The sequence below is a fragment of the Actinomycetospora sp. ABD4_176 genome (genome assembly GCF_056311855.1).
Genome location: NZ_CM149974.1, coordinates 2823561 through 2879685, shown reverse-complemented (window position 1 = coordinate 2879685; position 56125 = coordinate 2823561). Strand labels below are relative to the sequence as shown.

Annotated in this window: 54 protein-coding genes and 1 riboswitch (2 of these 55 only partly in view); of the genes, 21 read left to right on the top strand and 33 right to left on the bottom strand. The window is 74.8% G+C overall.

Going from position 1 to position 56125, the window contains the following annotated elements; translation table 11 throughout:
• Nucleotides 1-1236, top strand: the 3' portion of a protein-coding gene (locus ACYX4T_RS13950) for a citrate synthase (protein WP_476015089.1). It extends 69 nt beyond the left edge of the window; only the last 1236 of its 1305 coding nucleotides appear in the window; the start codon falls outside the window, past its left edge; the stop codon is at nucleotides 1234-1236.
• Nucleotides 1237-1379: 143 nt separating this feature from the next.
• Entirely contained in the window at nucleotides 1380-2768 is a 1389-nt protein-coding gene (locus ACYX4T_RS13945; RefSeq protein WP_476015088.1) for a cryptochrome/photolyase family protein, read from the top strand.
• A 93-nt stretch (nucleotides 2769-2861) separates the two neighbouring features.
• Here ACYX4T_RS13945 and ACYX4T_RS13940 read toward each other — a convergent pair whose 3' ends face one another.
• The 3 genes from ACYX4T_RS13940 to ACYX4T_RS13930 form a co-directional block, all read right to left on the bottom strand.
• Nucleotides 2862-3857: a glycine betaine ABC transporter substrate-binding protein gene (locus ACYX4T_RS13940; protein WP_476015087.1), complete on the bottom strand. Its 996-nt coding sequence runs from the start codon at nucleotides 3855-3857 to the stop codon at nucleotides 2862-2864.
• Nucleotides 3858-4008: 151 nt separating this feature from the next.
• Entirely contained in the window at nucleotides 4009-5202 is a 1194-nt protein-coding gene (locus ACYX4T_RS13935; RefSeq protein ID WP_476015086.1) for an ABC transporter permease, read from the bottom strand.
• Nucleotides 5199-6131: an ABC transporter ATP-binding protein gene (locus ACYX4T_RS13930; protein ID WP_476015085.1), complete on the bottom strand. Its 933-nt coding sequence runs from the start codon at nucleotides 6129-6131 to the stop codon at nucleotides 5199-5201. Before ACYX4T_RS13930 ends, ACYX4T_RS13935 begins: the two co-directional genes overlap by 4 nt.
• Nucleotides 6132-6298: 167 nt before the next feature.
• On the opposite strand from ACYX4T_RS13930, the gene ACYX4T_RS13925 reads away from it, so the two are divergent.
• Nucleotides 6299-6595, top strand: a complete 297-nt coding sequence (locus ACYX4T_RS13925; protein WP_476015084.1) for a hypothetical protein — start codon at nucleotides 6299-6301, stop codon at nucleotides 6593-6595.
• Nucleotides 6596-6598: 3 nt separating this feature from the next.
• On the opposite strand, the gene ACYX4T_RS13920 is transcribed toward ACYX4T_RS13925, so the two are convergent.
• The 5 genes from ACYX4T_RS13920 to ACYX4T_RS13900 form a co-directional block, all read right to left on the bottom strand.
• Complete coding sequence (locus ACYX4T_RS13920) at nucleotides 6599-7657, bottom strand: gamma-glutamylcyclotransferase (RefSeq protein ID WP_476015083.1); 1059 nt, start codon at nucleotides 7655-7657, stop codon at nucleotides 6599-6601.
• 18 nt (nucleotides 7658-7675) lie between these two features.
• On the bottom strand, nucleotides 7676-8320 hold the full coding sequence (locus ACYX4T_RS13915) for an MBL fold metallo-hydrolase (protein ID WP_476015082.1): 645 nt from the start codon (nucleotides 8318-8320) through the stop codon (nucleotides 7676-7678).
• Nucleotides 8317-9405, bottom strand: coding sequence for an S-(hydroxymethyl)mycothiol dehydrogenase (locus ACYX4T_RS13910; protein WP_476015081.1), 1089 nt, complete (start codon nucleotides 9403-9405; stop codon nucleotides 8317-8319). The genes ACYX4T_RS13915 and ACYX4T_RS13910 overlap by 4 nt, the downstream gene beginning before the upstream one ends.
• 323 nt (nucleotides 9406-9728) lie before the next feature.
• The gene (locus ACYX4T_RS13905) at nucleotides 9729-10907 is read right to left on the bottom strand and encodes an acetyl-CoA C-acetyltransferase (protein WP_476015080.1); all 1179 of its coding nucleotides are present in this window, start codon (nucleotides 10905-10907) and stop codon (nucleotides 9729-9731) included.
• A gap of 228 nt (nucleotides 10908-11135) precedes the next feature.
• Nucleotides 11136-12374, bottom strand: a complete 1239-nt coding sequence (locus ACYX4T_RS13900; RefSeq protein ID WP_476015079.1) for an alpha/beta fold hydrolase — start codon at nucleotides 12372-12374, stop codon at nucleotides 11136-11138.
• 238 nt (nucleotides 12375-12612) lie between these two features.
• Between ACYX4T_RS13900 and ACYX4T_RS13895 the strand changes: the two genes are divergently transcribed.
• On the top strand, nucleotides 12613-13356 hold the full coding sequence (locus ACYX4T_RS13895) for a 3-oxoacyl-ACP reductase family protein (protein WP_476015078.1): 744 nt from the start codon (nucleotides 12613-12615) through the stop codon (nucleotides 13354-13356).
• Nucleotides 13357-13375: 19 nt separating this feature from the next.
• Here ACYX4T_RS13895 and ACYX4T_RS13890 read toward each other — a convergent pair whose 3' ends face one another.
• The gene (locus ACYX4T_RS13890; protein ID WP_476015077.1) at nucleotides 13376-14332 is read right to left on the bottom strand and encodes an alpha/beta hydrolase; all 957 of its coding nucleotides are present in this window, start codon (nucleotides 14330-14332) and stop codon (nucleotides 13376-13378) included.
• Nucleotides 14333-14663: 331 nt separating this feature from the next.
• On the opposite strand from ACYX4T_RS13890, the gene ACYX4T_RS13885 reads away from it, so the two are divergent.
• Nucleotides 14664-15419, top strand: coding sequence for a lytic murein transglycosylase (locus ACYX4T_RS13885; protein WP_476015076.1), 756 nt, complete (start codon nucleotides 14664-14666; stop codon nucleotides 15417-15419).
• Nucleotides 15420-15423: 4 nt separating this feature from the next.
• On the opposite strand, the gene ACYX4T_RS13880 is transcribed toward ACYX4T_RS13885, so the two are convergent.
• From ACYX4T_RS13880 to ACYX4T_RS13870, 3 genes are read right to left on the bottom strand one after another with little or no spacing between them, the layout of a single operon-like run.
• Nucleotides 15424-15783: a PRC-barrel domain-containing protein gene (locus ACYX4T_RS13880; RefSeq protein WP_476015075.1), complete on the bottom strand. Its 360-nt coding sequence runs from the start codon at nucleotides 15781-15783 to the stop codon at nucleotides 15424-15426.
• Between the two features lie 29 nt (nucleotides 15784-15812).
• Nucleotides 15813-16679, bottom strand: a complete 867-nt coding sequence (locus ACYX4T_RS13875) for a glutamate racemase (protein ID WP_476015074.1) — start codon at nucleotides 16677-16679, stop codon at nucleotides 15813-15815.
• A gap of 27 nt (nucleotides 16680-16706) precedes the next feature.
• On the bottom strand, nucleotides 16707-17804 hold the full coding sequence (locus tag ACYX4T_RS13870; RefSeq protein WP_476015073.1) for an SDR family oxidoreductase: 1098 nt from the start codon (nucleotides 17802-17804) through the stop codon (nucleotides 16707-16709).
• 195 nt (nucleotides 17805-17999) lie between these two features.
• Here ACYX4T_RS13870 and ACYX4T_RS13865 point away from each other — a divergent pair, with 195 nt between their 5' ends.
• Both ACYX4T_RS13865 and ACYX4T_RS13860 read left to right on the top strand, forming a co-directional pair.
• Complete coding sequence (locus ACYX4T_RS13865; RefSeq protein ID WP_476015072.1) at nucleotides 18000-19367, top strand: NAD(P)/FAD-dependent oxidoreductase; 1368 nt, start codon at nucleotides 18000-18002, stop codon at nucleotides 19365-19367.
• A 22-nt stretch (nucleotides 19368-19389) separates the two neighbouring features.
• Nucleotides 19390-20343: an alpha/beta fold hydrolase gene (locus ACYX4T_RS13860; RefSeq protein WP_476015071.1), complete on the top strand. Its 954-nt coding sequence runs from the start codon at nucleotides 19390-19392 to the stop codon at nucleotides 20341-20343.
• An 18-nt stretch (nucleotides 20344-20361) separates the two neighbouring features.
• Here ACYX4T_RS13860 and aroQ read toward each other — a convergent pair whose 3' ends face one another.
• Complete coding sequence (gene aroQ, locus ACYX4T_RS13855; RefSeq protein WP_476015070.1) at nucleotides 20362-20823, bottom strand: type II 3-dehydroquinate dehydratase; 462 nt, start codon at nucleotides 20821-20823, stop codon at nucleotides 20362-20364.
• 121 nt (nucleotides 20824-20944) lie between these two features.
• On the opposite strand from aroQ, the gene ACYX4T_RS13850 reads away from it, so the two are divergent.
• Nucleotides 20945-21553: a response regulator transcription factor gene (locus tag ACYX4T_RS13850; RefSeq protein ID WP_274230713.1), complete on the top strand. Its 609-nt coding sequence runs from the start codon at nucleotides 20945-20947 to the stop codon at nucleotides 21551-21553.
• Nucleotides 21554-21696: 143 nt separating this feature from the next.
• Here ACYX4T_RS13850 and ACYX4T_RS13845 read toward each other — a convergent pair whose 3' ends face one another.
• Nucleotides 21697-21930, bottom strand: coding sequence for a hypothetical protein (locus ACYX4T_RS13845; RefSeq protein WP_476015069.1), 234 nt, complete (start codon nucleotides 21928-21930; stop codon nucleotides 21697-21699).
• 134 nt (nucleotides 21931-22064) lie between these two features.
• Between ACYX4T_RS13845 and ACYX4T_RS13840 the strand changes: the two genes are divergently transcribed.
• Complete coding sequence (locus tag ACYX4T_RS13840) at nucleotides 22065-22856, top strand: HpcH/HpaI aldolase family protein (protein WP_476015068.1); 792 nt, start codon at nucleotides 22065-22067, stop codon at nucleotides 22854-22856.
• Nucleotides 22857-22915: 59 nt separating this feature from the next.
• Nucleotides 22916-23923, top strand: a complete 1008-nt coding sequence (locus ACYX4T_RS13835) for a helix-turn-helix transcriptional regulator (RefSeq protein ID WP_476015067.1) — start codon at nucleotides 22916-22918, stop codon at nucleotides 23921-23923.
• Here the strand turns inward: ACYX4T_RS13835 and ACYX4T_RS13830 are convergent.
• Nucleotides 23884-24600, bottom strand: a complete 717-nt coding sequence (locus tag ACYX4T_RS13830) for a VIT1/CCC1 transporter family protein (protein WP_476015066.1) — start codon at nucleotides 24598-24600, stop codon at nucleotides 23884-23886. The genes ACYX4T_RS13835 and ACYX4T_RS13830 overlap by 40 nt on opposite strands.
• 177 nt (nucleotides 24601-24777) lie before the next feature.
• Here ACYX4T_RS13830 and ACYX4T_RS13825 point away from each other — a divergent pair, with 177 nt between their 5' ends.
• The 4 genes from ACYX4T_RS13825 (at nucleotide 24778) to ACYX4T_RS13810 (ending at nucleotide 27883) form a co-directional block, all read left to right on the top strand.
• Complete coding sequence (locus ACYX4T_RS13825; protein WP_476015065.1) at nucleotides 24778-25380, top strand: DUF1707 SHOCT-like domain-containing protein; 603 nt, start codon at nucleotides 24778-24780, stop codon at nucleotides 25378-25380.
• A 311-nt stretch (nucleotides 25381-25691) separates the two neighbouring features.
• Entirely contained in the window at nucleotides 25692-26312 is a 621-nt protein-coding gene (locus tag ACYX4T_RS13820) for a GNAT family N-acetyltransferase (protein ID WP_476015064.1), read from the top strand.
• Between the two features lie 84 nt (nucleotides 26313-26396).
• On the top strand, nucleotides 26397-26981 hold the full coding sequence (idi, locus tag ACYX4T_RS13815) for an isopentenyl-diphosphate Delta-isomerase (RefSeq protein ID WP_476015274.1): 585 nt from the start codon (nucleotides 26397-26399) through the stop codon (nucleotides 26979-26981).
• Nucleotides 26982-27097: 116 nt separating this feature from the next.
• Entirely contained in the window at nucleotides 27098-27883 is a 786-nt protein-coding gene (locus tag ACYX4T_RS13810; RefSeq protein WP_476015063.1) for a YybH family protein, read from the top strand.
• Between the two features lie 8 nt (nucleotides 27884-27891).
• Here the strand turns inward: ACYX4T_RS13810 and ACYX4T_RS13805 are convergent, their stop codons facing one another.
• The 3 genes from ACYX4T_RS13805 to ACYX4T_RS13795 are packed head-to-tail and all read right to left on the bottom strand — an operon-like array spanning nucleotide 27892 to nucleotide 31294.
• Nucleotides 27892-28317: a VOC family protein gene (locus ACYX4T_RS13805; protein ID WP_476015062.1), complete on the bottom strand. Its 426-nt coding sequence runs from the start codon at nucleotides 28315-28317 to the stop codon at nucleotides 27892-27894.
• 4 nt (nucleotides 28318-28321) lie between these two features.
• Nucleotides 28322-29176 (bottom strand): AraC family transcriptional regulator, encoded by an 855-nt coding sequence (locus ACYX4T_RS13800; protein WP_476015061.1) that lies wholly within the window; start codon nucleotides 29174-29176, stop codon nucleotides 28322-28324.
• A gap of 15 nt (nucleotides 29177-29191) precedes the next feature.
• Nucleotides 29192-31294 (bottom strand): fatty acid desaturase, encoded by a 2103-nt coding sequence (locus tag ACYX4T_RS13795; RefSeq protein ID WP_476015060.1) that lies wholly within the window; start codon nucleotides 31292-31294, stop codon nucleotides 29192-29194.
• 201 nt (nucleotides 31295-31495) lie between these two features.
• On the opposite strand from ACYX4T_RS13795, the gene ACYX4T_RS13790 reads away from it, so the two are divergent.
• Nucleotides 31496-31819, top strand: coding sequence for a putative quinol monooxygenase (locus ACYX4T_RS13790; RefSeq protein ID WP_476015059.1), 324 nt, complete (start codon nucleotides 31496-31498; stop codon nucleotides 31817-31819).
• Between the two features lie 34 nt (nucleotides 31820-31853).
• Here the strand turns inward: ACYX4T_RS13790 and ACYX4T_RS13785 are convergent, their stop codons facing one another.
• Nucleotides 31854-33302: an MFS transporter gene (locus ACYX4T_RS13785; RefSeq protein WP_476015058.1), complete on the bottom strand. Its 1449-nt coding sequence runs from the start codon at nucleotides 33300-33302 to the stop codon at nucleotides 31854-31856.
• Between the two features lie 86 nt (nucleotides 33303-33388).
• On the opposite strand from ACYX4T_RS13785, the gene ACYX4T_RS13780 reads away from it, so the two are divergent.
• Entirely contained in the window at nucleotides 33389-33916 is a 528-nt protein-coding gene (locus ACYX4T_RS13780) for a TetR/AcrR family transcriptional regulator (RefSeq protein WP_476015057.1), read from the top strand.
• Between the two features lie 205 nt (nucleotides 33917-34121).
• Nucleotides 34122-34484, top strand: coding sequence for a DUF3040 domain-containing protein (locus ACYX4T_RS13775; RefSeq protein WP_476015056.1), 363 nt, complete (start codon nucleotides 34122-34124; stop codon nucleotides 34482-34484).
• Here the strand turns inward: ACYX4T_RS13775 and ACYX4T_RS13770 are convergent, their stop codons facing one another.
• Nucleotides 34485-35186 (bottom strand): Crp/Fnr family transcriptional regulator, encoded by a 702-nt coding sequence (locus ACYX4T_RS13770; RefSeq protein WP_476015055.1) that lies wholly within the window; start codon nucleotides 35184-35186, stop codon nucleotides 34485-34487.
• Between the two features lie 108 nt (nucleotides 35187-35294).
• Nucleotides 35295-36617 (bottom strand): MFS transporter, encoded by a 1323-nt coding sequence (locus ACYX4T_RS13765; protein ID WP_476015054.1) that lies wholly within the window; start codon nucleotides 36615-36617, stop codon nucleotides 35295-35297.
• 171 nt (nucleotides 36618-36788) lie between these two features.
• Between ACYX4T_RS13765 and ACYX4T_RS13760 the strand changes: the two genes are divergently transcribed.
• Nucleotides 36789-37130 (top strand): universal stress protein, encoded by a 342-nt coding sequence (locus ACYX4T_RS13760; protein WP_476015053.1) that lies wholly within the window; start codon nucleotides 36789-36791, stop codon nucleotides 37128-37130.
• A gap of 121 nt (nucleotides 37131-37251) precedes the next feature.
• The gene (locus tag ACYX4T_RS13755; protein ID WP_476015052.1) at nucleotides 37252-38427 is read left to right on the top strand and encodes an MFS transporter; all 1176 of its coding nucleotides are present in this window, start codon (nucleotides 37252-37254) and stop codon (nucleotides 38425-38427) included.
• Here ACYX4T_RS13755 and ACYX4T_RS13750 read toward each other — a convergent pair.
• The 6 genes from ACYX4T_RS13750 to kdpF are packed head-to-tail and all read right to left on the bottom strand — an operon-like array spanning nucleotide 38390 to nucleotide 46161.
• Entirely contained in the window at nucleotides 38390-39073 is a 684-nt protein-coding gene (locus ACYX4T_RS13750; RefSeq protein ID WP_476015051.1) for a response regulator, read from the bottom strand. The two genes, ACYX4T_RS13755 and ACYX4T_RS13750, sit on opposite strands and share 38 nt — an antisense overlap.
• Complete coding sequence (locus ACYX4T_RS13745) at nucleotides 39070-41610, bottom strand: sensor histidine kinase (RefSeq protein ID WP_476015050.1); 2541 nt, start codon at nucleotides 41608-41610, stop codon at nucleotides 39070-39072. The genes ACYX4T_RS13750 and ACYX4T_RS13745 overlap by 4 nt, the downstream gene beginning before the upstream one ends.
• Before the next feature lie 24 nt (nucleotides 41611-41634).
• The gene (locus ACYX4T_RS13740) at nucleotides 41635-42348 is read right to left on the bottom strand and encodes a potassium-transporting ATPase subunit C (RefSeq protein WP_476015049.1); all 714 of its coding nucleotides are present in this window, start codon (nucleotides 42346-42348) and stop codon (nucleotides 41635-41637) included.
• Between the two features lie 5 nt (nucleotides 42349-42353).
• Complete coding sequence (kdpB, locus tag ACYX4T_RS13735; RefSeq protein ID WP_476015048.1) at nucleotides 42354-44429, bottom strand: potassium-transporting ATPase subunit KdpB; 2076 nt, start codon at nucleotides 44427-44429, stop codon at nucleotides 42354-42356.
• Nucleotides 44426-46063, bottom strand: a complete 1638-nt coding sequence (gene kdpA, locus ACYX4T_RS13730) for a potassium-transporting ATPase subunit KdpA (RefSeq protein WP_476015047.1) — start codon at nucleotides 46061-46063, stop codon at nucleotides 44426-44428. Before kdpA ends, kdpB begins: the two co-directional genes overlap by 4 nt.
• The gene (gene kdpF / locus ACYX4T_RS13725; protein ID WP_476015046.1) at nucleotides 46063-46161 is read right to left on the bottom strand and encodes a K(+)-transporting ATPase subunit F; all 99 of its coding nucleotides are present in this window, start codon (nucleotides 46159-46161) and stop codon (nucleotides 46063-46065) included. The genes kdpA and kdpF overlap by 1 nt, the downstream gene beginning before the upstream one ends.
• Nucleotides 46162-46403: 242 nt before the next feature.
• Between kdpF and ACYX4T_RS13720 the strand changes: the two genes are divergently transcribed.
• The gene (locus tag ACYX4T_RS13720; RefSeq protein WP_476015045.1) at nucleotides 46404-47006 is read left to right on the top strand and encodes a DJ-1/PfpI family protein; all 603 of its coding nucleotides are present in this window, start codon (nucleotides 46404-46406) and stop codon (nucleotides 47004-47006) included.
• Between the two features lie 2 nt (nucleotides 47007-47008).
• Here the strand turns inward: ACYX4T_RS13720 and ACYX4T_RS13715 are convergent, their stop codons facing one another.
• A complete protein-coding gene (locus tag ACYX4T_RS13715) occupies nucleotides 47009-47398 on the bottom strand; it encodes an ACT domain-containing protein (protein WP_476015044.1) in 390 nt (129 codons plus the stop codon).
• 168 nt (nucleotides 47399-47566) lie between these two features.
• Nucleotides 47567-47785, top strand: a riboswitch (cobalamin riboswitch).
• Nucleotides 47786-47927: 142 nt separating this feature from the next.
• Here ACYX4T_RS13715 and metE point away from each other — a divergent pair.
• Nucleotides 47928-50204, top strand: coding sequence for a 5-methyltetrahydropteroyltriglutamate--homocysteine S-methyltransferase (gene metE / locus ACYX4T_RS13710; protein ID WP_476015273.1), 2277 nt, complete (start codon nucleotides 47928-47930; stop codon nucleotides 50202-50204).
• Between the two features lie 100 nt (nucleotides 50205-50304).
• Here metE and ACYX4T_RS13705 read toward each other — a convergent pair whose 3' ends face one another.
• The 5 genes in view from ACYX4T_RS13705 to ACYX4T_RS13685 are tightly spaced (at most 26 nt apart) and all read right to left on the bottom strand, a layout consistent with a single transcriptional unit that may run on beyond the window.
• Nucleotides 50305-51828 carry an ABC transporter ATP-binding protein gene (locus ACYX4T_RS13705; protein WP_476015043.1) on the bottom strand — a complete coding sequence of 508 codons (1524 nt, stop codon included), beginning with the start codon at nucleotides 51826-51828 and terminating at the stop codon, nucleotides 50305-50307.
• Nucleotides 51825-52634, bottom strand: coding sequence for an ABC transporter permease subunit (locus tag ACYX4T_RS13700; protein ID WP_476015042.1), 810 nt, complete (start codon nucleotides 52632-52634; stop codon nucleotides 51825-51827). Before ACYX4T_RS13700 ends, ACYX4T_RS13705 begins: the two co-directional genes overlap by 4 nt.
• Nucleotides 52631-53563 carry an ABC transporter permease gene (locus ACYX4T_RS13695; protein WP_476015041.1) on the bottom strand — a complete coding sequence of 311 codons (933 nt, stop codon included), beginning with the start codon at nucleotides 53561-53563 and terminating at the stop codon, nucleotides 52631-52633. Before ACYX4T_RS13695 ends, ACYX4T_RS13700 begins: the two co-directional genes overlap by 4 nt.
• A gap of 4 nt (nucleotides 53564-53567) precedes the next feature.
• Nucleotides 53568-55097, bottom strand: coding sequence for an ABC transporter substrate-binding protein (locus ACYX4T_RS13690; RefSeq protein ID WP_476015040.1), 1530 nt, complete (start codon nucleotides 55095-55097; stop codon nucleotides 53568-53570).
• Between the two features lie 26 nt (nucleotides 55098-55123).
• Nucleotides 55124-56125, bottom strand: the 3' portion of a protein-coding gene (locus ACYX4T_RS13685) for an MFS transporter (RefSeq protein ID WP_476015039.1). Its footprint extends 252 nt past the window's final position; only the last 1002 of its 1254 coding nucleotides appear in the window; its start codon lies beyond the right edge, outside the window — the gene reads right to left on this strand; it ends in the stop codon at nucleotides 55124-55126.

The window sequence follows — 56125 nt, the reverse complement described above, 5'->3', positions numbered from 1 at the left end:
ATCGTGGAGGCGACCGAGGGTGCCTCGGGCGTCGCGCTCGGGAAGATGCTCGGCGAGACGGGTCTGATCACCCTCGACCCGGGCTACGTGAACACCGGCGCCTGCCGCTCGGACATCACCTACATCGACGGCGACGCCGGCATCCTGCGCTACCGCGGCTACCCCATCGAGGAGCTGGCGCAGAACTCCACGTTCGTCGAGACCAGCTACCTGCTGATCTACGGCGAGCTGCCGAACAAGCAGCAGCTCGAGACGTTCACCGACCAGATCCAGCGGCACACGATGCTGCACGAGGACCTGAAGAAGTTCTTCGACGGCTTCCCCGTCGACGCGCACCCGATGCCGGTGCTCTCGTCCGCGGTCTCCGCGCTGTCGACCTTCTACCAGCGCAGCCTCGACCCGTTCGACGAGCCGAACGTCGACCTGTCCAGCGTCCGCCTGCTGGCCAAGGTCCCGACGATCGCGGCCTACGCCTACAAGAACTCGATCGGCCAGCCGTTCCTCTACCCGGACAACTCGCTGGGCCTGGTCGAGAACTTCCTGCGCCTCACGTTCGGCCTGCCCGCCGAGCCGTACCAGGTCGACCCGGACGTCGCCAAGGCGCTGGACATGCTGTTCATCCTGCACGCCGACCACGAGCAGAACTGCTCGACGTCCACGGTGCGCATGGTCGGCTCGTCGCAGGCGAACCTCTTCGCGTCGATCTCCGCGGGCATCAACGCGCTGTTCGGCCCGCTGCACGGCGGCGCCAACGCGGCGGTGCTGACGATGCTCGAGGGCATCCGCGACAACGAGGGCAACGCCGACGAGTTCGTCCGCAAGGTCAAGAACAAGGAGCCGGGCGTCCGGCTCATGGGCTTCGGCCACCGCGTCTACAAGAACTACGACCCCCGCGCGGCGATCGTCCGCGACACCGCGCGCGGGATCATCGAGAAGCTCGGCGGCGGCGACGAGATGCTCGACATCGCCATGCGCCTCGAGGAGTTCGCGCTGCACGACGACTACTTCGTCGAGCGCAAGCTCTACCCGAACGTCGACTTCTACACCGGCCTGATCTACCAGGCCATGGGCTTCCCGACCGAGATGTTCACGGTGCTCTTCGCCATCGGCCGCCTCCCGGGCTGGATCGCCCACTGGCGCGAGATGATCGACGACCCGGACACCCGCATCGGCCGCCCGCGCCAGGTCTACACGGGTCCGACCGAGCGTTCCTACGTGGGCCTCGACCAGCGCTAGGTTCCGATCTCCTGAGGCAGCGAACGCGCTGTTCGCTGCTTCTACGCGCACGAAGTCCCCGTTCGCTCGCCCGGTCCGGCGCGCTCACCGCGCCGGGCGGGCGAGCCGGGAGTAGTCGCCGGGCGCCGGGGTAGCCGTCCGGCATGAGCGACTCCCGGGACGACCGCGACGACACGGCGATCGTCTGGTTCCGCCGCGACCTGCGGGTCGGCGACCAGCCGGTCTTCGAGGCCGCGGCCGCCCGGGCCCGGCGGGCGCTGGCGGTCTTCGTGCTCGACGAGCGCATCCTCGGCCCGGCCGGCAGGGCCCGGCGGACCTTCCTGTTCCGCAGCCTGCGCGACCTCGACGCCTCCCTCGGCGGGCGGCTGCTCGTCGTGCGCGGCGACCCGGCCGAGGCGATCCCCAAGCTCGCGGGCGCGGTCCGGGCCGGGAGCGTGCACGTCGCCGCCGACTTCGGCCCCTACGGCCGCGAGCGCGACGAGGCCGTCGAGAAGGCGCTGGGGGAGCGCGACGTCGAGCTCGTCCGCACCGGCTCGCCCTACGCCGTCGAGCCCGGGAGGATCACGAAGTCCGACGGCGAGCCGTACAAGGTCTACACGCCGTTCAGCCGCGAGTGGGCCAAGCGGGAGAAGGGCGCGCCGGCCGACACCGACGCCGCGACCGTCGACTGGATGGACCCGTCGGAGAAGGACGGCGGGCCGCGGGCGGTGAAGGTCCCCGACGACGAGTCCGTCGACGCCGAGCTGCCCGAGGCCGGCGAGCGGGCCGCCCACGAGCACTGGGAGGCGTTCCTCGACGAGCACCTCGCCGACTACGACGACCTGCGCGACCGCCCCGACAGGCCTGCGACCTCGCGGATGTCGGTGTACCTGAAGTACGGCGTGATCCACCCGCGGACGCTGCTGGCGGGCGTCGGCGGCGCGGGCAAGGGCCCGACGTCGTTCCGCAACGAGCTGTGCTTCCGCGACTTCTACGCCGCGGTGCTGTGGTTCTACCCCCGCTCCGCGCGCGAGAACTTCGACACCAAGTTCGACCGCATGCCCTACGACACCGGCAAGGAGGCCGAGGAGCGGTTCCGTGCCTGGCAGGAGGGCCGGACCGGCTTCCCCGCCATCGACGCCGCGATGCGCCAGCTGCGCGGCGAGGCGTGGATGCACAACCGCATGCGGATGGCCGTCGCGTCGTTCCTGGTCAAGGATCTGCACCTGCCGTGGTGGCGGGGCGCGCGGCACTTCCTGGACCTGCTCGTCGACGGCGACCTCCCGTCGAACCAGCACGGCTGGCAGTGGGCCGCCGGCACGGGCACCGACGCCGCGCCCTACTTCCGGGTCTTCAACCCCGTGACCCAGGGCGAGCGCTTCGACCCCCAGGGCGACTACGTCCGCCGCTGGGTGCCCGAGCTCGCCGGGATCGAGGGCAAGAAGGTCCACCAGCCCTGGACCCTCGCCGAGCCGCCGTCGGACTACCCGGCCCCGATCGTCGACCACAAGGCCGAGCGCGCCGAGGCCCTGGACCGCTTCAACCGCCTCTGACACGGCGCCGGTGACGAGCGAAGGGCACCTCCGCTCGATCTATCCGAGCGAAGGTGCCCTTCGGTCAGGACCGGCCGGGGGTCACTGCGGGGATCACTGCTGGCCGATGAGCCCCTGCTGCGTGAGGAACTCGCGGGCGACCTGGTCGGCGTCGCGGCCCTGGGACGAGATCTGCCCGTTGAGGTCGAGCATGACGTCGTCGGTCAGGCGCGGCGCGATCTGGTTGAACACCTCGACGACCTGCGGGTTCCGGTCGACGACGTTCTTGCGGATCGTGTTCGACGCGTTGTACTTCGGGAAGAAGTTGCGGTCGTCGGCGAGCGACACGAGGTTCAGCGCGGGGATACGGCCGTCGGTGGTGAACACCTCGCCGAAGTAGCAGGGGTTCGCGTTGGCCGTGGCCTGGTAGATCGCGCCGGTGTCGAGCACGGTCAGGGCGGGCGGGGCGTCGTAGGGCCGGGTGACGCCGTAGGTCTTCAGCAGGTTCGGCAGGCCGTCGTTGCGGCTGGCGAACTCGGCCTCGACGCAGGTGGTGGCGCGCGGGTCGCCGCTGTTGATGAAGTTCGCCCAGTCCGAGGTGGTGCGCAGGTTGTTCTGGTCGGCGAAGGCACGGGTCGTGGCGATCGCGTAGGTGTTGTTGAACGGCGTGGGGTTCGTCCACACGATCTGGTTGCGAGCCAGGTCCTGGTCGCGGGTGGCGATGTACTGCTGCTGCGAGTCGGGGATCGGTGTGGTGTTGCCGAGGTTGGCGATCCACCCGGTGCCGGTGTACGACCAGCCCATGTCGATCTCGCCGGACAGCAGCGCCTGGCGGGCCGCGGCGGAGCCGGTGATGTTGCAGCGGTCGTTGACGGTCGCGCCGACCGACTGCAGCGAGGCGACACTCATCTTGCAGAGCAGCAGCTGCTCGTCGAACTCCTGCCCGCCGACCGTGTAGGTCTGGCCGGCGAGGTTGACGCCGCTGGCGGCGATGCTGCCGCCCTGGGCCTGGGGCTGACCGGAGCCGGAGAGGCCGCCGCAGCCGGCGAGGACGAACGCGAGCACGGCGATGGTCGCGCCGACCATCCGCCCCGTGGACCGTGTGAGCATCGCGAGATCGTTGCACCACCGGCGGGATAAGACGAGGGCTGGAACGATCTCGAACCGCGCCGCGTCGACGCGGGCCCGCCGCGACGGCGCGCGCCGGTGATCGACACCGGCACCGTCCTCCCCGTGCGGCGCGGCCCACGGTGGCCCGGGCTCAGCCCCGCGCCCGCCCCAGGGCCTCGCGCAGCGACACGCGCGCGCCGGTGCGCAGCACCGAGTTCGCGTAGATCCGCCCGCCGAGGGCCAGCACGAGGCCCGTGAACGCGATCGTCAGCGCGAACGCGAGGACGACCTGGCCCACCGGCGCGACGCCCAGCGCCACGCGGGCGGGCATGAACAGCGGGCTGAAGGGCGGCAGCAGCGAGAGCACGGTGATGCCGGTGCCGCGCGGGTCGGAGGTCAAGAGGTTGAAGCCGACGACGAACCCGAGGAGCACGGTGATCGTCACCGGCGAGAGCACGCTCTGCGTGTCCTCCTGCCGCGACACCAGCGACCCGGCCGCCGCGAACACCGTCGCGTAGAGCGCGAACCCGAGCAGGTACCAGACGACCACGGACGCCAGCGTCGTCACGAGCCCGGGGCCCACGGCGAGCACGCCCGCCGCCCCGGCGACGGCGAGCCCGGCCCCGCCGAGGATGACGAGTTGCAGCAGCCCCACCGCGCCGAGCCCGAGCACCTTGCCAAGAAGCAGCTGCCACGGCCGCACCGACGACAGCACGATCTCGACGACCCGGCTCGCCTTCTCCTCGACGACGCCCTGCGCGACCATCGCGCCGTAGGACTGGATGGAGAAGAACAGCAGGAACGCGCCCGCCAGCCCGAGACCGAGCCGCTGGCCGGCCTGCGGGTCGGGCGGCTCGGCGGCCACGATCACCGGCCCGGACTCGGCCAGCGCCGCGTCGAGCGCCCCCGGGTCCACCCCGCGGCCGGTGAGGAACGCGTCGCGGGCGACGACGGTGGTGGCGTCGTCCAGCACCCGTTCCAGGTCGGCCGGGGGCTCCGACTCGACGAACACCCGCGGCCGGGCGGGCTCGCCGCCGACGAGGGCGTCGAGGTCCCCGGCGCGGACCGCGGCCTCGCCCGCCGCGACGTCGGGCTGCGGGATGACGGTGAGCGTGACGCCCTCGGTGGGGGCCGCGCGCTGCAGCGGACCGGCGAGCGCGACCGCGGGGCCCGTGACGCCCACGCGCGCGGTGTCCTCGCCGGCCGTGATCGTCGCGAGCACGGCCGCGTACGCGCCGAGCAGCACGAGCACGGCGAGGGTCCCGACGACGAAGGCCCGCCCCCGGACCCGCGAGGCGAACTCCCGGCGGGCGATGAGACCGACCGGGCGCAGGCGCGGGTTCACGCGGCGGCGCCGGGCTGCGGGTGGAGGTCCGGGACGTGGTCGGCGACGGCGTCGCGGTAGATCTCGGCGAGCGTCGGGCGGCGGCGCCGGAACTCGTGCACCGGGCCGGTGCGCCGGGCCGCGTCGAGCACCGTGCCGAGGGTGGTGTCCGAGGCGTCGGCGAGCGTGAGCACGGTGCCCTCCTCGGTGACCCGGACCGCGGCCACGCCGGGCAGCACGTCGGCCCAGCCGGTCGCCGCCTGCGGGGCGTCGACGACGACCTCGCTCGCCGACGCCGCGCGCAGCTCCGCGACCGTGCCCTCCGCGACGAGGCGCCCGCCGCGCACGATCCCGACCCGGTCGCAGAGCCGCTCGACGAGCTCGAGCTGGTGCGACGAGAAGACCACCGGCGCGCCCGCGTCGCGGCGCTCGCGCAGGACCTCGCTCATGACGTCGACAGCCATCGGGTCGAGGCCGGAGAAGGGTTCGTCGAGCACGAGGACGTCGGGGTCGGCGACGAGCGCGGCCGCGAGCTGGACGCGCTGCTGGTTGCCCAGGCTCAGGCGCTGGACCTCGTCGGCGCGGCGCTCGGCGATCCCGAGGCGGTCGGTCCAACGGTCCGTCGCGGCGCGCGCCTCGGCGGCCGAGCGACCGCGCAGCTCGGCCAGGTAGCGCAACTGGGTGCCGACGGCCATGCGCGGGTAGAGGCCGCGCTCCTCGGGCATGTAGCCGATCCGCCGCCGGGAGCGGGCGTCGAGGGGGCGGCCGTCCAGCCGCACCTCCCCGGCGTCGGCGGCGAGCACCCCGAGCGCGATGCGCATGGTCGTCGTCTTGCCCGCACCGTTGGCGCCGACGAAGCCGTACAGCTCCCCGGGCCGCACCGTGAAGGTCATGCCGTCGAGCGCCACCGTGGCCCCGAACCGCTTGGAGATCCCGTCGATCTCGAGCATCGCTCCCCACCTCCGAGCCGGCGGACAGGATGTCGGAGTCCCTCGATCGCGTCCACCGGAGGACATCCCGCCGACCGGGACCGCATCGTGACCCCGTTCGTCGCAACGAGCGCTGGCGGTCGCCACGGCCTCCGGTGGAGGCTGGAGATCCGGGGAGAGGGGCGGGCGTGCGCATCGCGGTGGTGACGACGGTGACCGTGATCCTGCTCCTGGGCGCCGTGCCGCTGGCCGTGCCCGGGGTGCCGCGACTGCACGGTGTGCCGCCGCTCGTGGCCCTCGGCGTGCTCGTCCTGGCCGGCGTCGCGCTCCTCGCGGGGCTCGCGCTCCTCGCGCTCGGGCGGCACGCCCGGCAGCGCGACGGGGCCGCCGCGGACGCGGCCGCGCGGCCCGGCCCGGAGCCCGCGCCGGCCCCGGCGACCGCTCCGGCGGCTCCCGGCTGGGTCACCGTCCGGACGCGCTGGTAGCGCTCAGACCGCCGGCCAGGCGTCGGTCAGCGGCGCGCCGGACACCGGGCCGGGCCAGGTCCACACCCACACCGTCCGGCGGCCCTCGGCGGTGTGCGCGACGGCGCGCTGGCGGCGGTAGTCGGGCCCCTCGTAGGCGTCGAGGGCGGGCAGTGCGGCCGGGGGGTCGGCGAGCGTCAGCACCGCCCCGCGCGCCCGGCCCGGTCCGCCGCGGACCAGGGCGGGGTAGCCGCGCCCGGTGTCGTGCACCCGGCCCGGCAGCCACGCCCCGACGGGCTCGCCGGTCACGTGCGGCGCCATCAGCCGCCATGCGCGCCGGCCGGGCAGGAGCGTGCCGTAGACGAACACGCGGTCGGGCCACGAGGACGGGTCGGGGGCGCCGTGCTCGACGGTGACGGCGTCCGGGACGGGCGGGGCGGGCTCGCCGACGAGGTCCCGCGCCGCGGCCTGGTCGACGTCGACGACCGGCACCGGGGCCCCGCCGACCAGGAGCGGCGCCCGGACCGGGGCCCCCGCCCAGTACGTCCACACGCCGTCGAGGCGGGCGCCGTCCTCGGTCTCGACGAGCCCGGTCCGAAGCCGCACCAGGTCGTAGCGCTCGCCGCGTCCCTCGCAGCGGTCGAGGACGGCGACCTGGTCCGGCGTCGCCATCCACACCGCGTGGGCCTCGACCGCCCCCGGGGCGACCGCGAGCGTCGCGGGCCGCGCCCCGTCCCGTGCCCGCAGCCCCGCCGCCCACACGGCGGCGAGGCCCTCGACCCGCGCCCGCAGGACCACCGCCGGCCCCGCGAGGCCCAGGTGCTCGCGCAGCCACGTCAGCTTGCCCGGGCTGCGGTTGGACCCGAACGCGAGCACCGGGACCCGCGCGGCCATCGGCGCGGCCCCGCGGTCGGCGAGCCAGCGGTCGAGGTCGTCGCCGTCCGTGCCGTCCACGGTCCAGCCGGCGGCGGCGCGGTCGGACGGGGCGAGCCGGTGGCTCGCCCCGTCCAGGTGCACGAACGAGAAACCCGGCGCGACCCCGGGGTAGGGGTCGGTCGGGAACTCCCTATCGGCGTGCTGCATCTCCCACGGAGCTGGGCCTCAGTAGCCCCGCTCGCGGTACTCCTCGAGGCGCGCGGCCTCGTCCCCGACCTTCGTCGTGTCGCCGTGACCGGTGCGCACGATGGTGTCGCCGGGCAGCGAGAAGACCTTGTCGGCCAGCTGCTCGATGAGCACGTTGAAGTCCGAGTAGGACGGTCCGGTCGCGCCCGGTCCGCCGTTGAACAGCGTGTCCCCGGAGAACAGCGTGCCGAGGTCGGGCGCGTAGAACACCGTCGACCCGGGGGAGTGCCCCGGGGTGTGGATCGCCCGCAGGTCGATCCCGCCGATGGTGAACGTCTCGCCGTCGTGGATCTCGCCGTCGGGCTCGCGGTCCGGGTAGGTGAGGTTCCAGACCACCCGGTCCTCCGGGTTGAGCAGGATCGGCGCGTCGAACGCCTCCGCGATCGCCGGCGCGGCGTTGACGTGGTCGTTGTGCGAGTGCGTGCACAGGATGGCCACGACGTTGCGGTCGCCGATCGCGGACTTGATCGCCTCCGCGTCGTGCGGGGCGTCGAGGAGGACGACCTCGGACGAGTCGCCGACGATCCAGACGTTGTTGTCGACGTCGAACGACTTGCCGTCGATCTGGAACTGGCCGGACGTCGTGAGGTGCTCGACGCCCTCGCCGACCTTCTCGGCGGTCACAGGATCACCACCGAACGCAGCACGTCACCGTGGTGCATCTTCTCGAAGGACTGCTCGACGTCGTCGAGGGAGATCCGCTCGGTGACGAACTTGTCGAGCGGGAACCGGCCCTGCAGGGCGAGGTCGACCAGCATGGGGAAGTCGCGGCTGGGCAGGCAGTCGCCGTACCAGGACGCCCGCAGCGACCCGCCGTGGGAGAAGAACGGCTGGAAGTCGGCCTCGAGCTTCATGTCCGGCGACGGCACGCCGACGAGCACCAGGCGGCCGGCGAGGTCGCGGGCCTCGAACGCCTGCTTCCACGTGGCCGGGATGCCGACGGCGTCGACCACGACGTCGGCACCGAAGCCGCCGGTGAGGTCGCGGATGCCCTGCACCGGGTCGGTGTTCTTCGCGTTGATGGTGTGGGTGGCGCCGAAGCCCTTGGCCCACTCCAGCTTCCGGTCCTCGGTGTCGACGGCGATGATCGTCGTCGCCCCGGCGAGCGCCGCGCCCGCGATGGCCGCGTCGCCCACGCCGCCGCAGCCGATGACGGCGACGGTCTCGCCGCGCTCGACCGCACCGGTGTTGATGGCCGCACCCGCGCCGGCCATGATCCCGCAGCCGATCAGCCCGGCCTGGGCCGGATCGATGTCGGGGTTGACCTTCGTGCACTGCCCGGAGTGCACCAGCGTCTTCTCCGCGAACGCGCCGATGCCCAGGGCCGGCTTGAGCTCCTCGCCCGTGTCCTTGAGCGTCATCGCCTGGGCGGCGTTGTGGGTGTCGAAGCACAGGTGGTGCTTGCCCTTGCGGCACGCGCGACAGACCCCGCACACGGCACGCCAGTTGAGGATGACGTAGTCGCCGACCTCGAGACCGGTGACGCCGTCACCGAGCGCCTCGACCACGCCCGCGGCCTCGTGGCCGAGCAGGAACGGGTAGGCGTCCTCGATGTTGCCCTCGCGGTAGTGCAGGTCGGTGTGGCAGACCCCGCAGGCCTGGACCTTCACCACGGCCTCACCCGGCCCCGGGTCGGGGATGACGATCGTCTCGACCGTCACCGGCTTGCCCTTCTCCCGGGACACGACGCCCCGGACCTCCTGCGGCATGTGCTGGCCTCCGTCTTCTCAGGGTGTGCTCCCGGTCACCTGTGCCCGGGCACCCACCTTGGCATGCGCACCCGACCATGGTCACCGCCGTGAGCATGATCGATCCGTCGCCCCGGTCGATCGGGCGGGACCGCGCCCGGCTCCTCCCACCGGGCGCGGTCCCGCACCCGGTTCGACGCAGCAGCGGGTGCCGCGGTTCCGTGGAGACCGCGGAAACGACGGCGCGGCGGCCACCTCGGGCGAGGTGACCGCCGCGCCGGGCGTGATCGGAGTGGAACTACGGACACTGGACGTCAGCGGAGCCACTCCGCTGACACCGGGGGTCAGGCGTGGAAGATCAGCGCCGAGCCCTGGCCGCCGCCGCCGCAGAGGCTGGCGACCGCGTAGCCGCCGCCGCGGCGGCGCAGCTCGTGGGCGCAGTGCACCGCGAGCCGGTTGCCGGTGGCGCCGATGGGGTGGCCCAGGGCGATGGCGCCGCCGTCGGTGTTGACCTGGTCGGAGCTCAGGCCGAGCTCGCGGGCCGACTGGATCGCGACGGCCGCGAACGCCTCGTTGATCTCCCACAGCCCGACGTCGGAGGGGTCGATGCCCTCGCGGCGCAGCGCCTTGAACGCGGCGTTCGACGGCTGCGAGAGCAGCGAGTTGTCCGGGCCGGCGACCCAGCCGTGGTTGCGGATCTCGCAGAGCGGCTCGATGCCCAGCTCCTGGGCCTTCTTCGCCGACATGACCACCGTGGCCGACGCGCCGTCGGAGACCTGCGAGCTGCTGCCCGCGGTGATCGCGCCCTCCTTGGCGAACGCCGGCTTGAGCTTGCCGAGGCCCTCCGCGGAGGTGTCGCCGCGGACGCCCTCGTCCTCGGTGACGCTGATCGGGTCGCCCTTGCGCTGCGGCACCGCGACGGCGGTGATCTCGGCTTCGAAGCGGCCGTTCTTGGCGGCGTCGGCGGCGCGCTGGTGCGACGCGGCCGAGACCTCGTCCATCTCCTGGCGCGACAGGCCGATCGAGGACGCGAAGCGCTCGGTGGACGCGCCCATCGACTCGTGGTCGTAGACGTCGGTGAGACCGTCGTGGTCGGTGGCGTCGATGAGCGTGCCCGGGCCGTACTTGTAGCCCTGGCGGGCCTTGGGCAGCATGTGCGGCCCGGCGGTCATCGACTCCATGCCGCCGGCGACGACGATGTCGTACTCGCCGGCCTGGATCATCTGGTCGGCCAGCGCGACGGCGTCGAGGCCGGACAGGCAGACCTTGTTCAGCGTGAACGAGGGCGTCGACATCGGGATGCCGGCGTCGGTCGACGCCTTGCGGGCGGGGTTCTGGCCGTTGCCGGCCTGGACCACCTGGCCCATGACCACGTACTCGACCTGCTCGCCGCTGATCCCGGCGGCGTCGAGGGCGGCCTTGATCGCCGTGGTGCCCAGGTCCCCCGCGGTCATGCTCGCGAAGGCGCCGGAGAGCTTGCCGATGGGAGTGCGCTTGCCGGAGACGATGACGGAGCCGGGCATGCGGTGGACCCTCCTGGTCGATGGGTGGCGCGGCGGTGCGCCGGGGACGACCGACCACCCCGGCCGGTCCGTGGGTGGTCACGGTGTGCGCGGTGCCCTCGTGGAGGCGAGGGCCGGACGTCTGAACGTACCCGCGGGCCGGGGTCGAGACCCAGGCCCGCGGGCGACGATCAGCGGACGATCCGCGGAATCGGTCCAGGTCGATCGGCGTCGGTCGGCGCCGGTCGGCTACGGGCGCGAGTGCTCCGCCACGGCGGCCAGGAGCGGCGGCCACTCGTGGCGCAGCGCCTGGTTGCCCATGAACAGCCCGAGGTGCCCGCCGGGCGCGGTGCGGGTGGTGACCTGGTCGGCCGGCGTGGACACGTGGTCCGCGGCGGCGAAGACCTGGACCGGCGGGGTGATGTGGTCGGTCGCGCCGCCGAGGAGGAACAGCGGGCAGGAGATGCGCCGCATGTCCACGCGCTCGCCGCCGACCACCAGGTCGCCGTGGATCAGCTCGTTGCCCGCGAACAGGTGCTCGACCAGCCACAGGTAGAACGTGCCGGGCACGTCCTGCGTGTGCTTGAACCAGTCCTCGAACGCCTCGTAGCGGCCGATGGCCACCGGGTCGTCGAGGTTGCGCAGGAGGTCGACGTGCTTGGCGATCTCCGCGTCGGGGCGGATGGCGATGAAGCCGCCCAGCACGAACGAGCCCGGCATGTTGCCGCCGCCCGCCGCGACCATCGCCCGGTACGGGAGCTGGCCGAAGCGCTGGGTGAACACCCGCGACGACGCCCCGATCGGGGTCTCGCCGGCGTGGAAGTCGATGGGCGCGCCGGCGAGGGTCAGCGTGTTGACCTTCTCCGGGTGGATCGCGGCGTAGATCGTCGCGAGCCACCCGCCCTGGCAGTCGCCGATGAGGTTGACCCGGCCGCCCGCGTGCTCGACGGCCCGGTCGACGACGGCGATGTAGTCCTCGATGGTCGTGCCCGACGTCGCGCGCGTCGCCCCGACCCAGTCCAGGGTGAACGCCCTCGTCAGCCCGGCTTCGCGGATGACCATCATCTGCGACTGGCGCGGCTGGAAGTCGACGATGCACGAGTCGTGCCCGGCCTGTGGCGGCAGGACGAGGGCGGGGACGACGTCGTCCGTGGAGCCTTGCGAGAAGTCGCGCAGGCGCGCGATCGGGGTCTCGAAGACGATCTCGTGCTCGTTGTGCCACTGGGGCCGGCGCCGGGTGAGCACGTGGCGCCACCACCGCTGCGCGTCCCGGGTGTTGCGGCCGGGGGTGAGCGACTGGCGCAGCGCCCGGCGGGCCACGTAGCCCGCGCCCTTGGTCATCTCCGCGACGCCGCGTACGGCCGCCGTCGCGTGGTAGCCGCGCAGGTAGGCCGCGGGATCGGGTGAGGGGGCCTCGGTCTGCACCGCCGTGGGGTCGGCGTCCAGCACGTCGCTGGTGTTCTCGAGGTCGTCGGCGAGGGCCGTCATGGCGCACCTCCTCGCGCTCACACGCGGTGAGCGCTCGATCGCACCCGGCTCTGGGTGCTGCACGGAACGTACGGATGCTTGGGATGTTTCGCAACGAGCGTCTACCGTCGGGTAGGGCCGACCGGGGCTTCCCGTCGCCCGATCCGCCGGTTTCGATGGGCACCGGATCGTGTGGTCCGGCCCACCACATGGGTACAAGGACCGCCGACAGCGCTGTCCACGGAGCAGGGGAGCACGCATGGGAGACATGACCGGACAGGTGGCCATCGTGACCGGCGGCGCCCGGGGCATCGGGCGCGCGATCAGCGAGCGGATGGCTCGACGCGGCATGAAGGTCGGCGTCGGCTACTCGTCGAACCCGGACTCGGCCGAGGAACTCAAGGCCGAGTTCCCGGACCAGATCACGATCCACCAGGGCAACATCGGCAACCGCGCCGACTGCGAGCGCGTCTTCGACGAGGTGCTCCAGGCCCACGGCCGGGTGGACGTCCTGGTCAACAACGCCGGCATCACCGCGGACAAGATGGTGGCGAAGATGGAGGTCGACGACTGGGACCGCGTGGTCCAGGTCAACCTCTCCGGCACCTTCTACATGTCGCAGCTCGCGTACCTGCACATGGCCGAGCGGGGCATGGGCCGCATCGTCAACATCAGCTCGGTCATCGGCGAGAAGGGCAACGCCGGGCAGGTCAACTACGCGGCGACCAAGTCCGGGCTCTTCGGCATGACGATGTCGATGGCCCAGGAGGGCTCGCGCAAGGGCGTCACCGTCAACTGCGTGGCGCCGGGCTACGTCGAGACCGACATGGTCGCCGCCGTGCCCGAGCAGGCCCTGGAGAAGATCGTGTCGGGGATCCCGCTCAAGCGCCTCGGCCAGCCGGACGAGATCGCCCGCGTCGTCGAGTTCCTGGCCGACCCCGAGTCGGGGTACATCACGGGCCAGGTCTACTCGGTCAACGGCGGTCTGCACATGGACGCCTGACCAGGCCCTGCACCAGGCCCTACACCAGGCGCGCGGTCAGCTCGTCGCAGACGTCGTCGAGCGCCGCCGCCGCGGCCCGACAGACGCCGGGGAACGACAGGAAGCCGTGCACGGCACGGGCGTGGTCGGTGTGCCGGACGGGCACGCCGGCCGCGCCCAGCCGGGCGGCGTAGTCGACGCCGTCGTCGTGCAGCGGGTCGACCCCGGCCGTGACCACCAGCGCCGGGGGCAGGTCGGACACGTCCGGCGCGAGCAGCGGGGAGCACAGCGGGTCGCCCGGGTCGGCGGGGTCGGCCGGCCCGCCCAGGTAGTGGCGGCGGAACACCTCCATGTCCGCGCGCGTCAGGACGGGGCCGGCGGCGAAGCGGTCCACCGACGGGCGCGAGAACGTCAGGTCGAGCACGGGGTAGAGCAGGACCTGGGCGTCGATCGCCGGCCCGGCCTCGCGGGCGAGCAGGCAGACGACCGCGGCGAGGTTGCCGCCGGCGCTGTCGCCCATGACGGCCAGGCGGTCGGTGCGGGCGCCCAGCGACGCCGCCTCGCGCGCCACCCAGGACACCGCCGCGTACCCGTCCTCGCGGCCCGCCGGGTAGGGGTGCTCGGGAGCGAGGCGGTAGTCGACCGACACCACCAGCGCGCCGACCCGCGAGGCGACGTGCGCGCACAGCCAGTCCGACTGGTCGAGGTTGCCCAGCGTTCCGCCGCCGCCGTGGAAGTTGACGACGACGGGCAGCGCGCGCGCCGTGTGCGGGCGGTAGAGGCGCACCGGGAGCGGGCCGACGGCGGTGTCGGCGACACGGTCGGTGACGAACACGCCCCGCGGCATCGGGCCGAAGACCCGCGAGGTGACGAGGTTGTGGGACAGGCGTCGCGTGCGGGCGCGCGTGATCTCCTCGGGGCCCATGCGGCTCACGGCGACCGCCCCCGACACGTCGGCGAACCACGTGAACACGCGCAGCCGGACGTCGATGTCCATGGCGCCCCCTCCGGCGACGCTGCTGGGAAGCTGGCGACCCCGCCGCCGGGCGGTGACCACGGCGGTGATCTTGGCGGTGGGAGGGCGACAGCGTGCCCGATCGGCCCGGTGACGCGCGCCCCCGAACGGCCCATCGATCGGGGGGCTGTCGGTGACCGGTTCCTGGTCCACGGGGACGAGCGGGTGAGACGCGTGTCGCAGCGACGACACTCCGCGTCGCTCCGGCGGGCGGTTGCTCCGGACGTCGGAGCGCGGGGCGGGAGGGCGCGGACGGGCAGGCACGGGCGGACGCCCACCGGGCCGCCACGCCGCGGCCCGTAGCGTCGGGCGGGTGACCACGCCGCCGAGGAGCGACCGGGACGACCGCCCCGACGCCCGGCAGCTCGAGAACCTCGTCGCCGCGGCCGTCGTGCTCCTCCTGCTGATCGGGGCGGCGGTCGCGGGCGTGGTGGCGGTGACGCGCCGCGGGCCGGACGCCGCCCCCGCCTACGCGCAGCCGGCCGCTGCGCCGGCGCCCGCGGACGCCGCGGCGCGGGCGAGCTGGGCCGCCGACGTGGCCGCCCGCAGCGGCGTGCCCGACCGGGCGCTCGTCGCCTACGCCGGCGCGGAGGCCGCCGCGCGCGACGAGCTCGCCGACTGCGGGCTGTCGTGGGTCACCCTCGCCGGGCTCGGGCGGGTGGAGTCGAACCACGGCCGGTTCGGCGACACGGCGCTCGACGAGGGCGGCCGCCCGCTCGCGGCGATCCGGGGCCCCGAGCTCGACGGCACGAACGGCAACCGCACCATCCGCGACACCGACGGCGGGCGCCTCGACGGCGACACCACCTACGACCGCGCGGTCGGCCCGCTCCAGTTCATCCCGACGACCTGGGCGCTCTACGGCGCCGACGGGGACGGCGACGGGGTGCGCGACCCCGACGACCTCGACGACGCCGCCCTGGCCGCCGCCCGCTACCTCTGCGCCGACGACCGCGACCTGCGCCGCGGCGACGACTGGCGGGCGGCGGTCCTGGCCTACAACCGCTCGCAGGCCTACGTCGACCGCGTGCGGCGCGAGGCCGTCGGCGCCGCGAGCGCCACGTCCTGACCCGTCAGCGCCGGGCCAGGCGCCGCTCGCCCCGCGACCCGGTGCGGTACTCGAGCCCGTAGTGCCCGAACACCCCCGGCTCGTCCTCGGCGCGCAGCTCGCCGTCGGCGTCGATGGACGGCGCCTCGCGCACGAGCTCCCGGCCGAACGCGATCTTCACGTGGTCGGGCGTGACGACGGCGCCCGCGAGCGGGGCGAAGGCGAGCCGGGTGCTCCCGAACAGCGAGGAGATCTTCACCGTCGCGAACGCCGGCTCGTCGCCCATGGTGTCGACGTAGACCGCGTCCAGGGTCCCGATCTTCGAGCCCTCCGGGTCGACCACCGGGCGGTTGCGCCAGTCGCGGATGTTCTCGGCCGGGATCACGACGCCGAGCCTAGGGGTTCCCGCCGCCGTCACACCCCGCGCAGCGCCGGTTGCTCCGCGGTGTCGGGGCGCGTGCCGGAGAGCGTCTCGTCGGTGGTCGGCAGCTCGGCGCGGGCGACCCGCCCGCCCCGGGCCAGCGCGCGGCCGATCGGGTAGGCGAGCGCGGCCGGGGGCAGCGGACCCTCCTCGCCACCGAGGTGCACGCGGACCTCGGCGGGCTCGGCGGCCGGGTCCTCGGGCAGGCCGAGGCGGCGCAGCGCCTGCCCGGCCACGGCCCGCGAGCTGTCGTGCAGGCCGGTACCGGGCGGCAGCGCGGCGAGGATCTCCTCGACGACCAGCGGGTAGTGGGTGCAGCCGAGGACGACCGAGCGGCACCGTGCGGGCGTGCGCGCGGCGGCGGACGCGACCGCCTCGCGCACCGCGCCGGCGTCGGCGTGCTCGACGGCGGTCGCGAGCCCGGGGCAGGCGACGGAGTCCGCCTGGCCGGGCGCGGCGAACCGCGCGAGCAGGTCGGCCTGGTAGGCGCTGCCCGTGGTGCGCTCGGTGGCCCAGACCGCGAAGGGCAGCCCGGTGGCGCCCGCGGGCTTGACCGCCGGCACCGTCGCGACCACCGGCCGGTCGGGCTCGAGGGCCTCGCGCAGCGGCACCACCGCGGTCACCGACGCGGTGTTGCACGGCACGACGATCGCGTCGGCGCCCCGCGCGACGGCGCGCCGGCCGGTGCCGACGACCCGGTCGACGATCCACGACGACGCCTTCGACCCCCACGGCATGCCCTCGGGGTCGAGGTAGAGGTCGAGGGCGAGGTCCGGGCGCAGGTGGCGCAGCCACCCGGCGGTGGGCAGCAGGCCGCACCCGGAGTCGAGGAGTGCGACACGCTGGGGCTGGCCGGCCATCGCGTCCGAGTCTAGGACCCCGCGATCTCAGACCATCGCGGCGCTGCCCACGTCCGGGTGCTCGCGGTGGAAGGCGACCATCGCGCCGACGTGCTCGGCGAACGACGGGCACCGCACGCCCACCTCGTCGAGCAGCGCCGTCGTGGCCGTGACGTCGTAGACGGTGGGGTGGGTCAGGTAGTCGAGCGTCGACGACGGCAGCTTGAACAGCCGCCCGACGCCGGGCAGGTGGTCGATCGAGAAGCGCGACAGCGTCGTCGGCACCGGCACGACCTTGAGGCGCTTGTCGGTGTGGGCGGCGAAGGCCTCGCACATCTCCAGCACCGACGGCGGGCGCGGCGCGGCGAGCGCCACCGTCCGGTTCACCGCGCCGGGGTGCGGCGCGAGCGCGGCGACGGCGTCGACGACGAAGTCGCTCGGCACGAGGTTGAACTGCACGCGCGACGGGTCGCCGGGCAGCGGCATCACCGCGACCCGGCCCTGGCGGGAGATGAGCTGCAGGGCGTAGTACGGCCCGTCGTACTTCTGGGTCTCACCGGTGCGGCTGTCGCCGACGACCACCGACGGCCGGTAGATCGTCACCGGCATCCCGGCGTCCCGGGCCTTCGCGACGACCCGTTCCGCCTCGTGCTTGGTGTGCTCGTAGTGGTTGGAGAAGGTCTGCCCGAGCTCGAGGTCGTCCTCGGCGAAGATGCCGGGGTAGCGCCCCGAGACGTAGCAGGTGCTGACGTACTGCAGGCGCACGAGCTCGCCGGCGCCGCGGGCGAGGTCGACGACGTGGCGCGTGCCCTCCACGTTGACCGCCCACGCGAGCTCCGGCGCGACGGACAGGTCGTAGACCGCGGCGAGGTGGAAGATCTCCAGCGGCCCGCCGCGCAGCCGCGCGGTCTCCTCGTCGTCGAGTCCGAGGCCCGGGCGCGTGATGTCGCCGACGACGAGGCGGGTGCGTCCGGCGATGGCGGGCTCGGCGGCCTCCAGGCGCTCGAGGGTCCGGCGTGCCTGGTCCAGCCAGCGCTCCTGCACGAGCGCGACGGCCCGCGCGTCGGGGGAGCGGCGCAGCGTCCGCGGCAGCAGCGCGCTGCCCAGGAAGCCGGGGAAGCCGGTGTAGAGCACGGTCGTCGCCAACGCGAGCCTCCTGGGTCCCTCGGCGTCAGGGTGCGAGAGAGAGAACCACGACGGCGCTGCTCGCGCCGGGCGACCGGCGCACGACCGGCTGTGAGCGCGGTCATGGGCCCCGACGTGTCGGGCCGGGGTGTCGCCGCGACCGCCCCCGGGGAAGACTTCGCGGAACGGCCGTATCGGCAGGGGAGGGTTCAACGCATGAGCGCGCAGCGCATCGTGGTGGTCGGCGCCGGGTTCGCCGGCTTGAAGTGCGTCCAGCGCCTCGAACGTGAGCTCAAGGACGAGCTGGCGCACGGGGAGGTGGAGATCGTGGTGGTCAACCCCCACGACTACATGCTCTACCTGCCACTGCTGCCACAGGTGGCGGCGGGGGTGATCACCGCCCAGTCGGTCACCGTGCCGCTGCCGCGGGCGATCAAGCGGGCGCAGCGGCTGCCGGGCCAGGTGGTCGGGCTCGACCTGGAACGCAAGGTCGCCGTGGTCAAGAAGATCAGCGAGGAAGTCGTCGACCTGCCCTACGACCGGCTGGTCATCGCGGCGGGCAGCGTCACCCGCCAGTTCGACATCAAGGGCCTCGAGGAGCACGGGCTCGGGATGAAGAACCTCGGCGAGGCCGCCTACCTACGCGACCACGTCCTCTCCCAGCTCGAGCTGGCGAACGCCTCGACCGACCCCGAGGAGCGCGCGGCCCGCTGCAGCTTCGTCGTGGTCGGCGGCGGCTACGCCGGCGTCGAGACCGCCGCGTGTCTCGAGCTGCTCACCGACGCCGCGCTGAAGCGCTTCCCGCGCCTCGACCCGACGCTGGTCAGGTGGACGCTGGTCGACATCGCCCCGCGCCTCATGCCCGAGCTCGGGCAGCGCCTCGGCGAGGAGGCCCTCGACCTGCTGCGTCGCCGCGGCATCGGCATCCGGCTCGAGACCGGTGTCGAGGAGGTCACCGACTCCAGCGTCACCCTCACCGACGGCAGCACGATCCCGACCCGGACCCTGGTGTGGACCGCCGGCGTCACCGCCAGCCCGCTGGTCAAGATGCTCGGCGTCGAGCTCGTCCGCGGCCGCGTCAAGTGCGGCACCGACCTGCGCCTCGACGGCTACTCCGAGGTCTTCGTGCTCGGCGACGCCGCGGCGGTCCCCGACCTCACGGCCGACCCGCCCGGCTCGGCGCTGTGCCCGCCGACCGCCCAGCACGCGACGCGGCAGGCGGTGGTCGCGGCCGACAACGTCGTCGCCTCGCTGCGCGGGCAGCCGCTGCGCGAGTACAAGCACCACGACCTCGGGCTCGTCGTCGACCTCGGCGGCACCCAGGCGGTGGCGCACCCGCTGAAGCTGCGGCTCACGGGCGCCGTCGCGCAGGCGGTGACCCGCGGGTACCACCTCTACGCGCTGCCGCTCCAGCGCACGCGGATGCGCGTGATCTTCAACTGGATCCTCCACCTGTTCGGCGGCGACGACTTCATCCGCATCGGCTTCCTGGCCGGCCGCAAGGACGAGACGTCGTCGTTCGAGGAGACGCGCGACTACCTCTCCGAGGAGGAGATGGCGAAGCGGGCCACGGCGGCCTCGTGAGCGGGGCCGGGAGCGGCCCGCGGTGACGGCCGGCGGGGACGACGGGGACGACGGGGGCGGGCGGGTCACCGACCTGCTCGCCCGCGACGGCACACGTCTGCGGCGCTGGGACAACGGCGCCGCGGGCGCGCCCGTCGTGCTGTCGAACGGGCTCGGCGCGAGCCCGGCGGCCTGGCCGTTCCTGCACGGCGAGGACTGCGGCTACCACGCCACCAGCTGGCACCACCGTGGTCTGGGCGGGTCGGCGCGCCCGGCCGACGAGACCCGCATCGGGGTCGGCGACCACGCCGAGGACCTGCTCGCCCTGATGGACGACGCCGGCATGGACCGGGCCGTGGTCGTGGGCTGGTCGGTGGGCGTGGCCGTCGCGATCGAGGCCGCCCGCCGGGCGCCCGACCGGGTCGCGGGCCTGCTCGCCCTCGGTGGCGTCGCCACCGGCGCGTTCCGCGTGCTGCCCCGCGGCCCGATGCCCGGCCAGCTCCCCGAGGGCGTGCACCGGCACGCCGCGCGGCTCGGGGGCTGGCTGCTGCGGGTCGTGGGCCCGCCGATCTCCGGGGTGATCGACCTGCTGCCGCGCAGCCTGGACGCCTCGCGGGAGGCGTTCGACCGCGCCGGCGTCGACCCGGCGGTGCTCGACCCCACCGGCGCGGCGGCGCCGATGATCACCCTCGCCGAGGTGGCGCGGCAGTTCGCCCGCCACGACTGGACGTGGTTCTCGCGCATGGTGCTGGCCGCCGCCGAGCACGAGGCCCCCGCCGACGAGGTCCTGGGCGCGCTGACGATGCCCGCGACCGTCGTCGCCGGCGACTACGACACCCTCGCCCCGCCCGCCGACATGGCCGCCCTCGCCGCGGCCCTGCCCGACGCGCGTCTCGCGCGCCTGCCCGGCTCGCACTTCCTGCCCCTGCAGTTCCCCGACGCCCTGGCCGGCGAGCTGGCGGCACTGGCCGGGCGCGCCGGCCTCGGCCGGGACTAGGGCACGACGACCAGGCACTCAGGCCCGGCGCACGATCCGCTCGGCGAGGAAACGCAGCGCGAGCTCGTAGCCGGAGATCCCGGCGCCGGCGATCACGGCCGTGGCCACCGGCGACACGTACGAGTGCGAGCGGAACGCCTCCCGTGCGTGCACGTTCGACAGGTGCACCTCGACCACGGGCACGGGGAGCGCGGCCAGCGCGTCGCGCAGGGCCACGGACGTGTGCGTGTAGCCGCCCGGATTGATGATCACTCCGCCGTGGCCGGTCATGGCCTCGTGGACGGCGTCGATGAGCACGCCCTCGTGGTTGCTCTGCCGCGCGTCCACCTCCAGGCCGAGCTCGGCGGCGGTGCGGCGGCACCGTTCCACCAGGTCGTCGAGGGTGTCGGTGCCGTAGACCTCGGGCTCCCGGCGACCCAGGAGATCCAGGTTGGGGCCGTTGACGACCAGGACACGGCGAGGGTCGTGCTGCCACTCCATCGGGGGTTCCTAACCACGCTGTTGTCATTCGGGGGTCAAGCGGACGGGTGGGGTGACCGATGAGGGGAGCAGCGCCCACCGTGCTCACGGCGGGCGGCCTCCCCACCCGGACGGAGTCTGTATGAGGACGGTTCTGATCTGCGACGACCGGCGCAGTGTCCGCGAGGGCCTGACGCGCGTCATGTCCGCGGTGCCCGGTGTCCAGCGCATCGACTGCGTGTCGACCGCCGACGAGCTGCTGACCCGCTACGCCCGCCAGAGCGCGGACGTCGTGTTCGTGGGCACGCAGCGCGCGGTGGCCTCGGGCGCCGAGGCGACCCGGCGCCTCATGGCCGCGCACCCCCAGGCCAACGTCATGGTCTTCGGCGCGCCCGACGACGGCGGCAGCATCGCCGCCGCGATCGCCGGCGGTGCCCGCGGCTACCTGCGCTGGGACGCCTCGCGCCCCGAGCTGGTCGCGGCGCTCGCCCACTCCGCCGCGGGCGCCGAGGTCGGCGCGATGCCGATGCAGCGCGGCGCGTCGCCGGGCCAGGGCGTCAACCTCACCGAGCGCGAGATGCAGGTCCTGCGCGGGATGAGCCAGGGCAAGAGCAACGGCCAGATCGGCCGCGAGCTCTACCTGTCCGAGGACACGGTGAAGACCCACGCCCGCCGGCTGTTCCGCAAGCTCTCGGCCGCCGACCGCGCCCAGGCCGTCGCCCAGGGCTTCCGCTGCGGCCTCGTCTCCTGACCCCGCGGTCTCGCCAGGCGCCCCACGACGTCCCGCCGGGTCGGAGGCGGCAGGAGGTCGTCCGGGGCGACGACCCGCGGTCACTGGTTGGTGTCGCTCGCCGCGTGAGCGATACCGGCCGGTGACCGCCGCGTGAGCCCCGATCAGGGGCCGACGACGGTCCGGATGCGGTCGTCGCGCACCTCGGTGCGGGTGCGCCGGTGCGCGCCGAAGCGGTGGCGGATGCCGTCGGGGCCGGAGAGCCAGCCCTGGTAGGCGTCGAGGACCACCTCGCGGCGCTCGCCCTCGTCGTCCCGGACGGTGATCGTGTAGCGGGTGTCGCGCGCGAAGCGGAAGCGGGGCGCGGCGGGGGCGGTCGGCGGCGTGCGTGTGGCCATCACCCCGAATCGTACGGGCACGGATCACCGGTCCGGTTCCCTCGAACGGAGCAGCATTCGAGAAGGTGATCGAGGTCTCGGCGGCCCTACCCTTCCCGGGCCCCGGTACGCCGACGCGGAAGCGGTGTCGACCTGTGAGTGACCCTGTGGCCGACCCGGCCCCGGACCCGATCCGCGCGGCCTGGGCCGCCGGACGGGCGGCCCGCAACGGCTGGCTGACGATCCCGGACCCGCACCTCGTCGAGGTGGTCGCGGCGTCCGCCGCCGGGCGGGGCCTGCTCGACGCCCTCACGCTCGACCTGCAGCACGGGCTGTTCGACCGCGCCCGCAGCGCCGACGCCGTCCGCGCGATCTCCGCGCACGGGCTCGCGCCGCTGGTGCGCCTGCCCGCCGTCGACGAGGCGACGGTCGGGTTCGTGCTCGACCTGGGCGTGCGGGGCGTGATCGCACCGATGGTGGACGACGCCGCGGCCGCCCGCGAGCTCGTCGCCGCGTGCCGCTACCCGCCGGCCGGGCGGCGCTCGTTCGGCCCGCTGCGCACGGCGCTGCGTCCCGGCGACGACCCGGTCGCGGCCGCCGACACCGTGCTCGCGTTCGCCATGGTCGAGACGGCGGACGCGCTCGACCGTGCCGACGAGATCGCCGCGGTGCCCGGTCTGGACGGGCTGTTCGTCGGGCCCGGCGACCTCGGCGTCGCCCTCGGGATCGGGGCGGCGCAGGACCGCGAGGAGCCGGCGATCCACGACGCCTTCCGACGCGTGCTCGCGGCGTGCGCGGCCGCCGGGACGCGAGCGGCGGTGCACGCGACGCGGGCGGAGTACGCCGCCGCGCGGGCCGCCGACGGGTTCGCGCTGGTCACGGTGTGGTCCGACGTGCCGGCGATCCTCGGCAGCCTCGACGGGGTGCGCGCACCCTTCGAGAGCTGAGGGGCCCGAGCCGTCTGCGGCGGACCGGACCTGTCCGCCTCTGCGGGCAGACTGTCCGTGTGCTCGAGACCTCCGCCCGCCTGCTGCGCCTGCTCTCGCTGCTCCAGGCGCGCCCGGAGTGGACCGGCCCCGAGCTCGCCGAGCGCATGGGCGTCACCACCCGCACGGTGCGCCGGGACGTCGACAAGCTGCGCGGTCTCGACTACCCGGTCGAGGTCGACCTCGGGCCGGGCGGCGGCTACCGCCTCGGTGCCGGCGCGGCGCTGCCCCCGCTGCTGCTCGACGACGACGAGGCCGTCGCGGTGGCGGTGACGCTGCGGACCGCGGCCGGCACCGGGGTGGCGGGCACGGGGGAGACGGCGCTCGCGGCGCTGGTCAAGCTCGAGCGCATCCTGCCCGCGCGGCTGCGGCACCGCATCGCGGCGATGCCGGTGGCGACGGTGGCCCCGCGGGTCGCGCCGTCGGTGGACCCGTCGGTGCTGGCGGTGGTGGGCGGCGCGTGCCGGGACCGGCGCGTCCTGGAGGTCGACTACACGGCCCGCGACGGGACGCCGACCCGCCGGCGCATCGAGCCGATCCACCTCGTCGCCTGGGGCCGGCGCTGGTACCTCGTGGCGTGGGACCGCGACCGCGAGGACTGGCGGACGCTGCGCGTCGACCGGATGAGCCCGCGCCTCGCCCCCGACGGCCTGCCCACCGGCCCCCGGTTCCCGCCGCGGGAGATCCCGGGCGGGGACCCCGCGGCGTTCGTCGCCGACCGCGTCGCCGACGTCCGGCCCTTCCGCTGCGTGGTGCGCGTCGCCGCCCCGGCACCGGAGGTGCGCGCCACGATCTGGACCGACCAGGTGCGGGTCGAGGAGCTCGGCCCGCAGGAGTGCCGGGTGTCGCTGTCGTCGGACGACGCGCGCTCGGCGGCGCTGATCCTCACCGGCCTGGACGCGGACTTCACCGTCGAGTCCCCGGACGCGCTGGTCGGCGAGCTGCGCCGGGTCGCCGAGCGCTACTCCCGGGCCGTGGGTCGGCCGGGTCAGCCGACCGCGCCGCCCACCAGCCAGCCGATCCCGTAGGTCACGGCCAGCCCGAGCGCGCCCCCGACGACCACGCGCGCCACCGCCCTGCGCGACGTCGCCCCGCCGAGGTGCGCGCCGAGCCAGCCCGCCAGGCCGAGGGCGAGGAGCACGACGGCCACGGTCACCGGGACCCGCCAGGTCGGCGGCGTCGCGAGCACGGCGACCAGCGGCAGCAGCGCACCGGCGACGAACGACACCGCCGAGGCGGCGGCGGCCCGCCAGGGGCTGGTCAGCTCGTCGGGGTCGAGGTGCAGCTCGGCCTCGAGGTGTGCGCCGAGCGCGTCGTGCTCGGTGAGCTCGAGCGCCACCTGCCGCGCGGTCGCCGGCGAGAGGCCCTTGCCCTCGTAGAGGGCGGCGAGCTCGGCGAGCTCCTGCTCGGGGGACTCGCGCAGCTCGCGGGTCTCCTTCGCGAGCTGGGCCCGCTCGGCGTCGCGCTGGCTCGACACGGACACGTACTCGCCGAGGGCCATCGACACCGCTCCGGCGACGAGGCCCGCGATCCCGGCCGTGGCGATGGGGGCGCGCTCGACGGTCGCGCCGGCGACGCCGACCACGAGGCCGGCGGTGGAGACGATGCCGTCGTTGGCGCCGAGCACCCCGGCGCGCAGCCAGTTCAGGCGCTGGGACAGCTCGCCGCCGTGCGGTTCCGGGTGGACGGGAGCGTCGGCGGACATGGTCCCCAGGCTCCCACGAAGACTGGAATGGTTCCAGAAAGCTGAGCCTCGCCTTGGTGGGGCGTGTCTCGGACCGGACCGGTCGGCCGTATTCACGGCGATCCGTCGCGACGAGGCGCACGATGGAGGGGCCGGGCTGCGCGCACCGGGGACGCCCGACCGGCAGGAGGAGGCGCCGTGGACACCGACGATGCCCGCACGGGGGACGACGGCCGGGACAGCCGGGACGACGGCGACGGCCCGGAGGGGCGCCACGCCCGCGGCGGGGCGCCCGTCCCGCCCGTGCCGACCGGGCCCGGTGGCCTGCGCGTCGGCGATGCCGACCGGTCGGCCGCCCTCGACGCCCTCGGCGAGCACTTCACCGCCGGGCGCCTCGACGTCGACGAGTTCGGGGACCGTTCCGCCCGCGCCGCGGGCGCCGTGTACCGCGCGGATCTCGAACCGCTGTTCACCGACCTGCCGGCCCCGCACCCGCCGCTCCCGCACCCCGCCGCGCCGCCGACACCGGCACCGCGCCCGGAGCCGCGGGCGCCCGCGGTGCGCCACGGGCCGTCCCCGGCGGCCGCCCCGGCCGTGGGCATGGGGCTCGCGCTGATGCTGGTGATGGTCCTGCCGGTGCTCGCGCTGTCGGCCGCGGTCACGGGCTCGGTCGGCGGGCTGCTCGTGCTGCCGCTGCTGTTCGTGATCCTCGGGCACGCCGGCCACGCCCGGCGCCGGCGCTGGGACGGGCGCTGGGACGGCCACAACCCGGGCGACCACTGGGGGCCCGGACGGCCGTGACGGCTCGTCCGGGAGGGGACTGGCGCGATCGCGCGGGATGAGGTTAGGCTTGCCTCATCGCTGCGCGGGTGTTGTGGTGGCGCCCAGCGGCAGCGGCGAGAGGTGGGCCCGGGCTCGAGGGATGAGCCCGGGCCCACCGATCTCCCCTGCATACCACTCTTCTCCGCCCGGCGCCGACGCCGCGCGTCCGACCTGCGGCGACGTGTCTCCCGCTCGGCGCGGGGCGACGGCCCGCGCACACGTCGTGGCCCCGCTCGTGCCCGCTCTGTCCGGATTGCCGGGGTGAGGTGAGGCTTGGTTCACTCGGGTCCGTGCCGGACCACCCCGCCGCCAGTGCCGCCGCCAGTGCCGCCGCCGAGAGTGCCGCCGGGAGCGCGGCGCCGGGCCCGCCCGACGTCGGCCCGCCGCCGGTGCCGGCGCTGTCCGCGCCGTGGTCGCTGCGCGTCGCGACGCCCGCCGACGCGGCGACGGTCCACGCCTGGATGCACCGGCCCCACGTCGCGGTGCGCTGGGACCAGGCGTGGCCCCGGGAGCGGTGGGACGCCGAGCTCGCCGACCAGCTCGCCGGCGCGCACAGCCGCCCGTGCCTCGTCGCGCACGAGGGTGTCGAGGTGGCCTACGTCGAGATCTACCGCGTCGCCCGCGACCGCCTCGGCGGCCACTACGACGCCGGGCGGCACGACCTCGGTCTGCACGTGGCGATCGGTGAGGAGGGCCGTACCGGCGAGGGCCTGGGCTCGGCGCTCCTCGACGTCCTCACCGCCGCCCTCTTCCGCGCCGACCCGGCCTGCGCGCGGGTGGTGCTCGAGCCCGAGCACGGCAACTCGGCCATGCACCGCGCGCTCGCGAAGGCCGGGTTCACCGCCACCGGGACGGTCGAGCTGCCCCACAAGACCGCCCTGCTGCACGTCCGGGAGCGCGCGGTCGGGTGAGCGGTCGGGTGACCCGCGCCTCGCGGGACGTGTCCGACGTGCCGCCCGCGAGCGGTCAGGGGAAGCTGGAGCGTGATGCGGACCATGGAAGAGGTCGTGCTGCTCGACGAGTCGGGCGCGGTCGCGGGCTCGGCCGCGAAGGCCGACGTCCACCACGAGGCCACGCCCCTGCACCTCGCCTTCTCCTGCTACGTCTTCGACCCCCGCGGCGACCTCGTCGTCACCCGGCGCGCCCGCAGCAAGGCCACGTTCCCCGGGGTCTGGACCAACTCCTTCTGCGGTCATCCGGCCCCCGGCGAGGCCATGGACCTCGCGGTGCGCCGGCGCGCCCGCCAGGAGCTGGGGATCGAGATCGACGGCCTGCGCCTCGTCCTGCCGGGCTTCCGCTACCGCGCCGAGCAGGGCGGGGTGGCCGAGAACGAGATGTGCCCGGTCTTCGTCGCCAGCACCGCCGCCGCACCCGCCGAGCCGGACCCGGGCGAGGTCGACGAGGTCCGCACGGTCGCGTGGGCGCCGTTCCGTGACGACGTGCTCGCCGGCACCTGGCCCGGCATCTCGCCGTGGTGCGCCGACCAGGTGCGCGCGCTCGCCCCGCTCGGTCCCGACCCGGAGCGCTGGGCGGCGGGCGACCCGGGCGCGCTGCCGCCCGCGGCGTTCCTGGCGACCTGAGCGGTCCGCGCGGACACCGATGACGCGGACACCGATGACGCGGACACCGATGACTCTTGGGCGCCGCGGGGGTTCCACCGGGTGAGGGCACGTGACCGACACCCGAGGAGAACCCCATGTCCGACGCCGAGCACGAGATCTGCGATCTGGTGGCCCGGTGGGCGCACGCCGTCCACGCCGGTGACCTCGACACGGTGCTCGCCGACCACAGCGGCGACATCGTCATGTTCGACGTCCCGCCGCCCCACGAGGGCGTGCGGGGGATCGCGGCGTACGCGGAGACCTGGCCGCCGTTCTTCGACTTCCAGGCGCACGGGGGCTGCTTCGAGATCGTCGAGCTGGCGGTCACCGCCGGCGACGACGTGGCCTTCGCCCACGCGCTGCTGCGCTGCGACACCCCCGAGGAGCTCGCGGCGCACCCGTCGCGACGGCTGCGCCTGACCCTCGGCCTGCGTCGGGAGGGCGGGCGCTGGGTGGTCGCGCACGAGCACCACTCGTTCCCCGACGAGGGCGTGGTCCCGCAGGAGGACGAGGAGGCGGTGCGCGCGCTGCACCGGCAGTGGGCCGCCGACACCGCCGCCGGCGACCTCGAGGCGCTCGTGGCCCCGATCGCCGACGACGTCGTCTCCTACGAGCACGGCGGCCGGATGGCCTACGTCGGCAAGGACGAGGTGCGCGAGGTGTGCCGGGCGGGGCTGGAGTCGTCGCCCGGGCCGGTCGACTGGGCGATCCCCGACCTGCGCGTGGTCGCGAGCGGCGACCTCGCCGTGTCGTGGGGGATCGACGAGATCACCCCCCGCGGGAGCGGGACCGTCCGCTCGCGGGGCACGCGGGTCTTCCGGCGGACCGAGGACGGCTGGCGGATGGTCCACCAGCACCTCTCGTTCCCGGCGGAGGTGTGAGCTCCCGATCAGGGTCGGGGCGCGCCCGGGTAGGTCCCGACGTGCCAGGTGTTGCCCTCGGGATCGCGGATCGCCGTGTCGTGAGAGCCGTAGTCGGTGTCGTGGGGCGGGCGGACGACCTCGCCGCGACCGTCCTCGCGCGCCCGCGCGGCGAGCGCGTCGATCTCCGCGGCGTCCGGGAGCACCACGTAGGCGCTGAACGTCCCGGAGGGCGTCGCGCGGTCCTCGGTGCCGGGGCGCCGCTGGCCCATCATGATGCCGCCGCCGGCGGGCCAGGCGAGCTCGGCGTGCTGCACGACGCCGTCGTCGCCGGCGTAGGCGACGACCTCGACGAAGCCGAGGACCTCGGTGAGGAAGGCCATGAGGCCGCGGGCGTCGTCGGCGGCGAGGGTGGGCCAGACGGTGGGCGGCGGGGTCTTGTCGTCGGTGCTCATGGACTCACCCTGGCGGGCCGGGCGTCGCGGCGTCTTGGACGTTCCCGATCTCCTCGGCGAGCCAGCGGGTGGGCGAGCACCCGGCGAGCGCGCCGAATTCCCGGGTCAGGTGCGCCTGGTCCGCGTAGCCCCCGTCGGCGGCGATGTCGGCGAGGCCGAGGGCCTGCCCGGCGAGCGCCCGCGCGGCGAGGCGGCGGCGCGCGCGGTCGAACCGCGCCATGCGGCCCGCGACCTTCGGCGCCACGCCGAGCTCGGCGCGGAACCGCTGCCCGAGGTGCCGCTCGCTCCACCCGACCTCGCCGGCCAGCGCGCGCACCGGCACCCGCCCGCCGGAGCCGACGGTCCGCCGCCACGCGTGCCGGACCTCCGGCGCCACCGGTGACGTCGGACCGGGACCGGGCCCGTCACCGAGCGCGCGGCCGAGGACGTCGTCGAGCGCCGCGAAGCGCCCGGCCCAGTCGCCGGCCTCCCCGACCCGCTCGTGCAGCTCGCGGGCGAGGGCGCCGAGCACCTCGTGGCCGTCGACGGTGACGCCGGCGAGCTCCGCCGCCGGCCGGCCCAGCAGCGCGCGGGCGGCGAGCGGGTCGAGGACGACGTGCACCCCGGACTGCCGGCCGTCGTGGACGATCGTCTCCGGCGTCGTGTGCAGGCCCCCGATCGCGACGTCGCGCGTCACCAGCGAGCCCTCGGGCGTGCGCATCGTCAGCGGCGCGCCGAAGGTGACGATGAACGTCAGGTACGGCGACGGCAGGCCCCGGTGGATGCCGGGGTCGGCGTGCAGGTCGTAGCCGTGGTAGCCGACGTGGCCGGTCAGGGCGCCCGACGGGCGCCCGGCGCGGGCATCCGCCTGGTCGGCCACCCGCCCAGTCTGGCGTCAGCGACCGTCGTAGTCGACCGCCACGGACGGGCTGGTGGGGCGGGCCTGGCAGGTCAGGACGCGGCCCGCGGCGACCTCGTCGTCGCCCAGCGCGTGCCGCACCGCCATGTGCACGGTGCCGCGGGTCAGGGACGCCGCGCAGGTGCCGCACGCCCCGCCCGCGCAGGAGTACGGCGCGTCGACGCCCGCGCGCACCGCGGCGTCGAGGACGGTCTCGTCGGGCCCGCAGTCGACGTCGGTGGTGGTGCCGGCGAGGGTGACGGCGACGGTCGCGGCGGTGGCGCCCTCGACGGGATCCGCGGGCCCCGTCGGCGCCGCCGCGGTGAACAGCTCGCGGTGCACGCGGTCGGGGTCGACGCCGCGCTCGGCGAGGCCGCCGGTGAGTGCCTCGGTGAGCGACTCGGTGAGCGCCTCGGGCCCGCACAGGAACCAGCCGTCGACGGCGTCGGGGCGGGGCACGTGCGCCAGCACCCGCGCGGGGTCGAGGCGCCCGGCCTCGACCGTCTCCCACCGCGCCGCGTCCTCGGGCCGGTCGTCTCCGACGGCGTCCTCCCGCGAGCGCACGTGCACGAGCCGCAGCCGGCCCTCCGCGCGCGCGACCAGCATCGAGAGCTCGTCGGCGAACATCGTCGAGGCCCGGTCGCGGTTGCCGACCAGCAGCGTCACCCGCGACGAGGGCTCGGCGTCGAGGACCCCGGCGACGATGGGGAGCACCGGGGTGATGCCGCTGCCCGCCGCGACGGCGACGATCCGCCGCCCCGACGCGAGCCCGGCCGGCGGCTCCGGGGTGAAGCGCCCCGAGGGTGCGGCGACCTCGAGGGTGGCGCCGGCCGCCAGCTCCACGCCGGCCCACGCGGAGAACCGGCCGCCGGGCACCAGGCGCACGCCGATGCGGAGCACGCCGGAGCCCGCCGCGGAGCACACCGAGTACGTCCGGCGGACCTCCTCGCGCCCCGACCCGTCGGGACGGTCCAGCCACGCGCGCACCGTGACGTGCTGGCCGGCGCGGTGCGCGAAGGTGGCGGCGAGCTCGTCGGGCACGGTGAAGGTCACCGCGAGCGCGTCGGTCGCGGCCCGCCGGACGTCGGCGACCCGCAGCCGGTGGAAGCCGGGGCGGACCTCGCCGGCCGGCGCGTCCATCCCGTCGGTGAGCCCGCGCCACGCGCGGTACTCGGCGGGCGTGAGCTCGGTGCCCCACGCCGTCGCGATGGGGACGTCGCGGGCCAGGTAGTCGTCGCGGGTGTTCTCCCACGCGCGCACGTAGCGGTAGAAGGGGATCGTCGGGTGGATGTGGTGCACCAGGTGGTAGTTCTGGTAGAGCATCACCGGCGTCATCAGCCACTCGCGCCCCACCCGCACCCGGGTCGCGCGGAACCGGTCGGCCCGCGCGGTGACGCCGAGGTCGTGGTGGGGCAGCCAGTCGAACCACCAGGCGAGCACCCCGATGCCCAGGCGCTGGGGCACGAGGTAGAGCAGCAGCAGCGCGAGCCCGTGCCCGGTCGCCACCAGCGTCACCGCCACGGCGACGACGACCGCGAGGTTCACCAGCGCGCCGACGACCTCGCGCCGCGGGCGCCGCGCCATCCGCGGACCGTAGAAGCGGAAGTACCAGCCGTCGATGGCGAGCCAGCGCAGCGGACGCTGCCAGGTGGGACCGCCCTCGACCCACGCGTCGGGGTCGACGAGGACGTCTTCGTTGGTGTGCCGGTGGTGCTCGATGTGGATGTAGCGCACCAGCGGGAACGTCGCCCACGCCGCCACGAACGGGATCGACAGGCGCCCGAGGACGTCGTTGACCCACCGCCACCGGCCCGCGGCGTGGTGGGTCGCCTCGTGCAGCACCGTGAACATCGTGAAGGTGACCAGTGACTGCGCCGGGACGGTCGCCGCGAGCCACCAGCGGCTCACCGCGCCGTCGAGGGCGGCCAGCGCGAGGACCGCCGCGCCCACCCACAGCGCGAGCGAGGCGACCCAGAGGGCCAGGGTCGGCCACGCGACGGTCGGCAGCGGGATCCCGGGATCGGGCACGCCGCGGCGCACGGCCGCGGACTCCTCCTCGGACAGGACGCGGGCCGGTGCCTCCGGGGCGTCGGCGGTCACGGTGTCCTCCCCATCACGTCGGTCGTGGGCGGCGCACACCAGTCAACGTCCGGGGACGAACTGAGTCAATACCGCGATTTTGTCTCAGCAACGGTCACACCGCGACGGTCGAGGCCCCTGCGCGCCGGCTGTGGCGCGGCCCCGCGGTGCGCGAGAGGATCCCGCCGACACCCCGACCGCACCGGATGGAGCGAGACCCCCGTGATCCTCATCAACGTCAAGTGGACGGTGAAGCCGGAGTACGCCGAGCAGTTCCCGTCGCTGGTCAAGGAGTTCACCGACGCGGTGCGGCAGGAGCCGGGCAACATCTTCTTCGAGTGGGCGCGGCACCTCTCCGAGGAGAACACCTACGTGCTCGTCGAGGCGTTCCAGGACGGCGCGGGCGAGGCGCACGTCCAGTCCGGGCACTTCCAGAAGTTCGTCGAGCAGGCGCCCGACTGGGTCGCGCAGAAGCCGAAGATCATCAACGTCCAGGACGTCCCGCAGGACGGTTGGGGCGAGATGGGCGAGATCGCGCCCCGCTAGTGCTCGCGGGGCGGACCGGCGCGGCCGGTCGGGGTCAGACCCCGACCGGCTCGCGCTCCGCGGCGGCCGCGCGCGTCAGCAGGCGCCAGGCGCCGACGGCCGTGACGACGAGGACGACGGCCCCGAGCACCGCGGCACCCTGCATCCCGGCGGTGAACGCGTCACGCGCCGCCGCGACCACGGACCCGTCGGCCCCGGCGTCGGCGAGCGCCCCGCCGAGCGTCTCCTGGCCCGTGCGCGCGGTGAAGACGGCGGCCGCGATGCTGCCGAGCACTGCGGTGCCCAGCGCGCCGCCGAGCTCGTAGCCGGTCTCGGAGATCGCCGAGGCGGCGCCGGCGCGGTCGGCGGGCGCCGCGGCGAGGATGAGGTCGTTGGTCAGCGCCTCCGCCAGCGCCACCCCGCCGCCCAGCAGCACGAACCCGGCGACCACGGCGCCCAGCCCGCCGAGCACCCCGACCAGCAGCAGGCCCACCCCGGCGAGCCCGAGCCCGACGCCGACCAGCGCGGGGCCGGCGAACCGGCGCACGAGCCGCGTGGCGACGAGCGCCCCGGTCACGCCCGCGACCGAGCCGGGCAGCATCCACAGCGCGGCCTCGAGCGGCCCGAGCCCGAGCACCAGCTGCAGGTACTGCGGCAGCAGCACGAGCAGCCCCACCAGCGCGAACACGCCGAGCAGGTTCGTCGTCACCGACACCGTGAACGGGCGCCGGGCGAACAGGTCCAGGTCGATCAGGGGGTGGGCGAGGCGGCGCTGGCGGCGCACGAAGACCACCCCGGCGCCCACGCCCGCGACCGCCGCGACGACGGCGAGCGGCGTGACGCCCTCGCTCGCGACCGTCTTCACCGCGGCCACCACCGGCACCATCGCGGCCAGCGACAGCACGGCCGACGGCAGGTCGAAGGGGCCGGGGTGCGGGTCGCGGCTCTCGGGCAGCACGCGGGGGCCGAGCACGAGCAGCAGCAGGATCACCGGGACGTTGATGAGGAAGACCGAGCCCCACCAGAAGTGCTCGAGCAGGAAGCCCCCGACCACGGGGCCCGCGGCGGCCCCGCCCGAGAACGCCGCGGACCAGACGGCCACGGCGGTGGCGCGCCGGCGCGGCTCCGGGAACGTGGTCTTGATCAGCGAGAACGTCGAGGGCATGAGCGTGGCGCCGCCGAGGCCGAGCAGGGCGCGGGCGGCGACGAGCGTGCCGGCGGTCGGGGCGAACGCCGCGGCCACCGACGCGACGCCGAACGCCGCCGCGCCCGCGAGCAGCAGGCGGCGACGGCCGATCCGGTCGCCGAGCGTGCCCATGGTGACGAGCAGTCCGGCGAGCACGAAGGAGTAGGCGTCGACGATCCAGAGCTGCTCGGCGGCGCCGGGGTCGAGGTCCTCGGACAGCGCGGGCAGGGCAATTCCGAGCACGGTCATGTCGATGCTGATGAGCAGCACCGGCAGCACGAGCACGGCGAGCGCGATCCACGGCGACCGGCGGGACATCGACGTTCCTCCTGGGTTGACCGTCCAGACGGTACAGTTTGGCCGAGCTCGAAACTACACCGGCTGGACGGTCTACCGTCAACGGCGTGCCTCGCCCGTCACAGCGCGACCGCATCCTCGACGCGTACACCGACCTCGTCGTGACCTCGGGTCCCGAGACGGTCACCCTCGACGCCGTCGCGGCCGCCGCCGGGGTGTCCAAGGGCGGCCTGCTCTACCACTTCGGGTCGAAGGAGGCCCTGCTCGAGGGGCTGCTCGACCGCGCGACGGAGCTGAACGACGCCGACCTCGCCACCGCCCGGGCCGCGCCCGAGGGCGTCGCGCGCTACTACCTGCGCACCTCGGTCACCGACCCCGCCGGCGACAGCGCCGTCTTCCGCGCCCTGGTCGCACTGCTCAAGCTGGCGGCCACCGAGCCGCGCGCCGCCGCCGCGACCCGCCGCTGCTTCGCCGTCTGGCGCGAGGCGATGGCCGCGGAGCTCGGCGACCCCCTCACCGCCGACATCGTCGCCGTGATCGGCGACGGCATGTACCTGCGCGCCATCGTCGGCGACACCAGCGAGGGGCTCACGGTCGACCTCGAGGAGGTGCTGCGCCGCGCCGGCCCGCGGTGACGCCGGTCGTCGCGCCGTTCGTCCACCGCTCGTCCCCCGGGGAGCGGTCCGGGTGTGCGACCGGCGGTCACCCCGGCGCGCCGTGGCGCGTGATCGAGCGCCGCGCGTCACGGTCGGGTGTCCGGAGCGTTTCCGCTGGTCGACGCGTCGTGACGGTGGTCGAGGACACGGTGTCGACGGCCCGGCGCGCCCGCACCCTGGAGGTGTGGAGCACCACGAGGAGCCCGACGGCGAGCTGTGGGACCGGTCCGGCGACCCCGCGGACCGGCCGTTCGACCCCGACGCCGAGCGCTGGGCCGGCATCGTGCGGGGCCTCGCGCTCGAGGACCCGCGGTTCGTCCGCCGCGTGACCTCGCGCGGACCGGGCGGCGCCGCCGTCGGGGACCTCATGATCGTCGTCGGGCTCGTCGCCACCGTGCTGCTCGGGGTGCTGCCCCTCGGTGTGGGCATCCAGACCGGGATCGAGGCGCTGGTCGTCCTCGGCGCGGCGGGCACGCTGCTGCTGCCGGTCGGGGCCCCGCTCGCCGTGCGTGCGTACCTGCGCCACGTGCGACCCCTGATGATCTAGCTAGACGGCCACCGCGTCCACGCGCCGGCGCAGGCTCGGCAGGTCCCGCACGACGATGCTGCGCCCGTCCTTCTGCAGCACCCCCTCGGCGACCAGCCGCGAGATCTCGCGGCTCGTCGTCACCCGGGTCAGCCCGACCATGAGGGCGAGCTCGTCCACCGGCGGGCGCACGCTCAGGCGCGCCGAGGTCCCGAGCGCGCCGTCGCCGTAGGCCTCGACCAGGTGCCCGAGCAGCAGCACCACGCGCTCGCGGGCGGGCAGGCCGTCGAGGAAGACGTGCAGGTGCAGCACCCGCTGCTTGCGCGCCACCCGGCGCACGACCTCGACGAGCAGCTCCGGGTCGTCGCGCGCCGCCTCGACCAGGACGTCGCGACCGACCGCGAGCACCTCGCACGCCGTCAGCGCCGTGGCCGACACGGGGTTGGCGCCGCCGTCGAAGCAGACGCCCTCGCCGAGGCTCGCGCCCGGCTCGGCCCAGGAGATCACGCGGGTGGTGCCGTCCGGGCGCAGCATGTGCACGCGCACCCGGCCCCGGACGACGACGTGGAACGACGAGGACGGCTCGCCCTGGCGGTAGAGGTGGTCGCCCGCACGGACGGGGCGGGGGACGCCCAGGGCCTCGATCCGCCGGCTCACCGCGCCGGCCTCGGCCAGGAGGAACGGCGAGACCGTCGGGCTGGGCACGACGCTGCGCGGGGCCATCGGCGTCCTCGATCCGTTCCACCGGAAGGCCGGCGGGGGTGAGGGGAGATTACGCACCCGACGGGCGCCCGGAAAGGGAGGATCCGGACGCCCGTCGGTGGCGCGTGCTCAGGCCGTCGCGGCGGCCGGCCTGCTGGTCTCGATCGACTCGGCGTTCGTGTCGGGCAGGGCGAGGGTGCACAGGAGGCTGATCAGCGACAGCCCGGCGAGCAGGATGCCGATGGCGAGGCTCGACCCCAGCGACGCCACCAGCGCGGTCGCGATCAGCGGCACGATGCCGCCGCCGAGCACGCCGGCGAGGTTGTAGGCCATGCCGGCGCCGGTGTAGCGGTAGTGGGTCGGGAAGAGCTCGGGCAGCTGGGCGCCCTGCGGCCCGTAGGCGATGCCGACGACGCCGAGGACCACCGCGAGGCCCAGGCCGAACGACCACGCCGTCCCGATGTCGAGGATCGGGAACGCGATGATGCCGGCGACGACGGACAGGGAGTTGCCGATGATGATCATCTTCCGGCGGCCGACGCGGTCGGAGAGGATCGCGCCCGCGATCGTCGTCCCGGCGAAGACGAGGCCGCCGACGATGCCCATCGCCAGCACGGTGGTGCGCGGCAGCTCGAGGTTCTGGGTGCCGTAGCTCGTCAGGTACGTGACGCCGATGTAGAAGAAGGCGAACACGGCCATGGTCGAGCCGGCGCCGAGCAGGACGCGGCGCGGGTGGGTGGTGAGCACCTCGGCCACCGGCATGCGGGTGCTGACGTTCTTGTCGCGCGAGCGGAACGCCGCGGTCTCGGTGATGGCGAGCCGCACGTAGAGGCCGACGGCGACGAGCAGGACGCTGGCGATGAACGGCACGCGCCAGCCCCAGGCCACGAAGGCCTCGTTGCTCATGGTCAGCGCGGTGGTGAGGAACGTGGCGCTGGCCAGCGCGAACGCGAGCGACGGCCCGAGCTGGGGGAACAGCGCGTACCGGCCGCGGGCCTTGCCGGGCGAGTTCTCCGCGGTGAGCAGCGTCGCGCCGGCCCACTCCCCGCCGACCGCGAGGCCCTGCAGGATGCGCAGCACCACGAGCAGGATCGGGGCGAGGACGCCGATCGTCCCCGTCGTGGGCAGCAGGCCGATGGCGAGCGTCGACAGGCCCATGAGCAGCAGCGTCGTCACCAGCGTGCGCTTGCGGCCGAGCTTGTCGCCGAAGTGCCCGAACAGCACGGACCCAAACGGGCGCGCGACGAACGCGACGCCGAAGGTCGCCAGCGCGAGCGCCGTGCCGGCGGCGGCCCCGAGCTCGGGGAAGAAGACCTTGTTGAAGACGAGCGCGGCGGCGGTGCCGTAGATGAAGAAGTCGTAGAACTCGATCACCGTGCCGGTCATGCTCGCGATGGCGATGCGGCGCATCGGCGGTGTCGCGCTGGCGGGTGGCGACGCGTCGGTGCTCAACAGGGACCTCCTGAACGTTCGTACGGGCACTGGGAGTGTCCGGTCCAGGAGAGCGGCGGTCTGTATCACACACTACAGACGGACGACGCCTCGTGTGCTCGGTGAAGCACGTGCCGGGCGTGCTCGGTGCGTGAGCGGCGGCGCTCCGCCGTCCGCCGTACGCTGCGCCCGGTGACCATCCTGGTGGCCGTCACGGACGACGGTCCGGGGGCGGCGGCGCTCGAGGAGGCCGTGCGCGAGGGCGCGCGGCGCGACACCGGCGTCGTCGCCCTCAACCTGCGCCCCGGCCCGCTCGAGCCCCCCGACCGGCCCGGCGTGACCGTCGTCGACCGCCTGCTCGGCGTCGAGGACGGCGACGCGGTGCTCGAGCGCCTCGAGGCGGACGCCGACATCGACCTGCTGGTCATCGGCGTCCGACGCCGCAGCCCGGTGGGCAAGGCGTTCCTCGGCGACGTCGCGCAGCGCCTGCTGCTCGAGGCCGCCGTGCCGGTGCTGGCCGTCAAGGACGGCTAGATGTCGTGACCCGAGACGGCGGCCGGCGGGCCCGACCGGTCCCCGCGAGGTGACGACGCCCCTGGCGAGGAGGCTCACAGGTCGCCGGGTCGGGCACCGTCGCGTGGATACGGTGGCGACGATGCTGCGTTCGCCGGGGGCCCGTCTCACCGTCGCGGGCGTCGCGGTGGTGGGCGTGGCGTTCGGGATGGGCCGGTTCGCCTTCGGGCTGACCCTGCCGGCGGTGCGCTCCGACCCGGCACTGTCGGCCGGCGGCGTCGACGACGCCGTGCTCGGGCTGATCGCCTCGGGCTCGTTCGCCGGCTACCTCGCGGGCCTCCTCCTGGCCCCCGTCCTCAGCCGGACTGTCGGGCCGCGGGCGTCGACCACCGTCGGTGGCACCTGCGGCCTCGTCGGTGGGACGCTCGTCGCGCTCGCACCCTCGGTCGGCCTGCTCGCAGCGGGCGTCGTGCTGACCGGGAGCTCGGCGGGCTGGGTGTGGGCCGCCTACTCGGATCTCGCGACCGCCGTCGTCGATCCGGCTCGCCGCCCCACGGCGATCGCGGTGATTAGCACCGGGACCAGCGGGGGCCTCGTCCTGGTGGGACTGGTGGGACTCGTGGGTCTCACGGCGACCGGGGTCCCGGGCTGGCGGGCGGTGTGGGCCGCCATCGCGCTCGCCTCGGCGCTCGCCGGTCTGCTGAACCTGCGGTGGACGCCCCGGGTGCCGCCCCGGCGGGGTGGGACCTCGGGCCGGCCCTCGCTGCGGATCCTGGGCGTCCCCGTCGCGTACTCCGTCGCCTACCACGTCGGCACCACGACCTTCTTCACCTGGGCGGCCGACATGCTCCGCCGCGCCGACGTGGCCCCCGGCGTCGCCCCGGCGATGTACGTCCTGATCGGCCTCGGCGGGCTCGTCGCCCTGGGCACGGGAGGGGCGTGCGCGCGCGTCGGCAACGAGCGCGTGGCGGCCGCGTGCCTGGCCTCCGTCGCGGCGGCGCTCGTCGTGCTGGGGGCGGGCGCCGGGTCCTGGGTGGTCGCCCTCGCCGCGGCGATCGTCTTCGCGCCCGGCTACATGGCGGGCGCGGCGATGATGGCCGTCTGGACCGCGGCCCTCGTGCCCGCCCGGGCCGGCGAGGCGCTGACCGTGGTCGTCACCGTCGGAGCGGTCAGCGCCGTGATCGCCCCGACGCTGGTGGGCCTGCTCCTCGGCGCGGTCGGGCTGCCCGCCGTGCTCGTCGGCCTCGCGGTGGGGCTCGCCCTCGTCGCGGCCGGCCTGCTCACGGCTCGAACCGGTACCCCCGCCCCGCCTCCGTGACGAGGTGCCGGGGGCGCGCGGGGTCGGGCTCGAGCTTGCGGCGCAGGTGGGCGAGGTACACGCGCAGGTAGTGGCCCTCGGTGCCGTACGCCGGGCCCCACACCTCGCGCAGCAGCTGCTGCTGGGTGACGAGCATGCCGGGGTGGCGGGCGAGGTGCTCGAGCACGCCCCACTCGGTGGGCGACAGGTGCACCTCGGCGCCGTCGCGCACCACCTTCTTCGCGACGAGGTCGACGGTGAAGCTCGCCGTCTCCACCACCGGCGTCCCGTCCGGCGTCACCACCGCCGCCCGCCGGACCGCGGCCCGCAGCCGTGCGAGCAGCTCGGGCACGCCGAACGGCTTGGTGACGTAGTCGTCGGCACCGGCATCGAGGGCGGCGATCTTGTCGGCGGAGTCGGTGCGCGCCGACAGCACGATCACCGGCACCGCGCTCCAGCCCCGCAGGCCCTCGAGGACCTCGAGCCCCGGGATGTCGGGCAGGCCGAGGTCGAGGATGACGACGTCGGGCGGCGGGTGCTCGGCCGCCGCGCGCAGCGCCGCGGCCCCGTCCGCGGCGAGGACGACGGTGTGGCCGTGCGCGGAGAGGTTGATCCGCAGGGTCCGGCGCAGGTGCGGGTCGTCGTCGACGACGAGGACGCGGCTCACGCCAGGACCGCCGCCCGGGGCGCCGCCGGCAGCGCCAGCACCGTCGTCAGCCCGCCACCGGGGGTGTCCTCGGCGTCGAGCGTGCCGCCCATCGCCTCGGCGAAGCCGCGGGCGACGTGCAGGCCCAGCCCGACGCCGTGGGCGCGCCGCCGATCACCGAGCTGCTGGAACGGGGTGAACAGGCCGTCGCGCTGCTTGCGCGGCACGCCGGGCCCGCCGTCGACCACGCGCAGCTCGACCCGGTCGGCGTACGCGCTCGCGCGCACCGCCACGGCCGACCCGCCACCGTGGCGCAGGGCGTTGTCGACGAGGTTCGCGACGATCCGTTCGGCGAGTCCGGCGTCGGCGAGCACGCCGGGCAGGTCCTCGGCGACCTCCACCGCGACGCGCTCGGCATCGGCCGGCGTCACCCCCGCGAGCGCCGCGGCCACCACCTCGTCGAGCCCCACCGGCTCGCTGATCGGCGTGACCGCCCCGGCTGCGAGGCGCGACGAGTCGAGCAGGTTGTCGACGAGCCCCGTGAGGCGGTCGGCGGACTCCTCGACGGTGGCCAGCAGCTCCTGACGATCCGCGGCCGACATGCGCAGGACGGGGTCCCGCAGGCTCCCGGCTGCCGCTTTGATCGCGGTGAGCGGGGTGCGCAGGTCGTGCCCCACGGCCGAGAGCAGCGCGGTGCGCAGGTCGGCGGAGTCGGCGCGGCGCTGCGCATCGGTGGCCTGGGCGGCCATCCGGCGGTTGCGCAGTGCGAGCAGCGCCTGCCCGCTGACCGCGGAGAACAGGGCACGCTCGCCGGCGGTCAGGCTCCGGCCGGTGGCGACGAGGTGCACGCCCTCGTCGATCTCGACGTCGGCGTCGGCGTCCCGGGGCGTGGCGCACGGGGTGCCGCCCGTGCAGGCGGTGACCTCCCATCCGGCGGCCGGCGCCCGCTCGAGCAGCGCCACCGCCTCGAGCCCGAACGCCTCCCGCACGCGCTCGAGCAGCTTGGGCAGCGGGTCGGAGCGCGAGAGGACGACACGGGCGAACGAGGCGAGCAGGGTCGCCTCCGTGCGGGCCTGGGCGGCCTGCGCGGCGCGGCGGTCGGCGCGGTCGACGACGGCGGCGACGAGCAGGGCGACGACCACCATCGCGACGATGGCGAAGGCGTTCTGCGGTTCGGCGATGGTGAAGGTGTAGAGGGGCGGGGTGAGGAAGACGTTGAGCAGGAGGCCGCCGCCGACCGCGGCCACCAGCGCCGGCGCCAGCCCGCCGATCATCGCCGTGACGACCGTGGCCAGGAGGAACAGCACGACGTCGGTGGACAGGTCGACCGACTCGCGCAGGCCCACCCCGATGACCGTCGCCAGCACCGGCAGCAGCACCGCCGCGGGCCACCCGTAGCGGTGCCGCCGCGCGGGCAGCGCGAGCCGGGAGAACGGAGGACGCCGCCGTCCCGACTCACCCGCCTCGGCGTGGCTGACGAGGTGGACGTCGATCGAGCCCGACTCGGCGATGGTGGCCGCGCCGATCCCGGGGTCGAGCAGCCGCGCCCACCGCGAGCGCCGCGACGTCCCGAGCACCAGCTGCGTGGCGTTGGCGGTGCGGGCGAACTCGAGCAGGGCGGCGGGCACGTCGTCGCCGACCACCGTGTGGAACGACGCGCCGACGTCCTCGGCGAGACGGCGCAGGCCCGGCCCGTCCGCGCGGGGTCCGGTGCCGGCGAGACCGTCGCTACGCAGGACGTGCACGCAGAGCAGGTCCGCCGTCCCCGCACGGCGGGCGATCCGGGCCGCGCGCCGCAGTACCGTGGCACTCTCCGGGCCACCGGTGACCGCGACGACCACCCGCTCGCGCGCCTCCCAGACCTCCGAGATGGCCTCCTGGCTGCGGTAGCGCTGGAGGGCGACGTCGACCTGGTCGGCGACCCACAGCAGCGCGAGCTCGCGCAGCGCGATGAGGTTGCCGGTGCGGAAGTAGTTGGCGAGCGAGGCGTCGATCTTCTCGGGCCGGTAGATGTTGCCGTGGGCCATGCGCCGGCGCAGGGCCTCGGGGGTGATGTCGACCAGCTCGATCTGGTCCGCGGCGCGCACGACCGCGTCCGGGATCGTCTCGCGCTGGCGCACCCCGGTGATGCGCTCGACGACGTCGCCGAGCGACTCGAGGTGCTGGATGTTGACCGTCGAGATCACGTCGATCCCGGCGGCCAGCAGCTCCTCGACGTCCTCCCACCGCTTGGCGTGCCGGGAGCCCGGCGCGCAGGAGTGCGCGAGCTCGTCGACCACGCACACCTCGGGCGCGCGGGCGAGCACCGCGTCGACGTCGAGCTCGGTGAGCTCCGTCCCGCGGTGGTGCAGGACCAGCCGCGGCAGCACCTCGAGCCCCTCGAGGAGCTCCGCCGTCCGTGCCCGCCCGTGCGTCTCGACCAGCCCGACGACGACGTCGGTGCCCCGCTCGAGGCGGCGCCGGACCTCGTTCAGCGCGGCGTAGGTCTTGCCGACGCCCGGCGCCGCGCCGAGGTGGATGCGCAGTTCACCTCGACGCGGAGCCGGCTCGGAGGACACCTCCTCATCCTGCACCGGATGGCCTCAGCGGATTCCCGGCGCCGCCGCGGTGAGGGCGGCAGCGAGGTCGGCATTGAGCTCCGGCACGCTGACCCGCGGCTCGCCCAGCACCCCGAGGGCGCGCCCGTCGGTGGCGTCGGCGACCAGCGCCCGCACGCGGTCCTCCGGCAGCCCGGTGACCCGGGCGACGCGCGGCACCTGCTGCGCCGCGTACGCGGGGCTGATGTGCGGGTCGAGACCCGAGGCCGAGGCGGTGAGCGCGTCCGGCGGGATCGTCGCCGGGTCGACGCCGTCGCGGGCGGCGATCGCCGCGCGACGCTCCTCGACCGCCGTGCCCAGGTCCTCGGCGGCGGCGCCGAGGTTGGAGCCCCCGGACGTCGTGGCGTCCGCGGGGCCGAGCCCCGGCGCCGGGACCGATCCGGGGTCGTCGGGCGCCGAGGCCGACGGTCGGGTGTGGAACCAGGGATCGGCGGCCGGGTCGGCCGGCACCGGGTCGATCCCGACGAGCGACGAGCCGCCGCTCGGCAGGACCGAGCCCTCGGCGTTCTCGGACAGTCCCGGCAGGCGGCTCACGCCCCAGATCGCCGCCGGGTAGAGGACGCCGCAGAGCACGGTGAGCACGAGCAGGACACGCACCGCGGCGCCGGCCTGGCGCCGCAGCTGCCGCCCGGTGACGGCGGACTCGTGGGAGACCTCCTCGATCCCGGGCTCGCCGTGGGAGGTGGTGGTGCTGGTCATGGCGGTCACCCGATCCCCGGCACGAGCCGGACGACGAGGTCGATGCCGACGATGCCGACGAACGGGACGACGATGCCGCCGAGCCCGTACACGAGCAGGTTGCGGCGCAACAGCCGGTCGGACGTGGACGGGCGGAAGCGCACGCCGCGCAGGGCGAGCGGGATCAGCGCGACGATGATCAACGCGTTGAAGATGACCGCCGAGAGGATCGCCGACCGCGGGGTGGCGAGCGCCATGACGTTGAGCGCGGCGAGCTGCGGGAAGATCGCGAGGAACATCGCGGGCAGGATCGCGAAGTACTTCGCGAGGTCGTTGGCCAGCGAGAACGTGGTCAGGGCGCCCCGGGTGATGAGCATCTGCTTGCCCACCTCGACGACCCCGATCAGCTTGGTGGGGTCGGAGTCGAGGTCGACCATGTTGCCGGCCTCCTTGGCCGCGGTCGTCCCCGAGTTCATGACGACGCCCACGTCGGCCTGCGCCAGCGCGGGCGCGTCGTTGGTGCCGTCGCCGGTCATGGCGACCATGCGCCCGCCGGCCTGCTCCTGGCGGATGAGCGCGAGCTTGTCCTCCGGGGTGGACTCGGCCAGGAAGTCGTCGACGCCCGACTCGGCGGCGATGGCCCGCGCCGTCACCGGGTTGTCGCCCGTGATCATGACGGTCTTGATGCCCATCGTGCGCAGCTCGGCGAACCGCTCCGCGATCCCGGGCTTGACGACGTCCGAGAGCTCGACGACCCCGAGCGCCCGGGAACCGTCGGCGACCACCAGCGGCGTGCCGCCGCGCTCGGCGATCCCGGTCGAGATCGCCTCGAGGCGGGCGCGGTCGGTGTCGTCCCCGAGCCAGGCGATGACCGCCGAGGTCGCGCCCTTGCGCACCTCGCGCCCCTCGATGCTCACCCCCGACATGCGGGTGGTGGCGCTGAAGGGGACGAACTCTGCGGCGGCCTCGCGGGCGTCCGCCTCGGCGGGCAGGTCGTGCTGCTCGGCGCACAGCGCGACGATCGAACGTCCCTCGGGCGTGGTGTCCGCCAGGCTCGCGAGCCGGGCGGCCCGCGCCAGCTCGAGGGCGTCGACCCCGTCGAGGGGGTGGAGAGCCGTCGCACGACGGTTGCCGTAGGTGATCGTCCCGGTCTTGTCGAGCAGCAGCGTCGACACGTCGCCGGCGGCCTCGACCGCGCGGCCCGAGGTGGCGAGGACGTTGCGCTGCACCATCCGGTCCATGCCCGCGATGCCGATCGCGGAGAGCAGCGCGCCGATCGTCGTCGGGATCAGGCACACGAGCAGGGCGACGAGCACCACGAGCGACTGCTGCTCGCCGGAGTAACCGGCCATCGGCTGCAGCGTCACGACGGCCAGCAGGAACACGATCGTCAGCGCCGAGAGCAGGATCGTCAGCGCGATCTCGTTCGGCGTCTTCTGCCGCTGCGCGCCCTCGACCAGCGCGATCATCCGGTCGACGAACGACTCGCCCGGCTTCGCGGTGATCCGCACGACGATGCGGTCCGAGAGCACCGTCGTGCCGCCGGTGACGGAGGAGAAGTCCCCGCCGGACTCCCGGACGACGGGAGCGGACTCGCCGGTGATCGCGGACTCGTCGACCGTCGCGATGCCCTCCACGATCTCGCCGTCGCCGGGGATGACCTGCCCGGCCTCGACGACGACGCGGTCCCCGACCTGCAGGTCCGCGGCCGGCAGCGTCGAGCCGTCCTCCCGGGAGGCGACGGTGTCGGTGCGCGTGGCGCGCAGCGCGGCGGCCTGGGCGCGCCCGCGGCCCTCCGCGACGGCCTCGGCCAGGTTCGCGAAGACCACGGTGAACCACAGCCAGATCGCGATCGACCAGGCGAACACGCTGGGGTCGATCATCGCCGCCACGGTGACGACGACCGACCCGACCCACACCACGAACATGACGGGGTTGCGCACCTGGTGGCGCGGGTCGAGCTTGCGCAGCGCGGTGGGCAGCGACTCCAGCAGCTGCGCGGGGCGGAAGGCCCCGGCGCCGACGGCGCGACCGGTGCGGGAGGCGTGGAGCTCCTCGGCCTCGGCCGGCGGGCGCGGGGTGTGGACGGTGGGGGCGGTCATGCCAGTCCCTCCGCGAGGGGGCTCAGGGCGAGTGCCGGGAGGAAGGTGATCGCCGCGACCAGCACGATCGTGCCGGCGACGAGCACCGAGAACAGGGGCGTGCCGGTCGAGAGCGTCCCGGACGACGGCGCGACCCGCGGTTGGCGGGCGAGCAGCCCGGCCAGGGCGAGCACGGCGACGATCGGCAGGAAGCGGCCGAGCAGCATCGCGATCCCGAGCGTGGTCTGGAAGAACCCGCTCGTGACCGTCAGCCCGGCGAACGCCGAGCCGTTGTTGTTCGACGCCGAGGCGTAGGCGTACATGACCTCCGACAGGCCGTGGGGCCCCGAGTTCGTCATGGCGTCGGCGGTCGACGGCAGGGAGATCGCGAGCCCGGTGCCGAGCAGCACGAGCGCCGGCATCGTCAGCACGACGACCACCGCGCACGTCACCTCGCGGCGCCCGAGGCGCTTGCCGAGGTACTCCGGGGTGCGCCCGACCATCAGTCCGGCGAGGAACACCGCGACGATCGCGACGATGAGGATCCCGTAGAGCCCGGCGCCGACGCCGCCCGGCGTCATCTCCGAGAACAGCATGTTCAGCATCGCCCCGCCGCCGCCGAAGGCGGAGAAGCTGTCGTGCATCGAGTTGACCGCGCCCGTCGAGGTCCCGGTCGTGGAGTTCGCCCACAGCGCCGAGGCCGGGATGCCGAAGCGGACCTCCTTGCCCTCGAGGTTCGCGCCCGCGAACGCGGGGCTGGTGGCCTCGGCGGTCCAGATCACCGCGAGCATGACGCCCCACAGCCCGGCCATGACGGCGAGCAGCGACACGCCCTGGCGCATCGAACCGACCATGCGCCCGAACGTGCGTGTCAGGGCCACCGGGATCACGAGCAGGAGGAAGTTCTCCAGCATGTTCGAGATCGGGTTCGGGTTCTCGAAGGGGTGCGCGGAATTGGCGTTGAAGATGCCCCCGCCGTTGGTGCCGAGCTCCTTGATCGACTCCTGGGAGGCGGTCGGTGCGAGCGCGATCGTCGACGGGCGTCCGTCCGGGCCGATGACGTCGACGCCCGCCCGCAGGCTCATCACGACGCCCGTGGCGACGAGTGCGACGGCGGCGACGGCCGCGATCGGCAGCAGGATCCGGGTGCAGCCGCGGACGATGTCGACCCACGCGTTGCCGAGCCGGTCGGTGCGGCTGCGGACGAAGCCGCGGACCAGGGCGACGGCGACCGCCATGCCGACCGCGGCCGAGACGAAGTTCTGCACGGTCAGGCCGGCCAGCTGGACCGTGTGGCCCATGACCGTCTCGGGCACGTAGGACTGCCAGTTGGTGTTGGTGACGAACGAGATCGCGGTGTTGAACGCGATCCCCGGCTCGACGGCCCCGCGGTCGACGGCGAACGGCAGGAACGACTGCAGCCGCGCCAGCAGGTAGAGCAGGACGATCCCGGCGAACGAGAACGCGAGGATCGCGACCGCGTAGGTGCCGGCCCGCTGCTCGGAGCGGGGGTCCACGCGCACGAGCCGGTAGACGCCGCGCTCGACGCGCCAGTCGCGCTCGTCGGTGTAGACGCGCGCCATCCAGTCACCGAGCGGGCGCCACGCCGCCGCGAGCAGCACCAGCAGGACGGCGACCTGCGCGAACCCCGCCATCAGAACCGCTCCGGGCGGAGCAGGGCGATCACGAGGTAGATCAGCAGGCCCAGCGCGACCAGCCCGCCGAGCAGGTTGGTGACGGCCGCCGCGCTCACAGTCGGTCCAGCCCGCGGACGGCGAGCAGCAGGATCGCGAACACCACGATCACCACGCCCGCGTAGAGGAGGTCGAGCACCGGATCCCCTTCTCGATCGGCGCCGCGCCGGACCGCGGCGCACCGACCGCCGAGCGTCCGCTCGCGAGCGGGCGCGGGTCGCCCCCTTGACGCGTCGTTGACGCCGCGGGGCCCGCTTTTCACGCCCTCGCCCCGACGTGTGATCGGCGGCATGCTGTGCCCGTGAGTGAGCCCGTGGAGCGGTGGCTGGCGATCCTGCTGTTCGACGGCGTCGAGGAGCTCGACGCGATCGGACCGTGGGAGGTCCTGGCCTTCTGGACGGCGACCTACCCCGAGGACGGCTACCGGGTCACGACGTTCTCGGCGACCGGCGGGCCCGTGCACTGCGCGAAGGGCCTCACGGTCGTCCCCGAGCGGGCGACGGCCGACCTGCCGCCCGTCGAGATCCTCCTGCACCCCGGGGGCCGGGGCACGCGGCCGCTGATGCGCGACGCCGCGCACCTCGAGCAGGTCAAGCGGTGGCGCGCGGAGGTGCCGTTGATGACCAGCGTCTGCACCGGCTCGCTCGTCTACGCCGCCGCGGGCCTGCTCGCCGGGCGTCCCGCGACCACCCACCACGCGTCGCTCGACGTCCTCGGCGAGACCGATCCGACCATCGAGGTCCGCCGCGAGGACCGCTTCGTCGACGACGGCGACGTCGTCACGAGCTCCGGGGTCTCGGCCGGCATCGACATGGCACTGCACCTGGTGGCGCGGTTGGTGAGCCCCGAGCGCGCCCGCCAGGTCCGCCGCGGCATCCAGTACGACCCGGAGCCACCGGTCTGAGATCAGTCCCTGGCGAGCTCCCGGAGCACCGCCATCGCGTCGTCGCGCCGGTCCCAGGGCACGAACAGGTGGTCGTGGTGGAAGCCGGCGACCGCGTTGGTGCTGATCCCGGCGTCGGAGAGGGCGCGGGCGATCTCGGCGAGGAAGCCGACGGCCTCGAGCGCGGAGTGCACGCGCAGGGTGATGCCGGCGCAGGGGAACTCCCCGGCGAGCCGGTGGGCCTCGGCGTCGCCGGCCCGCACGACCGCGGAGACCCCCTCGTCCTCGCGGATCGTGGCGAGCGGGTCGAGGCCCGGGGGCAGCGCGGGCACGCTCACCCAGACGTAGCGCTCGGGGTGCAGCAGGGGCGCCATGCCCGCGAGCAGGCGGTCGAGGTCGGTGTCACCGGACACGGGCGGCATCCTGCCGCGTCGCGGGAACGTCGAGGTCACAGGTCAGGGCGTCTTCGCACCCTTCGCAGACTTCCGTGCGGAACGTTTCCGCGGTTGGCACCGCTGGTCAGGCGGTGTCCCGGAATCGGGCTGTGGTCGCGGACACAGGCGTCGCATCGCGATGGCGCTACGGTCGAGCGCGCTGGTGGTTCCCGGGTCGTCCTCGTGGCGGTCCGGGTGGCAACAGGGAACCCGGTGCGAATCCGGGACTGCCCCGCAGCGGTGAGCGGGAACGACCGCCGTCACGAGCACTGGGTCCGCCAGGTCCTGGGAAGCGACGGCCAGTAGGTGGTGCCGAGAGGTGCCGTGCCCGCGAGTCCGAAGACCTGCCACCGGTGCGTGCGTCGAGAGCCGGCGCGCGCGGCTTCGAGGTCTCGCGGGAGGACCCGTCGCATCGGCTGTCCTGGCAGGCGCCGACGTGTCGTGACCGACCTGCGCGACCTCCGCGAGCCCCACACGCTCGACGAGGAGGAGAGCAGTGTCTGCTGCCCTGTCCGGCCCCATCGGGGCCACCGTCCTGGGCTATCCCCGCATCGGCCCGCGCCGCGAGCTGAAGAAGGCGCTCGAGGCCTACTGGAAGGGTGCGGGCACCGTCGACGACCTCGAGACGGTCGCGGCGAACCTGCGCGAGCAGACCTACCGCGAGCTCGCGGAGGCCGGGCTCGATTCGCAGCCGACGGGCACGTTCTCGTACTACGACCACGTCCTCGACGTGACCGCCATGGTCGACGCCGTGCCGCCGCGGTTCCGGCCGGACGGGCGACGCGAGGGCACCGCGTTCGACGAGTACTTCGCGATGGCCCGCGGCACCGAGGCCGCCGCGCCCCTCGAGATGACCAAGTGGTTCGACACCAACTACCACTACCTCGTCCCCGAGATCGGGCCGGACACCTCGCTGCGCCTCGCCGACCGGACGCCGGTGGCGCGGCTGCGCGAGGCTGCCGCCGCGGGCGTCACCGCCCCCCGGCCGGCGCTCGTCGGCCCGGTGACCTACCTGCTGCTGGCCAAGGCCGGGGACGAGGCGCCCGAGGGCTTCTCCCCGCTGTCGCGCCTCGACGAGCTCGTCGAGGTCTACGCCGAGCTCCTCACCGAGCTCGCCGACGCGGGCGCCGCCTGGGTGCAGCTCGAGGAGTCGGCCTTCGTCGCCGACCGCGGCGACGAGGAGCTCGCGGCCCTACGTCGCGCCTACGACCGCCTCGCCGGCACCGCCGAGCGCCCCCGCATCCTGGTCACCTTCTCCTACGGCGACCCCGGACCGGCGCTGGACGTCGTGGCCGAGAGCCGGGTCGACGGCGTCGGCCTCGACCTCGTGACCGCGCCGCAGCTCGCCGACCGCGTGCCGGCCCTGCCGACGCTGCGCGAGAAGACGGTGGTCGCCGGGCTGGTCGACGGCCGCAACATCTGGCGTACCGACGTCTCCCGCGCCCTGTCCCGCGCGGCGACGCTCCTGGGTTCGGTCGGGGAGATCGCGGTCTCGAGCTCCTGCTCGCTGCTGCACGTTCCCTACGACGTGACCGTGGAGTCGACGCTCGACCCGGGCGTCGTCGCCCGGCTGGCCTTCGCCCGCCAGAAGCTCGACGAGGTCGTCCTGCTCGGCCGCGCCCTGCGCTCCGACGCCTCCGAGGAGAGCGTGCAGCAGGCGGTCACCGACGCCGCGTCGGTGGTCGCGAGCTCGGTGGACGAGGCCGTGCGCCAGCGCGTCGCGTCGGTCGGGCCGGGTGACCGGACCCGCGCGGACTACCCGGTGCGTGCCAAGGCCCAGGAGGAGCGTCTGGGCCTGCCGCCGCTGCCCACGACGACGATCGGCTCGTTCCCGCAGACCCCGGACGTGCGTAAGGCGCGCGCGGACTGGGCGAACCAGCGGATCGACGACGCCGAGTACACCCACCGGATGCGCTCCGAGATCGAGCGTGTGATCCGGCTGCAGGAGGCGATCGGGCTGGACGTGCTGGTGCACGGCGAGCCCGAGCGCAACGACATGGTGCAGTACTTCGCCGACAACCTGCCCGGCTTCGCGACCACCGAGCTGGGCTGGGTGCAGTCCTACGGCTCGCGCTGCGTGCGCCCGCCGATCCTGCACGGCGACGTCTCGCGCCCCGAGCCGATCACGGTCGAGTGGGCGCGGTACGCCCAGTCGCTGACGAGCAAGCCGGTCAAGGGCATGCTCACGGGCCCGGTGACGATCCTCGCGTGGTCCTTCGTCCGCGACGACCAGCCGCTCGGCCAGACCGCCGACCAGGTGGCGCTGGCGCTGCGCGACGAGATCGCCGACCTCGAGGCCGCCGGGATCGGGATCATCCAGGTCGACGAGGCCGCGCTGCGCGAGCTGCTCCCGCCGCGTAGGGCGGACTGGAAGGACTACCTCGAGTGGGCCGTGGGCTCGTTCCGCCTGGCCACGGGCGGGGCGGCGGAGACGACGCAGGTGCACACGCACCTGTGCTACTCCGAGTTCGGTGATGTCATCGACGCGATCGACGGCCTCGACGCCGACGTCACGACGATCGAGGCGGCGCGCTCGCGGATGGAGGTGCTCGCGGACCTCGAGTCCGTCGGCTACTCCCGCGGCGTGGGGCCGGGCGTCTACGACATCCACTCGCCGCGCGTGCCCGAGCGTGCGGAGATCGCGTCGCTGGTCGCCGAGGCCCAACGCGTGGTGCCGGACGACCGGCTGTGGGTGAACCCGGACTGCGGGCTGAAGACCCGCGGCTACTCCGAGGTCGAGCCGACGCTGCGGGCGATGGTCGAGGCGGCCCGCGCCGCCCGCTGACCGACGCCCGGTGAGGAACGGACGGTGAGCGTCGCCGCGGGACCCGGGGAGGGGCCGGGTCCCGCGGCGGCGGCGAGGGTCTTCTCCTGGGTCACGACATCTAGCCGGACCCGCTCGCGCCCGTGACGAGCGCGCCGGCGACGAGCGCACGCCCGGCCTCGCTGCCGGGTGCCGCGAGCAGGTCGTCGACGGTCGAGGCCTCGACGAGGCGGCCCGCGTCGAGCACGACGACGCGGTCGGCGACCGCGGCGGTGAGCTCGAGGTCGTGGCTCACCGCGACCACCGTGGTGCCGGTCTCGCGGCGCAGCTCGTCGACCGCGAGGACGAGCTCGCGTCGATGGTGCGGGTCGAGCGCCGAGGTCATCTCGTCGGCGACCAGCACCGAGGGGCGGGCCGTCAGCGCCCTCGCGACCGCCGCCCGCTGCAGCTGACCCCCGGACAGCGCCCCGGGGCGACGCCCGCACACCGACGCGTGCACCGCGAGGCGTTCCAGCAGGGCCGTCGCCTCGGCGCGGGCGGTCGCCGTGTCGAGGCCCCGCAGCAGGACCCCGGGCCGGGCGACCTGGTCGAGCACCGCGCGGTCGGGCAGGAACGACGACGCCGCGTCCTGGTGCACGTACTGCACACGCCGCCGGGCCGCGCGGTCCCGGTCGTCCACCGCCGCCGCCAGGCGCACCCCGTCGACCCGAACGGAACCCTCGCGCGGGGCGATCAGGCCCGCGAGCACCCGGGCGAGTGTGGTCTTCCCCGCGCCGGAACGCCCGTGCACCGCGAGCCACTCCCCGGCGCCCGCGGCGAGGTCGACGGCGTCGAGCAGCACCCGGCCGTCGGCGGCGCGCACGCTCAGCCCCTCGACGACGAGCCGGCCGGGGCCCACGCTCGCGCGTCCGCGCACGTCGGGTTGCGGCGCCGGCCCGAGGATCTCGGCCGGCCTGCCGCGCCGGACGACATGCCCGGCGTCGAGCTCGACGACCTCGCCGGCGAGGGCGCGGGCGATCCCGTGATCGTGGGTGAGCAGCACCATCGCGGTGCCGTCGCGGGCGAGCGCGGCGAGCTGCTCGACGACCTCGCCGGCCGTCGCCGGGTCGAGGCCGGTCGTCGGCTCGTCGAGCACGACGACCTCGGGGACGGTCACCACCGTCTGCGCCAGTGCCATCCGTTGCTGTTGCCCACCGGAGAGCTGGTGGGGGTAGCGGCGCGCGAGCGCCTCGGGCAGGGCCACGCGGGCGAGCGCGGCCCGGACGGCCTCCCGCTGGGCGGCACGGTCGCGGGGGTACACGGTGGACGCGAGCTCGGCGAGCACCCGCCCGCAGCGGCGCACGGGGTCGAGCACGGCGCCCGGATGCTGAGGCAGGTGGCCGACCCGCCCGGCCCGCCGGGCGCGCCGCTGGGCCGCGTCGATCCCGAGGAGCTCGACGTCGCCGACGCGCACGCTGCCCGAGGCGGTCACCCCGGGGGCCGCCTCGCCGAGCACCGCGAGGCCCAGCGTGCTCTTGCCGGCTCCGGACTCGCCGATCACCGCCACCACGCGGCCGGCGGCGAGGTCGAGATCGACGCCGTCGAGCAGGACGTGCTCGCCCGCGTGGGCGCCCACGTTCCCCAGTCGCAGCACCGGCGCGGTCACGGGGTGCTCCCCCGCGCAGCGAGCGCGTGGTCGACGAGCAGGTTCGCCCCGGCGCACAGCGAGACGAGCAGCCCGGCGGGGACCAGCAGCGCAGCGGGGGCGAGGAACAGCGAGGCCTGGTTCTGTTCGATGACCACCGCCCAGTCGATGGCGGTCGGCTCCAGGCCGATCCCGAGGAAGTTGGCGCTGGCCAGCAGCCCGAGCACGAGGACGATACGGGTGCCCGCGTCGACGGCGACGGGGCCGGTGATCACTCGCCCCGCCTCGACCAGCCGCACCCGCCACCACGGTTCGCCGACCATCGTCATCGTCTCGAGCGCCGCGCGCCGGTGCGGCGCCGAGGCGGCGCCGCGCACCAGCCGGACGATCTGCGGCAGGGACACCAGCGACGCGACGAGCATCAGCCAGCCGATCCCGCGGCGCTCGGTGGCGGCCAGGACGAGGAGCAGGAGCAGCGAGGGGAGTACCAGCACCACGTCGAGGGCCCGCAGCAGGGCCGTGTCGACCCAGCGGCGCCGGGTCGCGGCCATGAGCAGTCCGAGCGGGACGCCGACCGCGTAGGCCAGGGCGAGCGCTCCGAGCGTCAGCCCGACCACCGACGTCCCGCCGCGCAGGGCGAGCCCGAGCACGTCGCGGCCCAGGACGTCGGTGCCCAGAACGAACCCGTCGCCGGGCGGAAGCAGGGGGCTGGTGCCCGGGGGCGCGTCGGCGCCGAGCAGGGGCACGAGGAACGGGCCGAGCAGGGCCGCCAGCAGCGGCACGCCCAGCAGCAGCACGCCGACGACGAGTCCCGTGCGGCCGCTCACGCGAGCACCTCGCGGTAGGGCGTCAGCCGGGCGGTCACGAGGTCGGCGACGAGGTTCACCACGATCGTCGTGAGCGCGAAGAGCAGGGCGTAGCCCTGCACGAGGGGCAGGTCGTTCGCCTCGACGGCCTCCACGAACCCGGCGCCGACCCCGGGCAGCGCGAAGAGGGCCTCCACGACGACGACGCCGCCGAGCAGCCCGTCGGTGATCCGGGCCAACTGCTGGACCGAGGGCACCACTGCGCCGGGCAGGACGTGGCGGGTGAGCACCACCGGTTCCGGCAGGCCCAGGCGACGCAGGTGCAGGACGTGCGGTGCGGCGTCGGTCTCGACGACCCCGATCCGGATCTGACGTGCGAGGCGTCCGAGCTGGTGGACGACGAGCACCACGACCGGCAGCACGAGCACCGCCGGGGTGATCAGCGCGCCGCCGCCCCCGGTGGCGGGGAGCCACGCGAGCTGCAGCGCGAACACCGCGACCAGCACCAGCCCGAGCGCGAACTCGGGGACAGCCTGGGTCGCGGCGAGCGTGCCGGCCAGTGCCCGGTCGCCGACTGTCCCGGGCCGCCGCCCGGCGGCGACGCCGGCGAGCACCGCGAGCGGGACCAGCACGGCCAGCGCGAGCCCGGCCAGCAGGACGGTGCTGCCGAGCCGCGTGGCGAGCTCCGTCGCGACCGGCTGCCCGGTCACCAGCGACCGGCCCGGATCCCCGGTGAGCAGCCCGCCCGCCCAGTCCGCGAAGCGTTCGAGCGCGGGCCGGTCGAGCCCGAGCTGGGCGCGCAGCGTGGCGACCTGATCGGGCGTCGCGTCGGGGCCGAGCACGATCTCGGCGGTGTCGCCCGGCAGCGCCGAGGTGAGGACGAAGACGATCACGACGACGGCGACGACCTGCCCCGCCGCCGTTCCCAGGCGCCGTCCCACTCCCGTCATGGATTCAGCCCAGCGCGGCCTTGTCGAACCGGGCCCAGGTCACCGTGTTCGGGCGGGCGACGTCGATCCCGGTCACCCCGGCAGTGACCGCCACGTTCCAGTTGCTCGTGGCCCACACGTGGTCGCCGGATGCCTGTCGGAGCAGCAGCTGGGCCTGTCGCAGGGCGGCACCTCGGGCGGCCGGGTCCGGTGTGCCGACCGCCGTGGCGTAGAGCCGGTCGATCTGCGGGTTGCGGTAGCCGGTGTAGTTGTTGCTCGTGACGGTGCTGAGGCGTCGCCGGCCGATGTAGTCGGGGATGGGCAGCGTGCCGGTCCGGGTCAGGACGATGTCGCCCTGCTCCCGAGCCTGGGAGAAGTAGTTCGCCGAGGGCAGCTGGCGCACCGTCACCCGCAGCCCTGCCTCGATCAGCTGCTGGGCGATCAGGTTCGCGGCCGGGACGAAGTTCGGGTCGTTGGTGCTGGTCAGCAGCTCGACCGGCTGGTTGGCCGCGCCCGCCTCGCGGACGAGGGCCTGGGCACGGGGGAGGTCGCGGGTGATCTGAGGGACGTCGGAGGGGTAGTACTCGACACCGCGGCCGAACATGTCGTTGCCGACCTGGCCGCGGTCGAGCAGGACCACCCGCACCAGCGCCTCGCGGTCGATGCCCAGCCGGACCGCCTCGCGCATCCGGGGGTCGTTGAACGGCGGTCGGTCGACCTTCACCGGCAGGAACTGGGTGGTCGACTCGGGCGCGGACAAGAGCTGGACGCGCCCGTCGCCCTCGAGCTGGCGCGCGCTCGTCGGGCGCAGGTCGTGGGCGTAGGCGACCTGACCGGACAGCAGTGCCCCGAGGCGGGCCTGCTCGTCGTCGATCGAGATGAACTCGAGCTCCGACGACGGCGGCGCCCCGTCCCAGTAGGCGGGGTTCGCGCGATAGAGCGCCGGGCCCCCGGGCGTGAACGACACGAACCGGAAGGGACCGGTGCCGATCGGACGGGCGAAGTCGGTCGTCCCGGCGGGCACGATCTCGGCGCCCGGCGCGCCCCACGACAGCGGGAACAGGAAGTTCGGGGTGCCGAGCACGATCTCGAGCTCCTGCGGGGACACCGCGCGGCTGGCCGCGAAGTCGACGGACTCGAAGAGTGTGGCGGCGCTGCCCGTGGTAGCGGGGTCGGCGATGCGGCGGAAGCTGTAGAGCACGTCGTCGGCGGTGAACGGGCGCCCGTCGTGCCAGGTGGTCTGCCGCAGGCGGACCCGCCAGCGGGTGCCGGAGCCGTCGACCTCCCACGACTCGGCCAGGCGCGGCGTGGACGCCATCACCTGGTCCCACCCCGCGAGCGTGTCGAAGCAGGCCTTCGCGCGGGCCTGGTCGACGAACTGTGGCACGACGTGCGGGTCGAGGTTCTCCTGCGAGCCGCCGCCGACGAACGCGACGCGGAACCGACCGCCGGCACCGCCGCCACCCCCTCCGCCGCCACACGCAGCGAGCGTGGCGGCGGCCCCGGCGGCGAGAGCACCGCCGAGCACGGTGCGGCGTGAGAGGGATCGGCTCATGGTCGGGCTCCTCGGCGATCGGGGGCTCAGGTCCGGGTGGGGGCGGGCCGGGGGTCCAGGGCGCCGTGGCGCTGCATGCCGCCGATCACCGCGGCGCCGGCGACGCCGACGGCGAGCAGGACGGCGAAGGGCAGCCATCGGACGTCCGGGGACCCTGCGCGGTCGAGCAGGTCGCCGACACCGGTGTTCACGACGGCCACGACCGCCGCGGAGACGAGGTAGTAGAAGCCGTAGTAGGTCCCGGCGAGACGTTCGCTGCCCACCACCGGGAGCAGGGCCATGGAGAACGGGTTGGTCATCGCCATCCCGACGGTGAAGACGACCGTGCCGAGCAGGACGGGCAGGGCGGCCACGATGCCCGCGAGGCTCCATTCGCCCGGGGGCGCGGTCGCGAGGAACGGCGCGGCGAGGCCCAGCGGGACGAACCCGAGGCCCATGAGGGCCAGACCGATCGCCATCGACCGGCCCGCGCTCCACCGCGCCCGGCACCAGGCGGTGATGCGGACCTGCCCCAGGATCCCGACGAGGGTGGAGACCACGAAGACTGCGCTCACCGCACCCGCGACGCCGGACACCCGCTGGGCTTCGACCGGCAGGACGAGGTAGAGCTGGTTGTAGAGCGCGAAGTAGGCGGCGCCGCCGAGGGCGAACAGCACGAAGCGGCGGTTGGCGACGACCTCCCACCAGCTGCCGAGCACGCCACGGTCCTGGCGCTCGACGGCCCGGGCGGGCAGGACGAAGAGCTGCGCGACGGTCAGCACGGTGAACACCGCGCACGCCACGAGCGCGACGAGTCGGAAGTCGACGGCGAGCAGCGCGGCGCCGAGCAGCGGGCCGACGAGCGCACCGGCGTGGGCGAAGACGTTGAACACCGAGAACACCTCGGCGCGCCGGTCGCCCGCCTCGTGCATGAGGTAGGCGCGCACCGCCGGGTTGAAGAAGGCGCCGGCGAGGCCGGTGAGCACCGCGGCGACGATCAGACCGGGGAGCGACGCCACCAGCGTGAACAGCCCGAAGGCGACGATCCG

Bases quoted from the DNA above. Each gene is read 5' to 3' on its own strand.
- ACYX4T_RS13945 (WP_476015088.1), top strand. From the start codon at position 1,380: ATGAGCGACTCCCGGGACGACCGCGACGACACGGCGATCGTCTGGTTC.
- ACYX4T_RS13940 (WP_476015087.1), bottom strand. From the start codon at position 3,857: ATGCTCACACGGTCCACGGGGCGGATGGTCGGCGCGACCATCGCCGTG.
- ACYX4T_RS13930 (WP_476015085.1), bottom strand. From the start codon at position 6,131: ATGCTCGAGATCGACGGGATCTCCAAGCGGTTCGGGGCCACGGTGGCG.
- ACYX4T_RS13920 (WP_476015083.1), bottom strand. From the start codon at position 7,657: ATGCAGCACGCCGATAGGGAGTTCCCGACCGACCCCTACCCCGGGGTC.
- ACYX4T_RS13910 (WP_476015081.1), bottom strand. From the start codon at position 9,405: ATGCCGCAGGAGGTCCGGGGCGTCGTGTCCCGGGAGAAGGGCAAGCCG.
- ACYX4T_RS13905 (WP_476015080.1), bottom strand. From the start codon at position 10,907: ATGCCCGGCTCCGTCATCGTCTCCGGCAAGCGCACTCCCATCGGCAAG.
- ACYX4T_RS13900 (WP_476015079.1), bottom strand. From the start codon at position 12,374: ATGACGGCCCTCGCCGACGACCTCGAGAACACCAGCGACGTGCTGGAC.
- ACYX4T_RS13895 (WP_476015078.1), top strand. From the start codon at position 12,613: ATGGGAGACATGACCGGACAGGTGGCCATCGTGACCGGCGGCGCCCGG.
- ACYX4T_RS13890 (WP_476015077.1), bottom strand. From the start codon at position 14,332: ATGGACATCGACGTCCGGCTGCGCGTGTTCACGTGGTTCGCCGACGTG.
- ACYX4T_RS13875 (WP_476015074.1), bottom strand. From the start codon at position 16,679: ATGGCCGGCCAGCCCCAGCGTGTCGCACTCCTCGACTCCGGGTGCGGC.
- ACYX4T_RS13865 (WP_476015072.1), top strand. From the start codon at position 18,000: ATGAGCGCGCAGCGCATCGTGGTGGTCGGCGCCGGGTTCGCCGGCTTG.
- aroQ (WP_476015070.1), bottom strand. From the start codon at position 20,823: ATGGAGTGGCAGCACGACCCTCGCCGTGTCCTGGTCGTCAACGGCCCC.
- ACYX4T_RS13850 (WP_274230713.1), top strand. From the start codon at position 20,945: ATGAGGACGGTTCTGATCTGCGACGACCGGCGCAGTGTCCGCGAGGGC.
- ACYX4T_RS13845 (WP_476015069.1), bottom strand. From the start codon at position 21,930: ATGGCCACACGCACGCCGCCGACCGCCCCCGCCGCGCCCCGCTTCCGC.
- ACYX4T_RS13830 (WP_476015066.1), bottom strand. From the start codon at position 24,600: ATGTCCGCCGACGCTCCCGTCCACCCGGAACCGCACGGCGGCGAGCTG.
- idi (WP_476015274.1), top strand. From the start codon at position 26,397: ATGGAAGAGGTCGTGCTGCTCGACGAGTCGGGCGCGGTCGCGGGCTCG.
- ACYX4T_RS13810 (WP_476015063.1), top strand. From the start codon at position 27,098: ATGTCCGACGCCGAGCACGAGATCTGCGATCTGGTGGCCCGGTGGGCG.
- ACYX4T_RS13805 (WP_476015062.1), bottom strand. From the start codon at position 28,317: ATGAGCACCGACGACAAGACCCCGCCGCCCACCGTCTGGCCCACCCTC.
- ACYX4T_RS13785 (WP_476015058.1), bottom strand. From the start codon at position 33,302: ATGTCCCGCCGGTCGCCGTGGATCGCGCTCGCCGTGCTCGTGCTGCCG.
- ACYX4T_RS13770 (WP_476015055.1), bottom strand. From the start codon at position 35,186: ATGGCCCCGCGCAGCGTCGTGCCCAGCCCGACGGTCTCGCCGTTCCTC.
- ACYX4T_RS13755 (WP_476015052.1), top strand. From the start codon at position 37,252: ATGCTGCGTTCGCCGGGGGCCCGTCTCACCGTCGCGGGCGTCGCGGTG.
- ACYX4T_RS13740 (WP_476015049.1), bottom strand. From the start codon at position 42,348: ATGACCAGCACCACCACCTCCCACGGCGAGCCCGGGATCGAGGAGGTC.
- kdpB (WP_476015048.1), bottom strand. From the start codon at position 44,429: ATGACCGCCCCCACCGTCCACACCCCGCGCCCGCCGGCCGAGGCCGAG.
- kdpA (WP_476015047.1), bottom strand. From the start codon at position 46,063: ATGGCGGGGTTCGCGCAGGTCGCCGTCCTGCTGGTGCTGCTCGCGGCG.
- ACYX4T_RS13695 (WP_476015041.1), bottom strand. From the start codon at position 53,563: ATGACGGGAGTGGGACGGCGCCTGGGAACGGCGGCGGGGCAGGTCGTC.
- ACYX4T_RS13690 (WP_476015040.1), bottom strand. From the start codon at position 55,097: ATGAGCCGATCCCTCTCACGCCGCACCGTGCTCGGCGGTGCTCTCGCC.